The following is a 51609-nucleotide window of genomic DNA, read 5'->3' on the forward strand; positions in this document are numbered from 1 at the left end:
CACCCGACGGCGCTCCGCACCGGCACCACCCTCATTCCGGCCCATACAGGATGCCGTGCCAAGCTTGGCTCCATGCAGCACTCCGCGACCCCGTACGAAGAACGCCTCACCGCTCCCCGCTCGTGGTGGCTGATCAGCTTTCTCGTGGGCGTCTCCTGCGCCCTGATCCTGTTCCCGTTCGGCACCCTGCCGATCCTGGGCGGCCTGGTCGGCGGTACGGCCGCGGCCGCGGTGGTCGCCAGCTCCTACGGCTCCCCACGCATCCGCGTCGTCGGCGACTCGCTGATCGCGGGCGAGGCGAAGATCCCGGTGTCGGCGCTGGGCGAGTCCGAGGTGCTGGAGCCGGAGGAGGCCCGCGCCTGGCGCACCTACAAGGCCGATGTCCGCGCGTTCCTGCTGCTGCGCGCGTACATCCCGAGGGCACTGCGGGTGATCGTCACGGACCCCGAGGACCCGACGCCGTACCTGTACCTGTCGACGCGTGAACCGGAGCGGCTGGCGGCGGCGATCGAGGCGGCGCGCAGGGCGAACGCCGCCACCCCGGCGGAGAGCTAGGAACCGGCCTCCGGGAGGCCTCCCGGAAGGACTCAGGAGGGCCGGAAAGGGCCCGGGAAGAGCCGAGGGGGGTTCGGGACGGGTCAGAGCCCCTTGTGAAGACCGCGCAGTCTCAGGGGCTTGGCAGGCTGCTCCAGCGGCGGCAGCTGCTCCAGCTCCTCCCAGGGCACCTGGATCTCGCGCAGGTCGGCACGGACGCGGGCCGCGAGTCTTCTGGTGTCCCGGCGGTTCAGGACCGCCCCGACCGCGGCGCCCACCATGAACGGCATCAGTGTGGGCATGTCCCGCACCATCCGCTTCATGATCTGCTGGCGCAGTTCGCGCTTCATGCGGCCGCCGAGGGCCGCGTCGTACGTCGACGGCTTCATCACGTCGATGCCGCGCTCCCCCGACCAGGAGGACAGATACGCGGTGCTGCGGACCTTGAGGTTGCCGGGCGGCCGGAGGCCGTACACCTCGTGCAGTTCCGCGATGAGTTTCAGCTCGACCGCAGCGACCCCGGTGATCTCCGTGGCCAGTTCGGTCGGCAGGGCGGGCGGCACGGGCAGCATCGCCGCCGCACCGACCCCGGCCCCGATGGTCGAGGTACCGGCCGCGGCGCCCGCCACCAGCTTGTCGGCCAGTTCCTCGGGTCCGAGACCGGGGAACTGCCTGCGCAGGGTCGCGAGGTCGCGTACGGGCACCCGCGGGGCGATGTCGATGACACGGTCCGCGAGGTAGGCCAGCCCCGCACGAGCGCGGTCACCGCTCCTGCGGGCGCCTTCCCGGGCGATGACCCGTGCCTGTCGCCTGGCGATGGGCACGGGTCGTCGTTTCGGCGCCGGGTGGTCGGCCCGGTCCGCCGTCTGTTCGAGCGAGGCTCCCCTGTCCGGGGAGCCACGCTCGTCGTCACGCGCGCCGAGTGGGCCGTCGAGCGACCCTTGGTCCGCTTTCCGCAGGGAGAAGCGGCGCTTCCGGGGAGGGGTCGAGCCAGTCATGGCCGACCCGTCCTCAGTCGCAGTCGCGGCAGATCGGCTGACCGTTCTTCTCGCGGGCCAGCTGGCTGCGGTGGTGGACCAGGAAGCAGCTCATGCAGGTGAACTCGTCCTGCTGCTTCGGCAGGACCCGGACGGCCAGTTCCTCGTTCGAGAGGTCCGCTCCGGGCAGTTCCAGGCCCTCGGCGGCCTCGAACTCGTCGACGTCCACCGCGGAGGTGGTCTTGTCGTTCCGCCGGGCCTTCAGCTCTTCCAGGCTGTCCGAGTCGACGTCATCGTCGGTCTTGCGTGGAGTGTCGTAGTCGGTTGCCATATCGCTCTCCCCCTCTGGGTGTCTGCGGTGTCTCCAGCGCACGTAACGCGTGAGAGGCCGGACTTGTGCCCGACCTGAGGCGGAGATTTTGCCTCACATCAAGGGCTGTTACTCAATCGACACCCAACCCGATCCCTCAAGAGTGATCGGCTTGGATGGCGGTGAGGACCGTACACGCTTCGAATACCGCACCTCAAAGGCGCCTCATCGTGTACTTCCCGTGATCAAGAGCCCTGAAAACCAGGACTTTTCAGGCTTTCTGCCTTCTGTCATGATCACTGACAGTACATGGCCGGAAATCCGCCCATGTGATCGATCACACAAACAGAAGCCCATTCGGCCTCTGAAAAATTCCGCGTGAAGCGAACATCTCCCGCGTGTGTCGACGGAATGGGCGGTCGATCACAGCGGCAGTGTCACACGCATCACGAGACCACCGCCCTCGCGGGGCCGCGCCGCGATGTGGCCGCCGTGCGCCCGAGCCACGGACCGCACGATGGACAAGCCGAGGCCGACGCCCTTGTCGCTGCCCGTGCGCTCGGTGCGCAGCCTTCGGAAGGGCTCGAAGAGATTGTCGATCTCGTACGCCGGCACCACCGGACCGGTGTTCGAGACGGTGAGCACCGCCTGTCCGTGCTGGACCTCGGTGTCCACCTCGACCCATCCCTCCTCGGCCACGTTGTACCGCACGGCGTTCTGTACGAGGTTCAGCGCGATGCGCTCCAGGAGCACACCGTTTCCCTGCACCACGGCCGGGGCGCGCTCGCCGCGGATCTCCACGCCCTTGGCCTCCGCCTCGGAGCGCACCTGGTCGATGGCCCGGGTGGCGACCTCGGACAGGTCGACCGGTTTGCGCTCCACGATCTGGTTGTCGCTGCGGGCGAGCAGCAGCAGGCCCTCGACCAGTTGCTCGCTGCGCTCGTTGGTGGCCAGCAGCGTCTTGCCGAGTTGCTGCAGCTCCACCGGCGCGCCCGGATCGGAGAGGTGGACCTCCAGGAGGGTGCGGTTGATCGCGAGCGGGGTGCGCAGCTCGTGCGAGGCGTTGCCGACGAAGCGCTGCTGGGCGGTGAAGGCCCGCTGGAGCCGCTCCAGCATCTCGTCGAAGGTGTCCGCCAGCTCCTTGAGCTCGTCGTCCGGGCCGTCCAGCTCGATCCGGCGGGACAGGTCGGAGCCGGCCACCGCGCGGGCGGTGCGGGTGATCCGGCCGAGCGGGGACAGCACCCGGCCGGCCATCGCGTAACCGAACGCAAAGGCGATCACCGCGAGGCCCAGCAGGGCCAGCAGCGAGCGGCTGAGCAGGTTGTCCAGGGCGACCTGGCGGCGGTGGTCCACGCACCGGCTGATCGCGTCGTTGAAGTCCGCCAGGGGCAGGCTGGTGGTGTTGATCGCGGGGCAGTTGTCGCTGGAGACCTTCAGCTCCTGGAAGCTGACGATCTTGAAAAGCGGCTGGTTGCCGGTGCTGATGGCCTGCGCGGCGAGCAGGTAGATGATCGACAGCAGCAGGATGCCGGCGATCAGGAACATGCCGCCGTACAGCAGCGTGAGCCGTATGCGGATCGTGGGCCGCAGCCAGGGGAAGGGAGGCTGGGGGCGCCGTGGGTCCCAGGTGGGCTTCGGGGGGGTCTGCGGGGGTGCGGGGGTCTGGGCCACGGTCGATCAGATCCGGTAGCCGGAGCCGGGCACGGTGACGATCACGGGAGGCTCGCCGAGTTTGCGGCGCAGGGTCATGACCGTCACCCGGACCACGTTGGTGAACGGGTCGGTGTTCTCGTCCCAGGCCTTCTCCAGCAGCTGCTCCGCCGAGACGACCGCGCCCTCGCTGCGCATCAGCACCTCCAGGACCGCGAACTCCTTGGGCGCGAGCTGGACCTCCTTGCCCTCGCGGAAGACCTCGCGGCGGTTGGGGTCCAGCTTGATGCCGGCGCGCTCCAGGACCGGCGGCAGCGGCACGCTGGTGCGGCGGCCCAGGGCGCGCACGCGGGCGATCAGCTCGCTGAACGCGAACGGCTTGGGCAGGTAGTCGTCGGCACCGATCTCCAGGCCCTCGACCCGGTCGCTCACGTCACCGGAGGCGGTGAGCATCAGCACCCGGGTGGCCATGCCCAGCTCGACGATCTTGCGGCAGACGTCGTCGCCGTGCACGAGCGGGAGGTCGCGGTCGAGGACGACCACGTCGTAGTCGTTGACGCCGATGCGTTCCAGGGCGGCCGCACCGTCGTACACGACGTCGACGGCCATGGCCTCCCGGCGCAGTCCGGTGGCCACCGCATCGGCGAGCAGCTGCTCGTCCTCGACGACGAGTACGCGCACGTCCCTTGTCCTTCCTGTGTCCACCCGCGTAGCGCCCCGGGGCGCCGGCACGGGCAGGGTTGTTCGTGGAGTGTGACCTCCATCCTGCCCTTTTCGGCCATAAGTCGGCTGTAAACGGGGTCCGGCCGCGGGAACGGGGGCCCCGGGCGGGAATAACGAGATTTTCTCCACCGCCGAGGTTTCCCGGAACGGGAGCGGGGGGAGGACGGGTTTACACCCCGCGATCACGCTCTGCATGTGCCGCACCACCATGCGGTACCCGGCGATCCGCTTGTGCAGGTCGGACGCGGGTGTCCGGCACCGTAGCCGCCCGGCCGGGCGCGCCGGGCACCCGTTGGAGACGTGATCGTCCTTTCCCACGGCACACCCCCGTGCCACCGACCCACCGACCCAGGACGAGGGGGCGCAGCATGGACGCTTTCACCGCAGGACTTCTCCAGCGCATAAAGACGACCGAGTCCGACCTGTCGCGGGCCCGCGACGAGGGCGACGACTTCCTCGTGGAGGTGGAGCAGGCAGAGCTGGACGACCTGCGCCGCCTCGCCGCCGAACACGGTGTGGAGGTCGGCGCGACCCGCGTCTGATCCACCCGAGCGACACCGGCACGGCACCAGCACGGCACCAGCACGCGAGGGGACCCCGGCGAATCCAGCGCCGGGGTCCCCTCGCGTCGTCGTGGGCGGTCCACCGTCCCGTCCGGGCGGACCGTCAGTCGTGCCAGGCCCCGAAGTCCTCCAGCAGCCCCTGGAGGGGCTCGAAGACGCCCGGGGTGCCCGCCAGCGTCAGATCCCGTGACGGGCCCTGTGCGGGCCGTCCACCGGTCAGCGCGCCCGCTTCCCGGGCGATGAGGTCCCCCGCGGCGTAGTCCCACGGGTTCAGTCCGCGCTCGTAGTAGCCGTCGAGCCGGCCGCAGGCCACGTCGCACAGGTCGATGGCCGCCGAGCCGCCCCGCCGGATGTCCCTGACCAGCGGGATGAGCCGGGCGGCCACCTCGGCCTGGTGGGCGCGCACATCGCTGACGTAGTTGAAGCCGGTGGAGACCAGCGCCTGGTCCAGCGGGGGCGCGGGGCGGCAGGCGAGCGCTCGTTCGCCCTCCCATGCGCCGGTGACCCAGGCGCCGCCGCCGCGCACCGCGTGGTACGTCTCGCCGCGCATCGGGGCCGCGACGACCCCGGCGACGGTCTCGCCGTCCTGCTCGGCGGCGATGGACACGGCCCAGGTGGGCAGGCCGTAGAGGTAGTTCACGGTGCCGTCGAGCGGGTCGATCACCCAGCGCACGCCGCTGGTGCCGGCGGCCGAGGCGCCCTCCTCGCCGAGGAAGCCGTCGTCCGGGCGCTGCCCGGAGATCAGATCGGTGATCAGCTTCTCGGCCGCGATGTCCATCTCGGTGACGACGTCGATCGGGCTGGACTTGGTCCGCGCCACGGCGAGATCGGCCGGGCGGCCGTCCCGCAGCAGTTCGCCGGCGCGGCGGGCGGCCTCCCGGGCCAGCCGCAGCAGGTCCAGGTGCAGGGCGTCGGTCACGGGTCTCCTCACGCGTAGGGGCTGTCGGCCCCGGCCGCGGCCGGGCGGGGCGCCCGGGACGGGCAGCAGCCGACGGGGCAGACGTTATGGCTCGCACCCAGGGTGCCCAGGACGCAGGGGGTGATGCCCTGGCCGCGCTCGGCGGCGGCGCGCTCCAGGACCAGCTCGCGCACGGCGGCCACGAACCGGGGGTCGTCGCCCACGGTGGCCGAGCGGCGCACCGGCAGCCCCAGTTCCCCGGCCTTGGCGACGGCCTCGGTGTCGAGGTCGTACAGGACCTCCATGTGGTCGGAGACGAAGCCGATGGGGGCCATGACGACCGCCGGGACGCCGGCCGCGTGCCGCTCCTCCAGGTGGTCGCAGATGTCGGGCTCCAGCCACGGGATGTGCGGGGCGCCGGAGCGGGACTGGTAGACGAGGCGCCAGGGGTGGTCCACGCCGGTGCGCTCGCGGACGGCGTCGGCGATCAGCCGGGCCACCTCCAGGTGCTCCTCGACGTAGGCGCCGCCCTCGCCGTGCGCTTCCACGGGGCCGGAGGTGTCGGCGGCGGCCGTGGGGATGGAGTGGGTGCTGAAGGCGAGGTGGGCGCCGTCGCGGACCTCCTCGGGGAGGTCGGCGAGGGAGCGCAGCACGCCGTCGATCATCGGCTCGACGAAGCCTGGGTGGTTGAAGTAGTGCCTGAGCTTGTCGACCTTCGGGAGCTCCAGACCCTCGGACTCCAGGGCGGCCAGCGCCTCGGCGATGTTCTCGCGGTACTGGCGGCAGCCCGAGTAGGAGGCGTAGGCGCTGGTGGCGAGGACCAGGATGCGGCGGCGGCCGTCGGCGGCCATCTCGCGCAGGGTGTCCGTCAGGTACGGCGCCCAGTTGCGGTTGCCCCAGTAGACGGGCAGGTCCAGGCCGTGTCCGTCGAAGTCCTCGCGCAGGGCCTTCAGGAGGGCCCGGTTCTGGCCGTTGATGGGGCTGACCCCGCCGAACCGGAAGTAGTGCTTCCCGACCTCCTTCAGGCGTTCCTTCGGGATGCCGCGCCCGCGCGTGACGTTCTCCAGGAACGGGACCACGTCGTCGGGGCCCTCGGGGCCGCCGAAGGAGAGCAGGAGCAGGGCGTCGTACGGGGTGGCATCGAGCGCGTCTGGCATGTCTCGATCCTGCCACCCGGCACCGGCAACCCGGCAACCGCGGGGTGAAGAGTCGGGATCCGGCGGGTTCCCGCCGAAATTTCCGCAGCGCTTCCCGCAGCCGAGACCGAGTGCACTTAGGGTTACCTAACTCGTAAGCTGTATCCGCCGCATTGGCGCCTTACCGGAACCCCCTCGGAGACCACGTGCCCAGCCCCTACAGAGCCCTCTTCGACGTGCCCGGGACCAAGGCCTTCTCGGCCGCGGGACTCGTCGGCCGGATGCCGCTGTCCATGATGGGCATCGGCGTGGTCACGATGATCTCCCAGCTCACCGGGCGCTACGGGCTCGCGGGCGCGCTGTCGGCCACCATCGCGCTGTCCGCCGCGGTGCTCGGACCGCAGGTCTCCCGGCTGGTGGACCGGCACGGGCAGAGCCGGGTGCTGCGCCCCGCGACCCTGGTGGCCCTCGCCGCGGCCGCCGGCCTGCTGCTGGCCGCGCACTTCGGGTGGCCGGACCAGGTGCTGTTCGTCTGCGCCGCCGGGATCGGCGCGGTGCCGAGCCTGGGCGCGATGATCCGGGCCCGCTGGGCCGCCCTGTACCGGGGCACGCCCAAGCTGCACACCGCCTACTCCTTCGAGTCGGTCGTGGACGAGATCTGCTTCGTCTTCGGGCCGATCGTCTCCATCGGTCTGTGCACGGTCTGGTTCCCGGAGGCGGGCCCGCTGCTCGCCGCCGTCTTCCTGGCGGCCGGCGTGTGCTGGCTGACCGCCCTGCGGGCCACCGAGCCCGCTCCGCACCCGCGCGAGCGGCAGGGCGGGGGCGGCGGCACCGCGCTGCGGTCGCCGGGGCTCCAGGTGCTGGTGGCGGCCTTCGTGGCGACCGGTGCGGTCTTCGGCTCGGTGGACGTGGTCACGGTCGCCTTCGCCGACGAACGCGGCCACAAGGGCGCCGCGAGCGTGGTGCTCGCCCTGTACGCGGCCGGCTCCTGCGCGGCGGGCGCGGTCTTCGGGCTGCTGCGGCCGGCCGGGGCGGCGGAACGCCGCTGGCTGGTGGGCCTGGCCGCCATGGCCGTGAGTATGATCCCCCTCCTACTGGTCGGAAACCTGCCGCTTCTGGCCGTGGCGCTGTTCGTTGCGGGGCTGTCCATCGCACCGACGATGATCACGACGATGTCCCTCATCGAAGAGCACGTACCTCGCGCGCGGCTCACCGAGGGCATGACCTGGGTGAGCACCGGCCTCGCGGTCGGCGTGGCGCTCGGTTCCTCGCTGGCCGGTTCGGTGATCGACGCCGCCGGGGCGCGCGCCGGGTACGGGGTCCCGGTGCTCTCCGGGGCCGTCGCGGTCGTGGTCGGTTTCCTCGGGTACCGCCGGCTGCGCAGGCCGGCCGCGGGTCGGGGAGGAACCGTTGAGCAGCACAGCGAGCGGGAAGACGAGCGGCGCTAACAGCACATGGCGTAACTGGGGCGGGAACGTCACGGCCCGGCCCGCCCGGCAGGTGGCGCCGGTCTCGGTGGACGAGCTGGCCGCGGCGGTGCGCCGGGCGCGGGAGGACGGGCTGCCGGTGAAGGCCGTCGGCACCGGGCACTCCTTCACGTCGATCGCGGCCACCGACGGCGTGTTGATACGCCCTCAACTGTTGACGGGCATACGCGACGTCGACCGGGATTCCATGACGGTCACGGTCGAGGCGGGCACCCCGCTCAAGCGACTCAACGCGGTGCTGGCGCGCGAGGGTCTGTCGCTCACCAACATGGGCGACATCATGGAGCAGACGGTCTCCGGGGCCACCAGCACCGGCACCCACGGCACGGGCCGCGACTCAGCCTCCATCGCCGCCCAGATCAAGGGCCTCGAACTCGTCACGGCGGACGGCTCGGTGCTCACCTGCTCCGCGACGGAGAACCCCGAGGTCTTCGCCGCCGCCCGGCTGGGGCTCGGCGCGCTCGGCGTCGTCACCGCGATCACCTTCGCCGTGGAGCCGCTGTTCCTGCTGGCGGCGCGCGAGGAGCCGATGCCCCTCGACCGGGTCCTCGCCGAGTTCGATCAGCTCTGGGCGGAGAACGAGCACTTCGAGTTCTACTGGTTCCCGCACACCGGGAACACCAACACCAAGCGCAACAACCGCAGCGCGGGCCCCGAGCGGCCCGTCGGGCGGCTGGCCGGGTGGTTCGAGGACGAGTTCCTCTCCAACGGCCTCTTCCAGGTGACCCAGTGGGCCGGCCGGGCCGCGCCCGCGAGCATCCCGGGGATCGCGAAGGTCTCCAGCAGGGCGCTGTCCGCGCGGACGTACACCGACATCCCCTACAAGGTCTTCACCTCGCCGCGCCGGGTGCGCTTCGTGGAGATGGAGTACGCCGTTCCGCGCGCGGCCCTGGTGGAGACGCTGCGCGAGCTGAAGGCCATGGTCGAGCGCTCCGGGCTGCGCGTCAGCTTCCCGGTGGAGGTGCGCACCGCTCCCGCCGACGACATCACCCTGTCCACCGCCTCGGGCCGGGACAGCGCCTACATCGCCGTCCATATGTACCGGGGCACGCCGTACCAGTCGTACTTCACCGCCGCGGAGCGGATCTTCACCGCGCACGAGGGGCGGCCGCACTGGGGCAAGGTGCACACCCGGGACGCGGAGTACCTCGCACGGGTGTATCCGCGGTTCGCCGAGTTCACGGCGCTGCGGGATCGTCTCGACCCGGATCGGCTGTTCCGGAACGACTACTTGCGGAGGGTGCTGGGGTCGTAGGCGCCCCGGCGGACCCGCTGGGCGTGGGGGCCGGGCCGGCCTGGTCCCCGTCGGCCGTCCCGTCCGGCGAGGCGCTCGGCGAGGGCGACGCCGGGTCCGCCGTACCGCCGTCGGAGCCGGAACCCGAGCCGGATTCCGCGCCCGCGCCGGATTCCGGTGTCGATCCCGGGGAGTGGCCGTCGTCCGGCGAGGTGCCGTCACCCGGGGAGGTGTGCGAAGGAAGCTGACCGGGGTCATCCGTTCGGTGGACGGCGGGCTTCCGGCCGACGACCGCGTCGCCGACGGTCGTACCGGACCCGCCGCTGAAGCTGCTGCCGGAGACCAGTTCGTAGGTCGTGATGCCGCCCATGGTCACCCCGAACACGAGAGCTGCCGCGATCACCGGCCGCCGCCAGCTCCTGACCCGCGCGCGGTAGACGGTGCCCGGGGAGTACTCGCCCTCGGCGGGCGGACCCGCGAGCGGCGACACGGCGGCCGGCGTCTTGGCCACCCGCAACTGCTCCCCGGTGCGCCGGAAGAAGTGCTGGAAGACGGAGCCGCCGCAGGTGGCGATCACGCTGACGACACCGGCGCCGAGGATGGTGCCGTACACGCCGAAGGAAGAGGCCAGTTTCGCCGCGATGACCGCCGCCAGGGCGCTGCCCGCCACCTGCGGGACGTTCAGGTCGATGCGCTTGCGCTCCGCATCGGGTTTTTCGCGCATACCCGGAGCTTGCCTGCCTTTCCCGTACTTGATCGACATCGAGGTACCGACTGCATGAGATAGGGACGTATGCGCGAAACCATTGGTTCCGCTTCCGGGGATCGCGTGAAGTACGCCACGCCCATGATCCACAAAACCGGTTGCGCGAGGCTCGCGCGCATCCCTTGCCGGAAGTTGGGCGGCGCGCCAATCCACGCACGTGGTCCGAATGGAGTACTGTTGCGAACCCTGGGTCCGGCCTCCCATCAGGGTGTCCGCGACCACCAAGGACCGCCGGGAGGGAGCTAGTTGCACAGGGTGACGGACTTTGTCACTCAGCGTGGCGAACTGGTTACCGTGCCATAACGGCGATCCAGGGCCCGTGCTCGACACGCCGGGCAACTCGGCAAGGTTGTGGCAGGCTGCACCCGGGCAGGCCACACTCGACTAGCGGAAGCAGCGACGCACGTGACGTCGGCAGGCACCACCCGGGAGGTCCCCATGCCCGAACTGCGTGTCGTGGCCGTCTCGAATGACGGCACACGGCTGGTGCTGAAGGCTGCCGACGCAACGGAGTACACGCTTCCGATCGACGAGCGGCTGCGCGCCGCCGTGCGCGGCGACCGGCCACGCCTCGGCCAGATCGAGATCGAGGTCGAGAGCCATCTGCGCCCCCGTGACATCCAGGCGCGGATACGAGCCGGTGCCACGGCGGAGGAAGTCGCACAGCTCGCGGGCATCCCCGTCGACCGGGTGCGTCGCTTCGAGGGGCCGGTGCTGGCCGAACGCGCCTTCATGGCCGAGCGGGCCCGCAAGACCCCGGTCCGCCGCCCCGGCGAGAACTCGGGACCGCTGCTCGGCGAGGCCGTCCAGGAACGGCTGTTGCTGCGCGGCGCCGAGAAGGACACCGTGCAGTGGGACTCCTGGCGCCGCGACGACGGCACCTGGGAGGTGCTGCTGGTCTACCGGGTCGCGGGCGAACCGCACTCGGCGAGCTGGACGTACGACCCGCCCCGGCGACTGGTCCAGGCCGTGGACGAGGAGGCGCGCTCGCTGATCGGCGAGTCCGACGATCTCGCCGTACCGGAGCCGAGCTTCCCGTTCGTCCCGCGCATCGCCCGGCTGCCGCGCGAGCGTTCGATGGACCGCGCCCTCGACCGGCAGACCGAGCGGGAGCGGCCGAGCCTGCCCGCGCAGTCGTCCGAGCCGGCCGAGGAGACCACCGGCGAACGGGACTCGCTGACCAGCCTGCTGGAGGCGGTGCCGTCCTTCCGCGGCGACATGGTGGTGCCGGAGCTCACCCCGGAGAGCCCGGACGAGCCCGACGAGGAGGCCGCCGTGGAGGAGCCGCCGGCGCCCGCGGCCTCGGCCGGCTCGGCCTACGCGGACGTCCTCATGCCCCGCTCGGTCGGCAGCCACCGCGACCGGCTGACCGGCGCCACGGACCGCCAGGCCGAGGCCGACGGGGTCCGTCCCGGCCGCCGCGCGGCCGTCCCGAGCTGGGACGAGATCGTGTTCGGCACCCGGCGCAAGAAGCAGGAGTAGACCGTCGTACGACGCCGAGCGGGGCGGGACACCCAGGTGTTCCCGCCCCGCTCGGCGCTGCCGTGGCCGCTACTGCGGGTCGGCCCCCACCGCCACCGGCCGGGAGGGGTCCGCGGACCACTCCGACCACGAACCGACGTACAGGGCCGCGGGGATGCCCGCCACCGCGAGCGCCAGCACCTCGTGGGCGCCGGACACACCCGAGCCGCAGTAGACGCCCACCGGCGCGTCGGAGGAGACGCCGAGGGCCTTGAAGCGGTCCTTCAGCTCGACCGCGGGCAGGAAACGGCCGTCGGGACCCACGTTCTCCGTCGTCGGCGCCGAGACCGCGCCGGGGATATGACCGCCGACCCGGTCCACGGGCTCGACCTCGCCCCGGTACCGCTCCCCCGCACGGGCGTCCAGCAGCACACCCGTACGGGCCAGTTCGGCGGCCCCGTCCGCGTCCAGCAGGCCCGCCGCGTCCGGCGCGGGCACGAAGTCACCCTCGGCCGGAACGGGCACCTGGGTAACCAACTCCCCCGTCCAGGAGGGCAACCCGCCGTCGAGGACCCGCACGTCCGGGTGACCCGTCCAGCGCAGCATCCACCACGCGCGGGCGGCCGCCCAGCCCTGCCCGCCGTCGTACACGACGACCGGACGGCTCGCCGACACACCCGCGCGGCGCATCGCGGCCCCGAACTGCGCGAGATCCGGCAGCGGGTGGCGGCCGTGCCCGCCCGGGGCACCGGCCAACTCCCGGTCCAGGTCGACGAAGACCGCGCCGGGGATGTGCCCGGCCGCGTGCTCGGCCCGGCCGTCGAACGGCGGGGCGCCCGCCGCCTTCGCCAGGCTCAACTGCCAGCGCACGTCGAGCAGGACCGGCGGCGCCCCGCCGGCGAGCGTCTCGGCGAGTTCGGGTGCGGTGATGATGACTGTCATGGCGCCATGCTTACGCCAAGGGTGGCCGCGGCGTCCAGGTCCGGCTACTCTGCTCGGCCGGGCGGACTCGATCACGACCCGTAGGGGATCGGACACATGCCGTGCACCCGACGGACATCAGTCGGACATCGTCAGGAAGCGGCGAAAGACGTCAGCCCAGGCATTCTTCCGGAAGACACCGTCGAACCGGCGGCGCGGCGACACCGCAGGGGCGCGCGACCGTGGAAGATGCGGACACACCGGTACGGGCGTACGCGCCGGCGGCGTGCACACACCTGCCGGAGGAGCGGAAGCGACACGGCCGCCGCACAAGGCGGCCGGGGAGAGAGTGATCGATGACCGAGGCACGGGAGTCGGCCGGTCCGCAGGCGCTGCGCGCGCCCGGCACACCCTGCTGGGTGAGTCTGATGGCGCACCGGCTCACCGCCACCGAGGAGTTCTACGGGGAGCTGTTCGGCTGGGAGTTCCGGCCGGGCCCGCAGCAGCTCGGCCCGTACGTGCGGGCGTTGCTCGACGGGCGTGAGGTGGCCGGCATGGGCCAGCTGCCGCCGGAGAACCGGCTGCCGATCGCCTGGACGCCCTATCTCGCCTCGGCGGACGTGGACCGCACGGCCGAGGCGGTACGGCTGTGCGGCGGCACGGTGGCGGTCGGCCCGCTGGACGCGGCCGAGGCCGGCCGGCTGGCCATCGCGGCGGACCCCTCGGGCGCGGTGTTCGGCATCTGGCAGGCGCCCGCGCATCTGGCGCCGGCGATCACCGGCGTACCGGGCACACCCGTGTGGAACGAACTGCTCACCTTCGAGACGGAGAGCGTCGCCAAGTTCTACGTGAGCGTGTTCGGTTACGAGACGGAGCCCGTGGTGTCCGCCGGGTTCGACTACATGACCCTGTGCGTCGGCGGGCGCCCGGTGGCCGGGCTGCACGGCGTGGGCCATGGGCTGCCCCGGGACCGGGGGCCGTACTGGGGGACCTATTTCGAGGTGGCCGACACCGCGGAGACGCTGCGCCAGGTGACGGTCCTCGGCGGCCGGATCGTCCGCACGGCCCATGACAGTGCGCACGGGCGGGTGGCCACGGTGGCGGATCCGGAGGGCGCGGTGTTCTCGGTGATCCAGGATCCGCGCTGACCGCTCGGCGACGGATCCTCCATGGAATCCGCGACGGATCCGCGACGGCCGCCCCGCCCGGTGCTACCGGCGGGCGGGGCGCCGACGGGCTCAGGAGGACGAGACGGGCAGTACGTCCGGGGACAGGGCCGCCGCGCGGGCCGTCGCGGCGGTCATCCGGCGCCGGTGGTGGCGGCGGCACAGCACCTCGTAACCGACCTCGCCCGCCGCCTGGTTGACGTCCCCGACGACGACCTGGGCGCCCTCGACCACCATCTGGCCGCCGATCGTGCGGGCGTTGTGCGTGGCGCGGGCGCCGCACCAGCACAGCGCCTCCACCTGGAGCACCTCGACGCGGTCGGCCAGCTCCACCAGCCGCTGGGAGCCGGGGAAGAGCTTGGAGCGGAAGTCGGTGGTGATACCGAAGGCGAAGACGTCCACGCCGAGGTCGTCCACCACGCGCGCCAGCTGGTCGATCTGCACGGGCGCGAGGAACTGCGCCTCGTCGGCGATCACATAGTCGATCCGGCCGCCCTGCGAGAGGTGGTCCACGATGTACACGTAGAGGTCCTGGGCGTCCGCGACCTCCACCGCGTCGGTGACCAGGCCGAGGCGCGAGGACAGCTTGCCCTCCCCCGCGCGGTCGTTGCGGGTGAATATCATCCCGGCCAGGCCACGCGCGGAGCGGTTGTGCTCGATCTGGAGAGCCAGCGTCGACTTCCCGCAGTCCATCGTTCCGGAGAAGAACACCAGCTCGGGCATGAGGGGTTGGACACCTTTCGGCGAGGGGGCGAAACAGCGGACGGGCGGCGGTCAGGAGCGTACTTCGAGCAGCGGTACCAGCTGCTCCACGGGAGTCATCGAACCGTGGTTGCCCACCAGCGCGGACTCCTTGGGCTCCCGCTCGGAAGCGATGATCAGGACGTCGTCGGACGCGGCCGCGACCACGTCGCCGAGCCGGGCGTACACCCGTTCGTCCACGTGCGGGCCGAACCAGCCGGCCTCGATCGCCTCGTCGCGCGAGGCCACCCAGAACTGCTCGCCGAGCACCTCGCGCCAGCAGGTCAGCACGTCGTTCGCGGCGCCCGGCACCGCGTACACGTGGCGGGCCCGGCCCTCGCCGCCCAACAGGGCGACCCCGGCGCTCAGTTCCCAGTCCGTGTCGAAGTCGAAGCGGTGCTCCTCGTCGAACGGCACGTCGATCATGCCGTGGTCGGCGGTGACGTAGAGCGCGCTGCGCGGGGGCAGTTGCTCGGCGAGGCGCTGGGCGAGCCGGTCGACGTACATCAGCTGGCCGCGCCAGGTGTCGGAGGCGACGCCGTAGCGGTGGCCCGCGCCGTCGAGTTCGGCGTAGTACGTGTACACCAGCGCGCGGTCCCCGGCGGCCAGTTGCGCGGCCGCGAGGTCCATCCGCTCCTCGCCGGACAGCCTGCCGTGGAAGCCGCCGCCGCTGAGCGCGACCTTGGTGAGCGGGGTGTGCTGAAACGTGGGCGAGGAGACCTGGGCGGCATGCACCCCGGCGTCATGGGCCAGCTGGAAGACGGTGGGGTACGGCTGCCAGCGGCCCGGGTCGGTGTACGGCTGCCAGCGGAGCTGGTTCATCAGCGCGCCGGTGGCCGGGTCGCGGACCGTGTAGCCGGGCAGGCCGTGGGCGCCGGGAGGCAGGCCGGTGCCGACGGAGGCGAGGGAGGTCGCGGTGGTCGCCGGGTAGCCCGCGGTGAGCGGCCGGCCGGTGCCGCCGCGCGAGCTGCCGAGCAGCGAGTTGAGGAAGGGCGCCTCGTCGGGGTGGGCGCGCAGCTGCTCCCAGCCGAGGCCGTCGACCAGGAAGACGCAGGCGCGGTCGACGGGGGCCAGCTCCGTGATCGCGGCGGTCATGCCGGGCACGCCCATGCCGGCGGCGAGCGTGGGGAGCAGGTCGGCGAGGGAGCCGGTGCCGTACTCGGGCAGCGGGGCGGTGGCCAGGGCGAGGGGCTCCGGGTGGTCCCAGGCGGAAAGCTGGGACATCAGCGGTCGAGATCCGCGGTCGCCTCGGAGAGGGCCTGCGCGAAGACGAGCGCCTCACGCACCGTCTCGGGGCCGTCCCCGGCCTCGCTGACGCGCAGGCTGAGGTCGTCCGCCGTGGAGTTGCCGGTGTAGCCGTGGTCGGCGTCGCAGTTGGGGTCGCCGCAGGCGGCGGGCTCCAGGTCGATACGGCTGACCGCGCCCCAGCCGATGGTCAGCACGACCTCGCGGGGCAGGGTGCCCGGGGTGTACTGCTCGGGGTTGGCGACCACGCGGCTGACCACCACGGACGAGATCCGGCCGAGCTTCACGGACTCGGTCGAGGTGGTGGCGTACGGGGTCGGGGAGGTGCTGTCGGCGGCCTGCTCGTCGGTGTGGCTGACGATGAAGCGGTTGGCGGTGAGGACCAGGACGGTCACATGGCGGCGCACCTCGTTCTGGTCGAACGTGGTCTCCTGGTGGACCAGGTACGACCGGATGGGCTCGCCGCCCACGGCGGCCTCCACCGCCTCGGCCACGAGGGCCGGGTAGTAGCCGCTGCGCTCGATCGCCGCTCGCAGCCCCTGGGTCGTCGTACTGGTCTTGGCCATGGCGTCCATCCTAGTCCGTGGACAGGGGCACTCCGGGCCAACGGGGCGTGCCGCCGGCGGGCGGTCCCGGCGCGTCCGGGGCACCGGAACCGGGCGTCCGCGGGTCCGGTGCCCGCCTGCTCCTCCGGACCAGCCCGTGCCGGATCTCCACCCGCTCGGCGGCGATCAGACAGGACACGGGTTCGTATCCACCGGCGTCCGCCTCGAACGCGACCACGACGGGCGTCGTCTCCCCGAGGGTCCGGGCCAGGCGTGCGCTCTCCTCGGCGGTGGGGGCGCGGAAAACGGGGTCCTGGAAGGCGAGCGGGCAGGACACGAGAGCGGGTGCGACGAAGACCACTTCCAGCGCGTGGTGGTACGTGAGGTCGTGATCGGCGGCCAGGCGCAGTGCCCCGGGGTCCCGGCCGGTCACCTCCCAGTCCCAACAGCTGCCCTCGGGGAGCCGGTGCCCGGCGATCTCCACCGGGCGGCGCTCAGTAGGCCGGCATGGTGCGCGGGCCGTGGTCGTCGCGGGCGGGCGGGGGCGCGAGCCGGACGGTGGCTCCGAGGACGCTCGCGCCGTGCGGGGCCACGACGACGGGTTCCAGGGTGACGGCGACCACCTCGGGATGGTCGTCGACCAGGCGGGAGACCCGCAGCAGCAGTTCCTCCAGCGCGGGAGTGTCCACGGGGGTGGAGCCGCGCCACCCGAACAGCAGGGGCGCGGTGCGGATCGCGCGCACCAGGGAGGTCGCCTCCCGGTCGGTGACCGGGATCAGGCGGTGCGCCGTGTCGTCCAGCAGCTGGGAGGCCGCACCGGCGAGACCGAAGGACAGCACGGCCCCGGCCGCCGGGTCGATCACGGTCCGTACGACGGTGTCGACGCCCCGGGGCGCCATCGCCTGCACCACCGGCCGCAGCTCCTCCGGCTTGCCGAACAGCTCGCTCAACTCGGCGTACGCCCGGCGCAGTTGCTCCTCGTCCGCGAGGTCGAGGCGTACGCCGCCCAGGTCGGCGCGGTGCCGCAGGTGCGGGGCGGTCGCCTTCAGCGCCACCGGGTAACCCAGGGTGCGGGCGGCCTCGACGGCGTCGTCCGGGGTGGGCGCGGGGAGCGCGCGGCGCACCTGGATGCCGTACTTCGCGAGCAGCTCACAGGTCTGCGCGTCCGGGATCGTGAGTCCCTCCCCGCGCTCCAGCAGCTCCCCGATCAGCCGTGCGGCCCCCTTCTCGTCTATGTCCTCGTACTCCGGCACCCTCCCCGGCTCGGCCGCCTCCCGCCGCCACTGCCCGTACCGAACCGCCTCGGCGAGGGCGCGCACGGCACGTTCGGCGGCGGGGTAGGCGGGAATGAGACCGGGGGTTCCGGGGGCGGGCGCCCCGGCCGCCTCCGCGGTGGGCAGGCGTTCCGCGGGGCGTTGGGACTCCCCCCGCTCGGGCGGGGCCGGGGACCGCGCGGGGTTCGCCCCGCCCTGCGTGCCGGGCGCCTTGTCGGCGGCCTGCGGTGCTGTGCTGGCCGCCGCGGAGAGCGCCTCCGCCAGCCCGCCCAGCTCCACGTGCACCACCAGCACCGGCTTGCCCGGCACCGCGGCCGAGGCCGACCGCAGTGCCTTCGCCAGCTCCGCGTCCCCCGGCGAGGCCTCCCCGATCGCGGGTATCGCCGTCACCACGACGGAGTCGTTCGTGTCGTCGGCCAGCGCGGCGCTCAGCGCCCGGTGGAAGTCCTCCGGGGTCGCCCCGGTCGTCAGATCGAGCGGCCGTGCCGGCCGCAGCCCCTCCGCGAGGCACCGGTCGTACGTCAGCACGCCCAGCGACTCGGAGTTCCCGAGGATCGCCACCCGGGGTCCGGCGGGCAGCGGCTGGCGGGCGAGCAGCAGCCCGGCGTCGACCAGCTCCGTGATGGTGTCGACCCGGATCACCCCGGCCTGGCGCAGCAGCGCGGAGACGGTCGCGTACGGCAGCCGCGTCGCGCGCACCGCGTGCCCCTGCGGTGCCGTGCCCGTCCCCTGCACCACCACCAGCGGCTTGGCCGCCGCCGTCCGCCGGGCGAGCCGGGTGAACTTGCGGGGGTTGCCGATGGTCTCCAGGTACATGAGGACGACATCGGTGTCCGGGTCCTCGTACCAGTACTGGAGGACGTCGTTGCCGGACACGTCCGCGCGGTTGCCCGCGGAGACGAACGTGGAGACGCCGGTGACCCCGGTGACCCCGCCGCCGCGCCGGTGCAGCCGGGACAGCAGCGCGATGCCGATGGCGCCGGACTGGGCGAACATGCCGATGCGGCCGGGGCGCGGCATCTCGGGGGCGAGGGAGGCGTTCAGCCGCACGCCCGGGGCGGTGTTGATGACGCCGAACGCGTTGGGCCCGATGATCCGCATGCCGTACGCCCGTGCCTGCCGCACCAGCGCCCGCTGCCGCTCCTTGCCCTCGGGACCGCTCTCGGCGTACCCGGCGCTGAGCACGACGAGCCCCTGCACGCCGTGTTCCCCGCACTCGGCGACCACCGCGGGCACGTACTCGGCCGGTACGGCGACCACGGCGAGGTCCACCGGCCCGTCGACGTCCCGCACGCAGCGGTACGCGGCCGCCCCGTCGACCTCCGCCAGGTCCTCGGGGAACGCCTTGTTCACGGCGTACAGCGGGCCCCCGTAACCGGCGTCGCGGATGTTGGCCAGGACGCTGCGGCCGACACCGCCGGGCGCGCGGCCGACGCCGACGACCGCGACGGAGCCGGGCGCGAGCAGCCGCTGCACGGAGCGGGCCTCGGCGCGCTGCTCACGCGCGTACTGCACGGCGAGGGCGCGGTCCGTGGGTTCGAGGTCCAGTTCCAGGCGTACGACGCCGTCCTCGAAGCTGCGCTTCTGGGTGTACCCGGCGTCCGTGAACACCTTGATCATCTTGTTGTTGGCGGGCAGCACCTCGGCGGCGAAGCGGCGGATGCCCCGCTCCCGGGCGACGGCTGCGATGTGCTCCAGCAGCGCGGAGGCGACCCCCCGGCCCTGGTGGGCGTCCTGCACCAGGAAAGCGACCTCGGCCTCGTCGGCGGGCCCGGACGCGGGCCGGCCGCCGGCCCCGATGCGGTCGTAGCGCACGGTGGCGATGAACTCGCCGCCCACGGTGGCCGCGAGGCCCACCCGGTCCACGAAGTCGTGGTGCGTGAAGCGGTGGACGTCCTTGGCGGACAGCCGGGGGTAAGGAGCGAAGAAACGGTAGTACTTGGACTCGTCCGAGACCTGCTCGTAGAAGTGGACCAGACGGTCGGCGTCGTCGACGGTGATGGGCCGGATGCGGGCGGTCCCCCCGTCCCGCAGCACCACGTCCGCCTCCCAGTGCGCGGGGTACTGGTACCGGCTCTGCGGTTCCGCCGAGGTTCGCATGGGCCCCAGCGTACGGCTCGCGCAGGACAACGGCGCGGGGCACTCTGTGGAGCACGGCCCAGGGGGTGCGCAGGCCCTCTTCTGGCATGCTCCACGATATGGAACACTGGTCTAGACAACCCTGAACAGTGAAGGGCAGCAACACATGGCTGAGCGCCGCGTCAACGTCGGCTGGGCCGAGGGTCTTCACGCCCGCCCCGCCTCCATCTTCGTCCGGGCCGCCACGGCCGCAGGCATTCCGGTGACGATCTGCAAGACCGGCGGCACCCCGGTCAACGCGGCCTCCATGCTGGGTGTCCTGGGCCTGGGCGCCCAGGGTGGCGAGGAGATCGTGCTCGCCTCCGACGCCGAGGGCGCGGACGCCGCCCTGGACCGGCTGGCCAAGCTGGTCGCCGAGGGCCTGGAAGAGTTGCCCGAGACGGTCTGAGCGAGATTCCGAGAGGCCGCGCCATCCCCAGCGGATGGCGCGGCTTCCGTGTTTTCGGGACGTCGCCGAATCAACCGTGACCGATATCGCCGGGGCCCGTCCGCTGGAATTCAGAACACCCGCAAATACATGGCCGCCGAATATCCACCCACTTTGTATACGGCACCCGTGTTAATTCCCCGCACCGGACATGTTTACGGCATGTTGCGAAGTCCGGGTACGCGTCGCGGCCCCGGGGACCCGCAGCCGGTGGGCCGCCGTCGCCCGCTCGGTGTGCAGCGCGGTCACCGTACGGGCGCGCTCGCCGTCACCGCGGGCCACCGCGTCCACGATCGCGCCGTGCTCCGCCCAGGTGCCGACCACGTCCGGCGGCGTGTCCACCGTGTACATCCAGGCGATCTTGTGACGCAGCTGCACGAGTGTCGAGGTCAGCGAGGGGCTGCCGCAGGACTGGGCCAGGGTCTCGTGGAACCAGCCGTCCAGGGCGCGCAGATCCTCGCCGCCGCCCCTCCGGGCGCGCTCCTGACCCAGCCGGACCAGGCCGCGCAGCACCTTCAGGTGGGCCTCGGTACGGCGCCGGGCGGCTCGCGCGGCGCCGAGCGGCTCCAGGAGCAGGCGCATCTCCAGCAGGTCGGCGGCCTCCTGCTCGGTCGGCTCGGCCACACAGGCGCCCGCGTGCCGGCGGGTCACCACGAAGCCCTCCGCCTCCAGGGTGCGCAGGGCCTCGCGCACGGGGACGCGCGAGACGCCGTAGCGGCGGGCGAGCACCTCCTCGGTGAGGCGGCCGCCGCGTTCGAGGGCGCCGGCGACGATGTCGTCCCGGATCGCCGTGCACACCGATTGCGCCGGAATACGCATGACCGACCTCCGCTTTAATACCCGCGACACGACACCGGCGACGGACGCGTGTTTTCCGTGAGCCTATTCCACCGGGCCAGAATTTCCGACGGCGGGCCTCGATCCATGGATATTTTTTGGACAGGGTCCCGGCGGGCATGGCCGGGGAATGGCGAAAGCCCCGGCCGGGTGGGCCGGGGCTTTCGATGCCGCGCGGGTCGGTCAGACGTTCACGCCGTGGCCGCGGAGGTAGGCGAGGGGGTCGACGTCGGAGCCGTAGTCGGGGCTGGTGCGCGCCTCGAAGTGCAGGTGCGGGCCGGTGACGTTGCCGGTCGCGCCGGACAGGCCGATCCGCTCGCCCGCGGTGACCCGCTGGCCCACCGTGACGCCGATGGAGGACAGGTGGCCGTACTGGGTGTACATGCCGTCGGCCATGCGGAGCACGATCTGGTTGCCGTACGCCCCGCCCCAGCCGGTGGAGACCACGGTGCCGGCGCCGACCGCGTGCACGGGGGTCCCGGTCATCGCGTGGAAGTCGATCCCGGTGTGCGAGCCGGAGGACCACAGCGAGCTGCTGGCCTTGTAGCCGGTGGACACATAGGAGTGCGCGATCGGGGCGACGAAGGCGTTCAGCCGCTTGCGCTCGGCCTCGCGGGCGGCGCGGGCCCTGGCCTCGCGGACCTCCTTCGCACGCGCGGCGGCGGCCTTCTCGGCCGCCTCGTGCTCGGCGATCCGCTGCTGGGCGACGGCCTGGGCGTCGATGTGCGCGGCGAGGTCCTCGGTGGCGGTGAGCACCGGGGTGAGCCCGGTCTGCTCGGCGGTGTGCTCGGCGGCGACCGCCGGGGACGCGGCGAGGGTGCCGATGACACCGGTGGTCGTCAGGGCCGCGATGCCGGCCGCCTGGGCGGTGGTGCGCTTGGCCCGGCCGGGCCTCCGGTGCTTCCCGGTGGCGCATATGAACGCCATGTGCGTGGCTGGTCCTTTCCTTCCCTCTCGCCTACCGGGTTAGCTGACGGGTTCGGAGCAGGAAGGTCTCCTACGGGCCCCGCGCTCGCGCACGGACGCCCGATTCACCCCAGGGAACATGTGGGTCCCCGGCTCCCCCGGCTCGCGCCTGCGGGGACTCGGCGATGGCTGTCCGGTGCCGCGGCTGCGGCGCACTGCCCGACGGACAACCCGGACGACGCTAAGCGGACCGCCTCTCAATCCCCAAAAAGAACGCGGCTTTTGTAGCGCATCCCACAGGGCAGACGGGCAACCTCCGCCCAAATTCGGACATCTCCGGAGGAGAGTGGAACAAAGTGAGGCCCTGACGACCCGTAGGCCGTCAGGGCCTCACCCGTAAGGGGACCGCCCGCGCGTGCGGTTACTCGGCCGCCACCACCGTGACCCCGCCGATGCCCAGCGCCTCGACCGGCGCCTTGATCTCCGCCGCGTCACCCACCAGAACCGTCACCAGGCGGTCCACCGGGAAGGCGTTGACGGCCGCCGCGGTGGCCTCCACGGTGCCCGTCGCGGCCAACTGCCGGTAGAGCGTCGCCTGGAAGTCGTCGGGCAGGTGCTGCTCCACCTGGTCGGCGAGCGTGCCCGCGACGGCCGCCGCCGTCTCGTACTTGAGCGGCGCGACCCCGACCAGGTTCTGCACGGCGACGTCCCGTTCGGCGTCGGTCAGGCCCTCCGCCGCGAGGGTGCGCAGCACCTTCCACAGGTCGTCCAGCGCGGGGCCGGTGTTGGGGGTGTCCACGGAGCCGCTGATGGCCAGCATGGAGGCGCCGTCGCCCTCGGGCCCGGAGCGGAGCACCTGCCCGAACGCGCGCACACCGTAGGTGTAGCCCTTCTCCTCGCGCAGGACGCGGTCCAGGCGGGAGGTGAGAGTGCCGCCGAGGCAGTAGGTGCCGAGCACCTGGGCGGGCCACACCCGGTCGTGCCGGTCCGCGCCGACCCGGCCGATGAGCAGCTGCGTCTGGACGGCACCGGGCCGGTCCACGATGACGACACGCCCGGTGTCGTCGGCCGTCACCGCGGGCACGGGGCGGGGCTCGCCCGGGGTGCCGGTCCAGGCGCCCAGGGTCTCGCCGAGCAGCTCGTCCAGGTCGATGCCGGTGAGGTCGCCGACCACGACCGCGGTGGCGGTGGCGGGGCGCACATGACGGTCGTAGAACGCGCGCACGGCGGCCGCGTCGATCTTCTCGACGGTCTCCTCGGTGCCCTGACGCGGCCGGGACATGCGCGCGGTCGCCGGGAACAGCTCCTTGGAGAGCTCCTTGGCGGCCCGCCGGGCGGGGCTGGCCAGCTCGTGCGGGATCTCGTCCAGGCGGTTGCGCACCAGTCGCTCGACCTCGCTCTCGGCGAAGGCGGGCGCGCGCAGCGCGTCGGCGACCAGGCCGAGGCCCTTGGCCAGGCGCGAGGCGGGGACCTCCAGGCTGATCCGGACGCCGGGGTGGTCGGCGTGGGCGTCCAGGGTGGCGCCCGCGCGCTCCAGCTCTGCGGCGAACTCCTCGGCCGAGTGCTTGTCGGTGCCCTCGGAGAAGGCGCGCGCCATGATGGTGGCGACGCCGTCCAGGCCGGCCGGCTCGGCGTCCAGCGGGGCGTCCAGCAGCACCTCGACGGCGACGACCTGCTGGCCGGGGCGGTGGCAGCGCAGCACGGTCAGACCGTTGTCGAGCGCGGCGCGCTCGGGGGCCGGGAAGGCCCACGGCTTCGCCTCGCCGGCCTGCGGCTGCGGGTGGAAGTCCATGGTGGCGAGCTGCTCGGTCACTTGGCCGTCTCCTCGTTCTCGTCTCCGGCCTCTACGGTGGCCTCCGACTCCGGGTCCTGGGGCACATCGGCGTCCTCGACGGCCTGCGGGGACTTCGGCTCGTAGACCAGGACCGCGCGGTTGTCGGGGCGCAGCCGGGCCTTGGCGACCTCCCGGACCTCCTCGGGGGTGATCTCCAGGATGCGCTGGACGGCGTTCAGGGCGAGCTGCGGGTCACCGAACAGGACGGCGTAGCGGCACAGTTCGTCGGCGCGGCCCGCGACGGTGCCGAGCCGGTCCAGCCACTCGCGCTCCAACTGGGCCTGGGCGCGCTCCATCTCCTCGGCGGTGGGGCCCTCCTCGGCGAACCGGGCCAGCTCCTCGTCGATGGCGGTCTCGATGACCGGCACCTCGACGTCGCCGGAGGTCTTCACGTCCAGCCAGCCCATGGAGGGCGCGCCGGCCAGGCGCAGCAGCCCGAAGCCGGCCGCGACGGCCGTACGGTCGCGCCGCACCAGCCGGTTGTACAGCCGGGAGGACTCTCCGCCGCCGAGGACGGTCAGGGCGAGGTCGGCCGCGTCGCAGTCGCGCGTGCCGTCCTGCGGCAGCCGGTAGGCGGCCATCAGGGCGCGCGCCGGGACCTCCTCCACGACGACCTCGCGCAGTTGCCCGCCGATGACCTCGGGCAGGGCCCCGTCCCGGGGTGCGGGCTTGCCGTCGTGGCCCGGGATGGAGCCGAAGTACTTCTCGATCCAGGCGAGGGTCTGCCCGGGGTCGATGTCGCCGACCACGGAGAGCACCGCGTTGTTCGGCGCGTAGTACGTGCGGAAGAACTGGCGGGCGTCCTCCAGGGTGGCCGCGTCCAGGTCCGCCATGGAGCCGATCGGTGTGTGGTGGTAGGGGTGGCCCTCGGGGTACGACAGGGCGGTCAGCTTCTCGAAGGCGGTGCCGTAGGGCACGTTGTCGTAGCGCTGGCGGCGCTCGTTCTTGACGACGTCGCGCTGGTTCTCCATGGACTCGTCGTCCAGGGCGGTCAGCAGCGAGCCCATGCGGTCGGCCTCCAGCCAGAGCGCGAGCTCCAGCTGGTGGGCGGGCATGGTCTCGAAGTAGTTGGTGCGCTCGAAGCTGGTGGTGCCGTTGAGCGAGCCGCCGGCGCCCTGCACCAGCTCGAAGTGGCCGTTGCCCTTGACCTGCCCGGAACCCTGGAACATCAGGTGCTCGAAGAGGTGGGCCAGGCCGGTGCGCCCCTTGACCTCGTGCCGGGAGCCGACGTCGTACCAGAGGCAGACCGCCGCCACCGGGGTCAGGTGGTCCTCGGAGAGCACCACGCGCAGACCGTTGGCCAGGCGGTGCTCGGTCGCTGTCAGGCCCCCGGAGCCTGCCTCGGCTGTGGTCGTGTGACCCATGGGCATGTACGTCCCTTCGCGAGCGGAGGCGGTTGTGAGAACCGCGTTCTTCCTGCCGTTCCTGCCACTGTATGCAAAGCGTGCGAGGCCTCGGCGAAGTTCCCGCGGCACGTACGCCGACAGCGGATCGCGTAGCCTGCCTCGCACCCGGATCCCGGTGATCGTCCGGGGCGCCGGTCCGGGTTGTCGGTGCCCCGGTCCACAATGGTCCGCGACAGATCCGTCAGACGCTTCAGCACGAGCGAGCCGAAGGGTGCGCGCCCCGAAGGCGAGCGATCAGATCAGGAGGAGCCGGCAGCGATGGCCCGCCGCAGCACGAAGACCCCGCCGCCCGACGATTCGTACGAGGAGAGGATCCTCGACATCGACGTCGTGGACGAGATGCGTGGCTCCTACCTCGAGTACGCGTACTCGGTCATCTACTCGCGCGCCCTGCCGGACGCCCGTGACGGCCTCAAGCCGGTGCACCGCCGGATCGTCTACCAGATGAACGAGATGGGCGTGCGCCCCGAACGCGGCTATGTGAAGTGCGCGCGTGTCGTGGGCGAGGTCATGGGCAAGCTGCACCCGCACGGCGACGCGTCGATCTACGACGCCCTGGTGCGCATGGCCCAGCCCTTCTCGATGCGGCTGCCGCTGGTCGACGGCCACGGCAACTTCGGCTCGCTGGGCAACGACGACCCGCCGGCCGCCATGCGGTACACCGAGTGCCGGATGGCCGAGGCCACGAGCCTGATGACCGAGTCGATCGACGAGGACACGGTCGACTTCGCGCCGAACTACGACGGCCAGGAGCGGGAGCCGGTCGCCCTGCCCGCCGCCTTCCCGAACCTGCTGGTCAACGGTTCCTCGGGCATCGCGGTCGGCATGGCGACCAACATGCCGCCGCACAACCTGCGCGAGGTCGTGGCCGCCGCCCGCCATCTGGTCCGGAACCCGAACGCGGACCTGGACGCGCTGATGAAGCACGTCCCGGGCCCTGACCTGCCCACCGGCGGCCGGATCGTCGGCCTGGACGGCATCCGGGACGCGTACGCGACCGGCCGCGGCACCTTCAAGATGCGCGCGACGGTCTCGGTGGAGCCCGTGACCGCCCGCCGCAAGGGGCTGGTGGTCACCGAGCTGCCGTTCACGGTGGGCCCGGAGAAGGTCATCGCGAAGATCAAGGACCTGGTCAACGCGAAGAAGGTCCAGGGCATCGCCGACGTCAAGGACCTCACCGACCGCGAGCACGGGCTGCGCCTGGTCATCGAGATCAAGAACGGCTTCGTACCCGAGGCCATCCTGGAGCAGCTCTACAAGCTGACGCCGATGGAGGAGTCCTTCGGCATCAACAACGTGGCCCTGGTGGACGGCCAGCCCCTCACCCTGGGCCTGAAGGAACTCCTCGAGGTCTACCTCGACCACCGCTTCGACGTGGTGCGCCGGCGCAGCGAGTTCCGCCGCGGCAAGAAGAGCGACCGGCTGCACCTGGTCGAGGGTCTGCTGACCGCCCTGGTCGACATCGACGAGGTCATCCGGCTGATCCGGTCCAGCGACAACTCCGCGCAGGCCAAGGAGCGCCTGATGGGGCGCTTCTCGCTGAGCGAGGTGCAGACGCAGTACATCCTCGACACGCCGCTGCGCCGGCTCACCAAGTACGACCGCATCGAGCTGGAAACGGAGAAGGACAAGCTCACCGCGGAGATCGCGGAGCTGACCCGGATCCTCGACTCCGACCAGGAGCTGCGCAAGCTGGTCTCCGCCGAACTGGCGGCCGTGGCGAAGAAGTTCGGCACCGACCGGCGCACCGTCCTGCTGGAGGCCGGCGGCGCCCCGGCGGCGGCCGTGCCGCTCCAGGTGGCCGACGACCCGTGCCGGGTGCTGCTGTCCTCCACGGGGCTGCTGGCGCGTACGGCGACCGCCGAGCCGTTCCCCGGCCAGGCGGGCGGCAAGCGGGTCAAGCACGACGTGATCGTCTCGGCGGTGCCTGCGACGGCGCGCGGTGAGATCGGCGCGGTGACCTCGACGGGCCGGCTGCTGCGGATCAACGTGGTCGACCTGCCGCAGCTGCCCGAGGCGACGGGCGCGCCGAACCTCTCCGGGGGCGCGCCGCTCGCGGAGTTCGTGTCCCTGGAGGACGACGAGACGGTGGTCTGCCTGACCACGCTGGACGAGTCCTCCCCCGGCCTGGCGCTCGGCACCGAGCAGGGTGTGGTCAAGCGGGTGGTGCCCGACTACCCGTCCAACAAGGACGAGTTGGAGGTCATCACCCTCAAGGAGGGCGACCGGATCGTCGGTGCGGTGGAGCTGCGCACCGGCGAGGAGGACCTGGTCTTCATCACGGACGACGCGCAGTTGCTGCGCTTCCAGTCCTCGATCGTGCGTCCGCAGGGCCGCCCGGCGGGGGGCATGGCGGGCATCAAGCTCACCGAGGGCGCGAAGGTCATCTGCTTCACGGCGGTCGACCCGGCCGTCGACGCGATGGTCTTCACGGTGGCCGGCTCGCGCGGCACCCTGGACGACTCGGTGCAGACGACGGCCAAGCTGACCCCGTTCGACCAGTACCCGCGCAAGGGCCGGGCCACCGGCGGTGTGCGCTGCCAGCGGTTCCTGAAGGGCGAAGACTGTCTGGCGCTGGCCTGGACGGGCCCGGTGCCCGCGCGCGCGGCGCAGAAGAACGGCACCCCGGCCGAGTTGCCGGAGCCGGACCCGCGCCGGGACGGCTCGGGCACCTCGCTGCCGAAGACGGTGTCGGTGGTCGCGGGACCGGTCTTCTAGACCGCGCGGGGCTCCGGGCCGGGTTCGTCCTCGGAGCCCTGCACATAGCGCAGGACGCCCCACATGCCGTGCTCGTCGGCGTGCGGGGCGTCGCTCTCGCAGCCCCCCAGTTCCTCACGGAGCGCGGCGGTGTCGATGCCGGAGCCGATCAGCACCAGTTGGGTCCGGCGTTCGTCGGCGGGTGCCCAGGGCTCGGGGTAGAAGCGCAGGAACCGGCCGACGGCGTGCACGGTGTACCGGTTGCGGGGGTCGTTGGGGCCGAGGTCGACATGCCCCTTGATCCGGTACAGCCCCTCGGGCCGGCTGTCCAGGAACCGCATCAGGCGGCGCGGGTCGAGGGGGACGCCGGAGGCGAAGGACAGGCTGTCGTAGCCGGTGTGCAGGTGCCCGGCGTGGCCGTTCACGCCGAGGCCGTCCGTGTCGTGGGTGTCGCCGCGGTCGTGCAGGTCGTCGAAGGACAGCTGGCCGACGCGCTCCTCGCTCGGCCGGCAGTCGAAGAGGAACTCCGGGTCGACGCGCCCGTACGTGGCGGCCACGACGGCGGCGCGGTCGGTCAGCGATCCCGCCAGAGCGAGCACCCGTTCGGGGTCTTCGGCCCGGTCGACCTTGTTGACGACGACCAGGTCGGCGAGGGCGAGATGCCGGTCGATCTCGGGATGCCGCGCGCGCGTGTCGTCGAACTCGGCGGCGTCCACGACCTCGACCAGACCGCCGTAGACGATGCCGGGGTGCTCGCTGGCGAGCACCATCCGCACCAGTTCCTGGGGCTCGGCGAGTCCGCTGGCCTCGATGACGATCACATCGACACCGGTCTGTGGGGCGGCGAGCTTGCCCAGGTAGACGTCGAGTTCACCGGCGTCCACGGCGCAGCACAGGCAGCCGTTGCCGAGGGAGACGGTGGAGTCGCCGAGGGCGCCCGCGACGGCCAGCGCGTCGATCTCTATGGCACCGAAGTCATTGACGATCGCCCCGATCCTGCTGCCCGCGCTGCGGTGCAGCAGGTGATTGAGGAGCGTGGTCTTCCCCGAACCGAGGAACCCGGCCAGGACCACGACCGGGATCTGCTGCTGGGGGCGACGACCGCCGTCCGTCTCGTGCGCCGAGCTGTTCCCCAAGGGGCGACCTTTCTCCAGTGACCGGGCTGCGGACCAGGATAAAAGGGTTCGGGGGTGAGGGGCCGGGGCCGGGGTCGGGGATGAGGGGCCGGGAGCCTGCGGCAGGGCCGGGCGCGAGGCACTGAAGGCGGGGCGGCAGGCCCCTGAGCCCGGTAAGGGGCGGTCAGGCGGCGGGGACCGTCGCGGCCGGTTCCGGCCCCACGTACCGCGCCGCCGGGCGGATGATCTTCGAGTCGGCGGCCTGTTCCAGGATGTTGGCGCTCCAGCCCACCACCCGGCCCGCCGCGAAGGTGGGGGTGAACATCTCCCTTGGCAGGCCGCACAGTTCCATGACCACACCGGCGTAGAACTCGACGTTGGTGTGGAGTTCGCGGCCGGGCTTCAGCTCGGCCAGGACGGCCTCGACCCGGCGTTCGACCTCCACCGCGAACTCCACCCGGGGACCGCCGAAGCCGAGGGCGATCTCCCGGAGCATCCGCGAACGCGGATCCTCCGTGCGGTACACGGCGTGTCCGAACCCCATGATCCGCTCGCCGGCCAGCACCCGTTCGCGGATCCAGGAATCGACGCGGTCGGGTGTGCCGATCGCGTCCAAGGTGTCCAGGGCCCGGCTGGGCGCCCCTCCGTGCAACGGGCCGGACAGCGCGCCCACGGCACCGGTCAGGCAGGCCGCCGTGTCGGCTCCGGTGGACGCGACGACCCGCGCCGTGAAGGTTGATGCATTGAATCCATGATCAATGGTGGAGATCAAGTATTGCTCGACTGCACGGGCTCGACGTGGATCGGGTACCGAACCGGTCAACATGTAGAGGTAGTTGGCCGCGTACGGCAGATCCTCGCGCGGCTCCACGGGCTCAAGCCCCCGCCCCAGCCGGTACAGCGCGGTGAGCAGCGTGGGTACGGCGGCGCAGGCGGCTAGCGTGTCGGCGCGGCGCCGGTCGGCGTCCAGGTCGTAGAGCGGCCGGAATCCCCGCGCCGCGCCCAGCAGGGACAGGCCGGTGCGCAGTCCGGCCAACGGGCCGGAGGCGCGGCTCGCGGCGGCGATCGCGGGCAGGCTCGCCCGGAGCTCCTCGGGCAGCCGCCGCAGCGCCGCGGTCTCGGCGGCGAAGGCCGCGCCGCGCTCGGCGTCCGGGAGCGTGCCGTGCACGAGCAGGTGCCAGACGTCCTCGAAGCGTCGGGTGCGCGCGAGTTCGACCGCCGAGTACTGCCGGTAGTGGTAGAAGCCCTCCCGCCCCCGGACGTCGCCGATCTCCGTCTCGGTGACGACGACGCCGGCGAGACCGCGCGGGACGTCGACGAGGGGCGTTGCGGTCCTATTGATGGCCATGATTTTCCTCCCTGGACTTGACCCGACTGTCCACTCTTGACGTTTTTCTTGTCAATATTGATCAAATCAATATATAGAAAGTTGGCCATCAAGATGTGCACAGGCCGCTACGGTGGCCCTCATGCGCGATCACGAACCCGCCCCCAACCGCCCGGGGCGAAGGCTGACCACCAAGGAAACCGCCGAGCTGCTCGGTGTGAAGCCCGAGACGGTCTACGCGTATGTCAGCCGCGGCCTGCTGAGCAGCAAGCGCGAGCCCGGCGGCCGCGCCAGCACCTTCGAGGCGCGCGAGGTGGAGGACCTGGCCCGGCGCAACCGCCGTGAGAGCGCCGGGATCCCGGGCTCCGGCGGCGATCTCTCGGTACGCACCCGGATCACCCTGATCGAGTCCGACCGGTACTACTACCGGGGCGTCGACGCCACCGAGCTGGCCGCCCGCCACTCCTACGAGGAGGTCGCGGAGTGGCTGTGGACCGGCCGGCTCGTCCCCGGCACGGCCTTCACCGCGCCCGAGGCGACCGTGCGGGCCGCCCGCCGGGCCGTGCAGGCGCTGCCCGAGCACACCTCCCCCATCGACCGGCTGCGGGTCGCGACGATCGCCGCGGCGGCCGAGGACCCGCTGCGCTTCGACCTGTCCGAAGAGGCCGTCCTGAACACGGCGCGCGTGCTCATCCCCACGCTGGTCACCGCCCTGCCACCGGTCGTGCGCGCCCCAGGGGACGACGCGCCGCTGGCGCACCGCCTGTGGTCGCGGCTGACCGGCCGCCCGGCGGACGAGGACGCCGTGCGCGTGCTGGACGCCGCCCTGGTCCTGCTCGCCGACCACGACCTGGCCGCGTCCACGCTCGCGGTCCGGGTCGCCGCCTCCGCGCGGGCGCACGCCTACGCGACCGTCTCGGCCGGCCTCGGCGTCCTGGAGGGCCCGCTGCACGGCGCCAGCAGCGGGCTGGCCCACCGGATGCTGCTGGACGTCCTCGAACTGGGCAACGCGGCCCCGGTGATCGCCGACGAACTGCGCGCGGGACGCCGCGTCCCCGGGCTCGGCCACCGTCTCTACACCGGCGAGGACCCCCGCGCACAGGTCCTGTTCGGCCTGCTGGAGCGGATCCCCCGCGCGGAACCGGCCCTGCTCGCCGCCCGCGACATCGTCGCCACGACCGCCCGCCACACCCCGCTGCACGCCAATGTCGACCTGGCGCTCGCGGTGTTCACCTCCTCATTCGGCATGCCCGCCACCGCCGGCGAGACGGTCTTCGCCGTCGCCCGTACCGCGGGCTGGATCGCGCACGCCCTGGAGGAGTACGGCGAGCGCCCGCTGCGGATGCGCCCCGTGGGCCACTACGTCGGCCCGCGCCCGCCGCAACCCCTCCCGGAGGCCGGCTGAGTCCCCGCGCGTCGCCCGACGGGCGCCGGGGCTCCTCCGGGACGCCACCGGCCTTCCGTGCGCACGGCTCGGACTCGGCCGGAAGTCGCCCTGGCCTGAGTCAGGTTAGGCTCACCTCTGTGAGTAGGTGCGCGTCCGTCTCCCTCAGCCTCGACGAGCCCGTTTCGGCGACGGCGGCCACGGCGACGACCTGGCTGCTGATGGAACAGCCCGGCCCCTGGGGTGCCAAGGCGCTCACTTCGAGCCATCTGGACCCGGCGGTCGGCCGGGCGCTGGAGGCGGCCGCGGAGGGCACCGGCGTACGCGTGGCCCTCGTCCGGCGCCCCGGCCGTCACGCGGACCCCGGCACCCCGGAGATCCGCCAGGTCTACGCCGCCCACACCGTGCCGGGACGTGTCTGGCTGCGCGCCGCCGACACCCGCGATCCCCGGCACCTCCTCGGCCTGGACCTCGCGGCCCTCGGCGCGGGCGACCACCGCTCCTTCGACGCGGTGCTCGGCGGGCGTCCGCACACCGGCGACCCGCTCGCGCTCGTGTGCACCAACGGCAAGCGCGACCGCTGCTGCGCCCTGCTGGGCCGTCCGCTCGCCGCCGAACTCGCCGCGTCCGGGGAAAAGGGGGTCTGGGAGGTCACCCATCTGGGTGGACATCGTTTCGCGCCGACGGCGCTCGTACTGCCGTACGGCTACGTCTACGGCCGCGCCGACGCGCACACCCTCGGAAAGGCCCTGGACGGCGTCCGGGAGGGCCGGGTGGCGGTCGACGGGTGCCGGGGCTGCTCCGCCTTCGAACGCCCCGGTCAGGCGGCCGAGCTGGCGGTGCGCGAGGTGGCGGGCGAGTACCGGGCGGGCGTACTGGGCGTCGTACGGACCGACGGGGTGGCGCCGCGCTGGGCGGTCACCGTCGCCCACACCGACGGCCGCCGCTGGCGGGTCACCGTGGCACGCGGGGCGTCGCTGCCGCCGCGCCCGGAGAGCTGCGGCGCCGCGGTGCTCGGCACACCGGCGCGGATGAGCGTCGTCGCGGTGCGCGAGCTGCGCCCGACGGCACTGGCGAGCTGAACCACGCGGCGGGCGCACCCCGTACTGTCGTCCCCCATGAGTCCGACTCCCTCCGCACGCCGTCTGCGCCTCGGTATGCCACGGCGGGTGTTCTCGCAGGTGCTGCTGATGCAGGTCACGATCGCCGCGGGTGTCGCGGTGCTGGTGACCGGCCTGTTCCTGGCGCCGCTGAGCAAACAGCTGGATCACGAGGCGATGCGCCGCGCGCTGGCCATCGCCGAGACCACGGCCCAGGACCCGCAGATCGCCCAGGGTCTGCTGACCACGCCGCCGACCAAGGACGGCCCGGTGCAGCAGGAGGCCGAACGGATCCGGCGGGCCACGCACGCCGAGTACATCGTGGTCCTCGACCGGCACTGGGTGCGCTGGTCGCACCCGACCACCTCGCGGATCGGCCGCACGGTGTCCACGAACCCCTCCGACGCCCTCGCGGGCAAGGAGGTCATGCAGATCGACCGGGGCACCCTGGGACGCTCCGCGCGCGGCAAGGTGCCGCTCTACGACGATCACCACCGCCTGATCGGCGCGGTCTCGGTCGGCATCGCCTACGACAGCGTGCGCGCCCGGCTGATCGGTGTCATCCCGGGGCTGCTCGCCTACGCCGGGGGTGCCCTGGCGGTGGGCGCGCTGGCCGCCTGGCTGATCGCCCGCCGGGTGCAGCGGCAGACCCGGGACCTGGCCTTCTCCGACATCTCGGCGCTGCTCGCGGAGCGCGAGGCGATGCTGCACGGCATCCGCGAGGGCGTCGTCGCCCTGGACCGGAGCGGCCGCATCCGGCTGCTGAACGACGAGGCACGGCGGCTGCTCGGCATCGGCGACGAGGCCGTGGGCCGCGTCCCCGACGAGGCCCTCGGCACGGGCCGCACCACCGACGTGCTCGCCGGACGGGTGACCGGCACCGATCTGCTGACGGTGCGGGGCCGACGGGTGCTGGTCGCCAACCGCATGCCCACCGACGACGGCGGTGCGGTGGCCACCCTGCGCGACCGCACCGAACTGGAGCAGCTGGGACGCGAACTCGACTCCACGCGCGGGCTGATCGACGCCCTGCGCGCCCAGGACCACGAGCACGCCAACCGGATGCACACCCTGCTCGGGCTGCTGGAACTGGAGATGTACGACGACGCGGTGGAGTTCGTCGGGGAGGTGGTCGGGGATCACCGGGTCACCTCCGAGCAGGTCACCGAGAAGGTCCAGGACCCGCTGCTGGCCGCTCTGCTGGTCGGCAAGGCGACGGTGGCGACGGAGCGCGGGGTCGCCCTGTGGGTCTCGGAACGCAGCAGGCTCCCGGACCGGCTGGTCGACCCGCGGGGTCTGGTCACGGTCGTCGGCAACCTGGTGGACAACGCCCTGGACGCGGTCGCGGGCACCCCGCACGCGCGCGTGGAGGTCGAGTTGCGCGTCGAGGGCCGTACGGTCGTGATCCGGGTCCGGGACACCGGGCCCGGGGTGCCGGTGGACCAGCGGGAGCTGGTCTTCACCGAGGGGTGGTCCACCAAGCGGGCGCCCGCGCACGGCAAGCGGGGGCTCGGGCTGTCGCTGGTGCGCCGGCTCGCCGAACGCCAGGGCGGCAGCGCGACCGTGGACACCGCCGGCGGGGGCGGTGCGGAGTTCACGGTCGTGCTGCCGGAGGCGCTGAGCGAGCCGGAGCTGGAACCCGGGCCCGGACCGGAACCCGAGCCCACGGCACGCAGAAGTTGACCGCCTTGACCGCCCGCCGGACTACTTGACCGCCTTGACGAACTCGGTCGTGTAGGTCTTGCCCAGGTCGACGTTCGCGTTCTTGATGTTGGGGTTGAACGCCTTGAGCACCTTCTCCACGGTCTCGGGGCCGTTCTCCGGCATCACGCCGTCGTCGGTGAACATCGGCAGGGTGCTCTTCACGGACTTGGTGTAGAGCGCCTTGTCGCCCTGGGAGTAGTCGGCGGGCATCTTCGCGGCTATCTCGTCGGCGCTGTGGGTGGACATCCACTTGAGCGTCCTGACGAACGCGTCGGCCAACTTCTGGACGGTCGCCTTGTGTCCGTTCACCCAGTCCGTCCGCATGTACAGACTCGACGACGGGTACGGCCCGCCCAGCGCCTGCTGCGAACCCTCCGGGGTGCGCATGTCGAGCAGGATCTTGCCGGCCTTCTTGTCGAGGATCGTCGCCACCGTCGGGTCGGTGGTCATACCGCCGTCGATCGCGCCCTTCTGGAGGGCCGCGATGAAGGTCGGCCCCGCGCCCACCGCGACCGGCGTGAATTCGCTGACGTCCACGCCGTTCTTGACCGCCAGGTACTTGGTGAGGAAGTCGGTCGAGGATCCGAGCCCGGTGACGCCCAGCTTGCGGCCCTTGAAGTCCTTGGGCGAGGTGACGTCGCCCGCGGCCTTGTCGGACACGACCTCCACCTCGCCCGGCGCGCGCGAGAACTGGACGACCGACTCGACCGACTTGCCCTTCACCTGGAGGTCGAGGGTGTGGTCGTAGAAACCGACCGCTCCCTGCACCTGGCCGGCGACGAGCGCGGTCTCGGCCTGGACCCCGGCGGGTTCGGACATGAGCTGGACATTCAGTCCCTCGTCCCGGAAGTAGCCGAGGCGCTGGGTGAGCATCGCGGGCATGTAGATGACCTTGTCGAGGCCGCCGACCATGATCTTGACGCTCTCGCCCTTGCCGCCGCCCCCGCCGGAGCCGGCCGCGGAACCGGCCGCGTCGTCGGCGCAGGCGGTGAGCGAGGACAGGGCGAGCAGGCCGGCGGCGGCCAGGGCGGCGTGTCTGGCGGTCTTGCGCATGGCGGTTCACGTCCTTGTGAGAAGGCGGTGCGGGTGAGGGTGTGGGGGGCTGGTCCTGCGGAGGCCGGCCGCCGGCCCGGGGCGGGCCGTGCGGCTGCCGGAGCGGGAGGGTCAGCTGTCCGGACCGGCCGGCTTCCAGCGGAAGATGCGCCGCTCGGCGAAGGTCAGCAGACCCTCGGCGGCGAGGGCGACGACGGCGAGGATGACCATCGCGGCGTACACACCGGCAGCGTTGAAGGTGTTCTGCGACTGCGCGACGAGCAGGCCGATGCCCTTGGTCGCGCCGATGTACTCGCCGACGATGGCGCCGATCAGCGCGAAGCCGAAGCTGACATGGAGGCTGGTGAAGATCCAGGAGGTGGCCGACGGAATGACCACCTGGAGGGTCACCCTGCGGTCGCTCGCGCCCAGGATGCGGGCATTGGCCACCAGGTTGCGGTCCACCTCGCGGGCGCCCTGGAAGGCGTTGAAGAACACCGGGAAGAAGACCAGCACCACGGCGGAGGCGATCTTGGAGGACGGGCCGAGTCCGAACCAGATCAGGAAGATGGGCGCCAGGACGATCCGGGGAATCGAGTTGAGCACCTTGATGTACGGACCAAGCACCTCGGCGAGCAGACCGATCCGGCCGAGCGCGATGCCGAGGAGGACACCCGCGATCACACCCACCAACCAGCCGAGCAGGGCCTCGTAGAGCGTGTACCAGACCTGCTCGCCCAGGGAGCCGAGCGCGGTGCCGTGCATGACCCAGGCGGAGATCTGCTCCCAGATCCGGGAGGGCATCGAGAAGTTGAACGGATCGATGACCTTCGCCCGGGAGAGCGCCTCCCACAGGCCGAGCACGACGACCAGGAGCAGCACCCGCGCCGTGTTGACGAGCAGTTTGCGGCGGCGGGCGGCCTGGGCGCGGCTCTGCGCGCGGTCGGGGGCCTTGGCGGAACCGGCGAGCGGGGCGTCGAGGACCTCAGGCGGCATGGGCGGCACCCCTCTCACGGGTGATGCGGACCTCTTCGCCGAGCGACTCCCAGATCTCCCGGTAGATCTCGATGAACCGCGGCTGGAGGCGCACCGACTCGACCTTGCGGGGCCGGGGCAGATCGATCTCGAAGACCTGCTTGACGGTCGCGGGCCCGGCGGTCATCACGACGACCTTGTCGGCCAGCGCGATGGACTCCTCCAGGTCGTGGGTGACGAACACGACCGAGGCGCCGGTGCCCTCCCACAGCTCCAGCAGCTCGTCCGACATCAGTGCCCTGGTCTGCACGTCGAGCGCCGAGAACGGCTCGTCCATCAGCAGGATCTCGGGGTCGTTGACGAAGGTGGCGGCGAGGGCGACGCGCTTGCGCTGGCCGCCGGAGAGCTGGTGCGGGTAGCGGTCCTCGAAGGCGGCGAGCCCGACCCGGGCCAGCCACTCGCCGGCCTTCTGCCGGGCCTCCGCCTTGGGGACACCCCGGAAGCGGGGGCCCGCCATCACGTTCGACAGGACGGTGCGCCAGGGGAAGGTGGCGTCCTGCTGGAAGACGAAGCCGACCTTGTCACCGACACCGCCGACCGGCTCCCCGGCGACCATCACCTCGCCCTCGGTGGGCTCCTCCAGCCCGCTGACCAGCGTCAGCGTGGTGGACTTGCCGCAGCCGGTCGGCCCTACGACGGCCACGAACTCACCGCGTTGCACAATGAGGTCCAGACCGCGCACGGCCGTGTGCAGTCCCCCTGACGGGGTTCTGAAGGTCTTGCTCGCGCCCCGCAACTCGATGGCGGGGCCGGTGTGTGCGCTCATGACCCGGGACGGTAGGCGCGCCCCTGCACGAGCAGCAGTCTTGTGTGCACAAGGCGTTCTTTTGCTCGCAAGCACCTGTTGTGCTCATTTTGCTCGCGCTACAACTGCGGAGCCGCACGGGCGGGCCGGACGCCCGCCGGCCTTGAAGGAGAGGCCTGATGATTGACGTCCTGGTGGTCGACGACGACTTCCGCGTCGCTGAGATAAACGCCAAATACGTGGGAAAGGTTCCGGGGTTCCGGGTGGCCGCCCGCGCGCACAGTGCCGCCCAGGCGCTCGCCGCCGTGGAACGCGGCGCCATCGATCTGGTGCTGCTCGACCACTATCTCCCGGACCACACCGGTCTGGAACTCGTCCATCGCATGCGGGAACAGGGCCATGGCGCGGACGTCATCATGATCACGGCGGCCGGCGATGTCGCCACCGTCCGGCAGGCGATGCGCCTGGGCGCCCTGCACTACCTGGTGAAGCCGTTCACCTTCGCCGCGCTGCGCACCCGCCTCGACTCCTACGCCGCGCTGCGCCGCACGGTCGACCGGGTGGGCGGCCGGGGTGTGGCGGGCCAGGAGCAGGTGGACCGGATCTTCGGGGCGCTGCGTACGGCTCCCGCCCCGTCCGCGCCCGGCCTGCCGAGCGGCCACACGGCGCCGACGACGGACCTGATATGCGATGTCCTGTACGGCGCCGACCATCCGCTCTCCGCCCATGAGGTCGCCGCCCGCACCGGCCTGAGCCGCTCCACGGCCCAGCGCTACCTCCGCCACCTGGAACAGGCCGGACGCCTGCGGCTCTCCCTGAAGTACGGCGACACCGGGCGCCCGGAGCACCGGTACGCCTGGGTGGCGCCGTGACGCTGCCGGCCCGGCGCGCTAGACGGCCCCGGCGCCGGTGAGGGAACGCACCTCCGTCTCGGCGTACTTGGCGTCGTCCGGCATCTCGTCCGAAGTAACCGTGCCCAGCCAGCCGGCGAGGAAGCCGAGCGGGATGGAGACGATGCCGGGGTTCTGCAACGGGAAGTACTGGAAGTCGACACGGGGGAACAGGGACCCGGGGGAGCCGGACACCACAGGGGACAACAGCACGAGCCCGAGCGCCGGGAGCAGTCCGCCGTACACGGCCCACACCGCGCCGCGGGTGGTGAAGCCGCGCCAGAAGAGCGAGTACATCAGCACCGGTAGATTCGCCGACGCGGCGACCGCGAAGGCGAGTCCGACCAGGTAGGCGACGTTGAGGTCACGGGCCAGCAGTCCGAGCGCGATCGCCACGACACCGATCCCGACGGCGGCGGACCGCGCCACGGCCACCTCGCGGCGCGCCTCGCCCTTCTGCCCGCCGGACGAGCGGCGGAGGGTGGCGTACAGGTCGTGGGCCACGGAGGCGGAGGAGGCGAGCGTGACACCGGCGACCACCGCGAGGATCGTGGCGAAGGCCACGGCGGCGACCACCGCGAACAGAACCGTTCCGCCCGTGGATCCCGCGCCGCCGCCCAGGTCGAGGGCGAGCAGCGGCATGGCCGTGTTCCCGGCCGCGTTCGAGGCGCGCAGGGCCGCCGGCCCCACGACCGCCGCCGCGCCGAACCCGAGGACGATCGTCAGCAGATAGAACCCGCCGATCAGGCCGATCGACCACACCGCGGAACGGCGTGCGGCGCGTGCGGTCGGCACCGTGTAGAAGCGCGACAGGATGTGCGGCAGCCCGGCGGTGCCCAGCACCAGCGCGAGCCCCAGGCTGATGAAGTCGAGGCGGGCGGTCCAGCTCCCGCCGTACTTCAGTCCGGGCGCCAGGAAGGCATCCCCGTGGCCGCTGCGCTGCGCGGCCGTGACCAGCAACCGGTCGACGTCGCCGTGGAACCGCAGCAGCAGGAGCACGGTCAGCGCGACCGTCCCGCCGAGCAGCAGCACCGCCTTCACGATCTGGATCCAGGTGGTCGCCCGCATCCCGCCCAGCGACACATAGACCACCATGAGCGCGCCGACCCCGATGACGGTCCACGCCTGGGCCGCCCCGCTCGTGCGGCCCAGCAGCAGCGCCACCAGGCTGCCCGCGCCGACCATCTGCGCCACCAGGTACAGCACGGACACCACGACCGACGACGTGCCGGCCGCGATCCGCACCGGGCGCTCGCTCATCCGCGCGGCCACCACGTCGGCCAGGGTGAACCGGCCGCAGTTGCGCACCAGTTCGGCGACCAGGAACAGCACCACCAGCCATGCCACGAGAAAGCCCACCACATACAACAGCCCGTCGTAGCCGTACAGCGCGATGAGCCCGGTGACGCCCAGGAAGGAGGCCGCCGAGATGTAGTCGCCCGTGATGGCAAAACCATTCTCCATCGGGGAGAACAGCCGCCCGCCCGTGTAGAACTCCTCGGCCGAACCGCGCCGCCGCCGGCTCACCCACGTCGTGATCCCGAGGGTGACCGCCACGAATCCGCCGAACAGCAGCAGCGCCAGCGTCTGATGATCGCCGGTCACCAGGCACCTCCCCGCGTCTCCCGGGTCAGTTCCTGGGTGTCCCAGCGCAGTTCCAGCGCCGCCCGGTCCCGACGCAGCCGCGCGTGCCGGGTGTAGGCCCAGGTGAGCAGGAACGTGGTGACGAACTGCGCGAGCACCGCGACCATCGCCACGTTCACCGCGCCCACCACGGGCCGCGCCATCAGCCCCGGAGCGGTGGTCGCCGCGACCACGTACGCCACGTACCAGCTCAGGAAGAGGACGACCCCTGGCACCACGAACCGCCGGTACCTGCCCCGCACTTCCTGGAAGGCGGCGCTGCGCTGCACCTCGACGTACACCTCGCGGGCGCGCGCCGCCGCGTCCCGCTCCCGGCGCGCGGAGGGCAGCGTCGGCGCGGGTGACCCTGCGCCGTACCACTCGTCCCGGCCCAGGGCCGACGGGGCGTCCCAAGGGTCCTCGTGCCGTACGTCGCGGGCGGGCGCGCCGTGGTCCCCCCGGTTCTCGGCCGAACGCTCGGGACCGCCCCCTGACTCGCGGGCACGATCATCGCTTGACTGCATGCCCAAGGATGGGCAGACCCGGAAGTTCCGCGGCTCTCCTTCTCCAGGCTCTTCACCCCATCAGGTGACCTCACCCCGCGGGCGGCCGCACCAACCCCTTGGCGTAGGCGTAACGCACCGCCTGCGCCCGGTCCTTGAGGCCGGTCTTCGCGAACAAGTTGTTGATGTGCGTCTTCACGGTAGCGGTCGAGACATGCAGTCTGCGGGCGATCTCCTGGTTGCTGAGGCCCTCGGCGATCAACACCAGGACCTCGGTCTCGCGCACGGTCAGCCCGTCCGGTGGGACAGACGCCGTGGGCGCGACCGCGGCCGGCTGGGGCTCGGCCTGCGACAGCCGCTCCAGCAGACGGCGCTGCACGCTCGGCGACAGGCCCGCCTCACCCGACAGCACGCTCTCCACGGCCCGTACGATCTCCTCGCCGCCCGCGTCCTTGGTCAGATAACCGCGGGCACCGGCCCGCAGCGCGGGGAACAGCGACTCGTCGTCGGCGTACGTGGTGAGCACCACCACCTGGGTCGCGGGGTACTGCTCCCGGATCCGCCGGGTGGCCTCCACACCGTCGCAACGGGGCATCCTGAGGTCCATCAGGACGACGTCCGGGGCGAGTTCCCCGACCAGCCGCACCGCCTCCTCGCCGTCTCCCGCGGCACCGATGACCTCGACGCCCGGCAGCAGTCCGAGCAGCATCACGATGCCTTCCCGGACGACGGTCTGATCGTCGGCGACCACCACCCGCGCCGGCTTCCTCTCCCCCTCCGGCTCGGTCATACGGGCACCTTCAGCGTCACCGCGAACCCCTCCTCGTCCGGCCCCGCGTCCAGCGAGCCGCCCAGCAGTTCGGCGCGCTCGCGCATACCGAGCAGACCGTACCCGCCGCCGGAGGACGTGAGGTCGCCGGGCCGTCCGCCCGAGTCCCGCACGTTCAGCGTCACTTGGTGGTCGCTGTAGTCGAGGCGCAGGTCGACCTTGGCGCCCTGGGCGTGCTTGCGGACGTTCGTCAGCGCCTCCTGGGCGACCCGGCGCACGGCCTGGGATGCCTCGGCCGGCAGGGGCCTGGGCTCACCCGTGACGGTGACCTCCGCGCCCTCGGCCCCGCTGACGAGTTCGCCGAGGAAGTCCTCCAGCGGTGTCAGTTCGCCTCGCAGCGCGGACAGCGCCTGTCTGGTCTCGGCGAGGCCGTCACGGGCCATGCCGCGGGCGGCCACCACCCGCTCCAGGATCCGCTCGCGGTCGGCGCCCCGCTCGATCAGCAGCCGGGCCGCCTCCAGGTGGACGAGCTGCGCGGAGAGGCTGTGGGCCAGCACATCGTGGATCTCGCGGGCGATTCTGGCCCGCTCGGCGAGGGCCGCGGACTCGGCCTCGGCGGCTCTCGCGGCCCGCTCCTGGTCGAGCAGCCGCTGTGCGTTGCCGCGGGCCTCCGCGTCCAGCCGCAGGACGTAACCGGCGAGGGCCATGCCCGCGACGGAGGCGGCGGTGGTCAGCCAGACGTCGTTGTTGAAGGCGGAGTACGCGGCGAGGCCCGCCGAGGTCACCGGCGTCGCGGCCGCGAGCGGGAGCCGCTCCAGGGCGGTGATCCCGCAGCCGCACCACAGGACCAGGGCCAGTGCCGTGAATCCCGTGGCCTCGGCGGCGACCGCGATGCCCATGAGCGTCGCCAGCAGGAGCAGGGAGGGGATGAGCCGGTGCTGGTAGGTGGTGCGGAAGAAGGCCCAGGCGAGGAACCCGGCGGCGACGACGCCCGCGAGGGCTGCGGTCCCGGTCCAGACGCCGACGTGCCTCTGGTTGTACGCGCCCCACAGCAGCAGGGCGATCACCAGAGCCCTGACGGCCCAGGCGAGCAGGCGACGGGGGCGGGTGGTTCCGGCGCGGCCCAACGCCTCTTTCGAGGGCCACCGCGTCCAGGCGTTCTCGGTCACAGGCGCTCCTCTCCGGCGAGCCTGCCGTCACCGTACGCCGCGGCGGAGCGGCTCGTGGCGCCGAGAGGCCGGGTGGTCAGGGGTGTACGAGCGCCGAGGGTGCTCGCCCGCCAGGTCAGGATCCCGGCGCGGACCAGCAGGGATGCGGCGAAGCCGAGGAGCATGGCGGAGCTGTGCTGGTGCAGGCCGAGAGCGGCGCCGATGGCGAAGATGCCGATGCGCAGGGCGATTCCGGCGACCCAGACGGCGGCGCTCGCCTTGGTGCCCTTGCTCCACACCGCGCCGTCCGGCTCGGTCCAGACGCGCGTGGTCCAAGCCCAGCCCGCGCCCATGGCCAGGCCGATGAGGAGTTCCACGGCGAGCAGCGCGGCGGACTCCACGCGGTGGTGGGCGTCGAGGATGCCGGGCTCGCGCAGCGCTATGACCCCGAGGATCAGGGGCAGCAGCCACCAGCGGCGGTCCGTGTCGATCGGGCGTGCGCGGAACTGCCGTACCAGCACGAGCGCGACGACGGCCACGATCACCAGCGCGTTGGCGAGCCCCACCATCAGATCCTCCGTGTGCGAGAAGTCGTCTGCCGGGAGCGAGGCGCTGCCCGACGCTTCGAAGTTACGGAAGTCCGCAGGTCGGGAGATCGGAGCCGGGGTGGATCACAGGTGGAGATCTTGGACGGGCTGCCTCCACCCAGGGGTGGAGAGGGGGCGTGATGGGTTCTCGGCGGGTGCGGGGCGGCAGGCGCCACGTCCGAGCGGCCGCGCAGGGGCCGGGGCAGGGGCCGAGACCGGGGCCGGGGAACTGTCGGCCGGGGCCTGGCGCAGTGGAGGGCTGGTGCGGGTGTGGGTGCGAGTGCGGGGCAGGTACGGGTGCGGAGCTGGTGCGGGTTCCTGGGCGGCCTGCTGTTCCTGGTTGAGGCTAAGGGGCGGGGGGAAGGGTCCGAGCGGGTCCGTGCGGCCGTGCGTGGTGAACGACCGGCCGAGCGGGGTGGCGACCGCGGCCCCGCCAGTTCGGACCGCCATGCTGATCCGACGGACGGCCGGACGACCGGCTCGCCCGAGCCCGCACCGGCAACGACAGCGACACCCGCACCGGTCCGCGGCGCCGGGCCGCGGACCGCCGTACCGCCCTGCGCCCCGGGGCCGCTGAGCGCGCCCGGCGAGCCCACGCCTCCCGACCGTCCCGGCCCGTCGGCGCGGTAAACCGATGCGGCCGGGTACGGCTGACCTGGCCGGGGTGAGCTGCCCGTGGGCCGGGGTGGGTTGCCACGGACGATCAGGGCGGAGCAGGCCGGCGGACGTGCCGCGTGAGCCACGGCGCAGGCTCCGCCCCGTCGCCGTACCCGCGAGGTGAGCCGATGAGGCCCGCAGGGTCCCCGCCGGTGTGAGCCGACGGGACACGGCGCGGGAGCCGATCGAGCCGGCCCGGGGCAGGTCCGCGCGGGCCAAGCCCTCGGGCCGCCCCCGGGCCGGCCTCACCCGGTCCGGGCGGGCCGGACCCGGTACGTGGGCATGCCCGACAGGGCGAACCCCGCCCGACCCCGCACGTGCGGGGTCAGCCGGACCTACCCCGGCCGGAACACCCGCCCCGGCTCATCACGGACGTCACGCGTCGATACGCGAGCGGTCCAGTGTCGCCGCCGAGCTGGAGATGAACTCCTTGCGCGGGGCCACGTCGTTCCCCATCAGGAGGTCGAAGACCTGTTCGGCGGCTTCGAGGTCGGAGAGGTTGATACGGCGCAGGGTGCGATGGCGGGGGTCCATCGTGGTCTCGGCCAGCTGGTCGGCGTCCATCTCGCCGAGGCCCTTGTAGCGCTGAATGGAGTCCTTGTACCGGATGCCCTTGGTCTGGAACTCCATGAGCTTGTCGCGCAGCTCGCGGTCCGAGTACGTGTAGACGTACTTGTCCTGGCCCTTCTTCGGCTGGATGACCTCGATGCGGTGCAGCGGCGGCACCGCGGCGAAGACACGGCCTGCCTCGACCATGGGCCGCATGTAGCGCTGGAACAGCGTGAGCAGCAGACAGCGGATGTGGGAGCCGTCCACATCGGCGTCGGTCATCATGATGATCTTGCCGTAGCGGGCCTGGTCGATGTCGAAGGTGCGGCCCGAGCCCGCTCCTATGACCTGGATGATCGCGCCGCACTCGGCGTTCTTGAGCATGTCCGTCACGGACGAGCGCTGCACGTTGAGGATCTTGCCGCGGATCGGCAGCAGCGCCTGGAACTCGGAGTTCCGCGCCAGCTTCGCGGTGCCGAGCGCCGAGTCGCCCTCGACGATGAACAGCTCGCTGCGGTCGACGTCGTCGCTCCGGCAGTCGGCGAGCTTGGCCGGCAGCGACGAGGACTCCAGGGCGGTCTTGCGCCGCTGGGCGTCCTTGTGCTGGCGGGCCGCGACACGCGTCCTGGCGGCGGCGACCACCTTCTCCATGACGACCCGGGCCTGGGCGGCCGCGTCCCGCTTGGTGGCGGTCAGGAACGCCTTCAGCTCCTTGGTGACCACCTGGTTCACGATGCGGCGGGCCGCCGAGGTGCCGAGCACCTCCTTGGTCTGGCCCTCGAACTGCGGCTCGGCCAGACGCACGGTGACGACGGCGGTGAGGCCCTCCAGGGCGTCGTCCTTGACGATGTTGTCCTCGGCCACGCGCAGCATCTTCTTGGCGCGCAGCACGTCGTTCATCGTCTGGGTGAGGGCCTGGTCGAAGCCGGAGACATGGGTGCCGCCCTTGGGGGTGGCGATGATGTTGACGAAGGACCGCAGGTTCGTGTCGTAGCCCGTGCCCCAGCGCAGCGCGATGTCGACACCCAGCTCGCGGGTGACCTCGGTCGGGGTCATCTGGCCGTGTTCGTCCAGGACGGGGACGGTCTCCTTGAACGTGCCCTTGCCGGAGAAGCGGAGCACGTCGCACACCGGCTTGTCGCTCGCCAGGTACTCGCAGAACTCGCTGATGCCGCCGTCGAAGCGGAAGGACTCCTCGCCCTTGCTGCCGCCCTCGCCCAGGCCGTACTCGTCGCGGACGACGATGGTCAGGCCGGGCACCAGGAAGGCGGTCTGCCGGGCGCGCTGGTGCAGCGTGTCCAGGGAGAGCTTGGCGTCCTTGAGGAAGATCTGCCGGTCCGCCCAGTAGCGCACGCGCGTGCCGACGCGGGACTTGGGGATCTTCTTGGCCTTGCGCAGACCGCTCCTGGCCTCGAACTTCGCCTCCGCGCCGGCACCCGCGAAGGCGCCCGGCACGCCGCGCCGGAAGCTGATGGCGTGGGTGACCCCGTCTCGGTCCACCTCGACGTCGAGGCGGGCGGAGAGGGCGTTGACCACGGAGGCGCCGACGCCGTGCAGACCGCCGGAGGCCGCGTACGAGCCGCCGCCGAACTTGCCGCCGGCGTGGAGCTTGGTCATGACGACCTCCACGCCGGACAGTCCGGTCTTGGGCTCCACGTCCACGGGGATGCCGCGGCCGTTGTCGCGCACCTCCACGGACGCGTCGTCGTGGAGGATCACCTCGATGTGGTCGCAGTAGCCGCCGAGGGCCTCGTCCACCGAGTTGTCGATGATCTCCCACAGGCAGTGCATCAGGCCGCGGCTGTCGGTCGAGCCGATGTACATGCCGGGGCGCTTGCGCACGGCCTCCAGTCCCTCGAGGACGAGCAGGTGCCGCGCGGTGTAGTTGGAACCGTCGCGGTCTGCTCCTGCCAGCAGCGCTGTGGACGGCACGGACGTATCGGCGGTCACGCGGTTCGCTCCTCGCTGAATTTCAGGTTGCCCCCTTCTGGGTAAGGGGGAGGCTTCGGTTGCCCGTCAGAGGGTACCGAGGCCTGGTAGAGCCGGTGTAACGCCACCCTCGTCGGCTACCCAGACTAGTCCAGTCTCGCATACACGTTCGATCCCTCGATGGGGTGAAGTACATATCACGTTCCCTTGGAGGCATGAACCATTTAGGCTCCGGGCACGTCCTCATGAACAACCGGCAAGCCAGCCGGGAGGACCGAGATACTAGACAGCGCGAACCCGTAAGCATCTCCAACACGCACTACGGCACATTCGCCGCCAACCGGCAGCAGACAGCCGCCCCGGAAGATTTTTTCCAGGAAAAGCCACGAGCGGGAACGTTTTCGGGCTGGTTGGATGTTGACCCTGGTACGACAGCTCGTCGAGCTAGAGAAGAGGCGACGTGACTACTGTTCTGACCCCCGCGAGCCCGTTGACGGCCGCTGATCGCTGCGACCGCTGCGGCGCCCAGGCATACCTGCGCGTCGTCCTGCTCAGCGGCGGAGAGCTGCTCTTCTGCGCCCACCACGGTCGCAAGTTCGAGCCGGAACTCAAGAAGATCGCCGCTGAGATACAGGACGAGACGGAGCGGCTGACGACCGCCCCGAGCACCGCTTCCGAAGAAGAGCGCTGAATCTCGCACGGACGACGAGCCGACCCCGGCACAGGCCGGTGAACGGGCGGCCGCTCCTCCCCGGAGCGGCCGCCCGCGCTCATACCCTCATCAACCCGCGCAAGGCCCTCAGGAGTCCCTGTGGGGCCTCTCACGGCCTTTCGCGAGCGCTTCCCCGTCCGCTCCGTCGCCACCCGTCCCAAGGACGCGTACGACCTCGGAGACCCGGGTGTAGACGCCGGGGCTCCCGGCCCGCCCGCAGCCGCTGCCCCAGGACACGAGCCCGATCAGCCGCCCGCCGGCCACCAGCGGGCCACCACTGTCCCCCTGGCACGCGTCGGGGCCCCCTTCGGCCTCTCCCGCGCAGAGCATGCTGGCGGCCCGGTAGACGCCCTCTGGGCCGCCCGGATAGGCGCGGCCGCAGCGGTCGTCGGCGAGCACGTGCACATCCGCCGCGTGGAGCCGGTGCGCGTAGGCACCGCCGCCGGTCAGATCGCCCCAGCCGGAGACCAGGGCCTCGGTGCCCGGCCTGTAGGCCGGGTCGCCGGGTCCCGCCATGGCGATGACCGCGCTCTGCGGCAGCGGTTCGGCGAGCGTGACGACGGCGAAGTCGCCGGAGTTCGTCGCGCTGTCGAAACCCGGATTGACCTGGACGTCCTTCACCGCGATCTCCTGGCCCTCGGTGGAGAGCAGGTCGGTGCGGCCCGCGATGACCTTGAGGTCGCGCACACGGTCGGGCGGCGTTCCGAGGACGTCGTCGTTCATGCAGTGGGCGGCCGTGAGCACCGTGGTGCGGGCGATCGCCACGCCGCCGCAGAACTGGCCCGCGCGGGTGCCTCCGAACCGGTCACGACTGGACAGCGCCACCGTCCACGGGGCCTGCGAGACGTCGATGGGAAATCCCCCCACGACCACGCTCCGGACCGCCGCGGTTGCCGCCGGGGAGGCGCTCACCAGGGGTATGGCGGTGATGGTGGCCGCGAGCACGAGCGGCCGGATCAGGGCACGGCCAAGGGAACGGCGCATGTCGACTCCTCACTCAGGGTGGGAACTGGAAAACCCAGAGTGATCCACATGGTCTCCGCCCGCAGCACGAAGGCCCGGCTCCCGCGAGGGGGCCGGGCCTTCGGTGTCGTACGACCGGCCCTGCCGGCCGGATCGCGGACTACCGGATCGCGGACTAGTCGAGGTAGTCGCGCAGCACCTGGGAGCGCGACGGGTGGCGCAGCTTCGACATGGTCTTGGACTCGATCTGGCGGATGCGCTCACGAGTCACGCCGTAGACCTTGCCGATCTCGTCCAGGGTCTTCGGCTGGCCGTCGGTGAGGCCGAAGCGCATGGAGACGACGCCGGCCTCGCGCTCGGAGAGGGTGTCCAGGACCGAGTGCAGCTGCTCCTGGAGAAGGGTGAAGCTGACGGCGTCCGCGGGGACGACGGCCTCGGAGTCCTCGATGAGGTCACCGAACTCGCTGTCGCCGTCCTCGCCCAGGGGGGTGTGCAGGGAGATGGGCTCGCGGCCGTACTTCTGGACCTCGATGACCTTCTCCGGGGTCATGTCGAGTTCCTTGGCCAGTTCCTCCGGGGTGGGCTCGCGGCCCAGGTCCTGGAGCATCTGGCGCTGCACGCGGGCGAGCTTGTTGATGACCTCGACCATGTGCACCGGGATACGGATGGTGCGGGCCTGGTCGGCCATGGCGCGGGTGATCGCCTGACGGATCCACCAGGTGGCGTACGTGGAGAACTTGTAGCCCTTGGTGTAGTCGAACTTCTCGACGGCACGGATCAGACCGAGGTTGCCCTCCTGGATGAGGTCCAGGAAGAGCATGCCGCGGCCGGTGTAGCGCTTGGCCAGGGAGACCACCAGACGGAGGTTGGCCTCCAGCAGGTGGTTCTTGGCGCGGCGGCCGTCCTCGGCGATGATCTCCAGCTCGCGCTTGAGCTTCGGGGCGAGCTTGTCGGCGTTCGCGAGCTTGTCCTCGGCGAACAGGCCGGCCTCGATGCGCTTGGCGAGCTCGACCTCCTGCTCGGCGTTGAGCAGGGGGACCTTGCCGATCTGCTTCAGGTAGTCCTTGACCGGGTCGGCGGTGGCACCGGCCGCGGCGACCTGCTGGGCGGGCGCGTCGTCCTCGTCCTCGTCGGACAGGACGAAGCCCGCGTTCTCGGCACCCTCGGGCTCGTCGCCGACCTTGGTCTCCTCGATGACCTCGTCCTCGAGGATCTCGGCGTCGTCCTTCTTGCCCGAGGTCTTCTTGGCCGCCGTCTTCTTGGCGGTGGCCTTCTTGGCGACCGTCTTCTTGGCGGTCGTCTTCTTGGCCGCGGCCTTCTTGGCGGGCGAGGCCTCTTCGGCGGGATCGGCCGGGGTGGCGGACGCCGCGGGGGCGGCCGTGGTGGCGGTGGCCTTCCTGGTGGTCACCGTCTTCGCCGCGACCGTCTTGGTGGCGGTGCGCTTGGCCGGGCTCTTCGCTGCGACGCTCTTTCGGGTGCGCTTGGGCTCTGCTGCACTGACCATCAGCGTCACACCCTCTTCCTCAAGGATCTGGTTGAGGCTGCGCAGTACGTTCTTCCACTGAGTGGCCGGAATCTGGTCAGCTTCGAAGGCCCGACGCACATCGTCGCCGGCGATCTGCCCCTCAGCCTTTCCCCGCTCAATGAGCGCCATGACAGAGACGGACTCGGCGATCTCCGGCGGGAGCGTACGGGATGTGCTGGCCGACACGAACAACCTCTCGGAACGTTGGAAAACGGCTTCCGGCACCGTCCACTGTGGACGGGAGCCGACCACCGGCCTGGGGATGGGCCGACGGCGCGGGCGCGGGCCGGGAAGATGCACAGCGCCATGCCTGGCGTCCGTATTCCCTTCGCGGCTGTCACCTCTTAGGTCATCGCGCTGTCCCCACGAGTGTTACGCCCATTCTGCGTGGCCCGAGTCACACCCCGTAAGCGAACAAAGACGGTCAGACATGTGCAAAAGATATCGCTCGCCGCATCGCCGGACCCCGCCGGGCTCCTGAGGGGGTCCGGCGGGGTCCGGCGATGGCGGGCACGACGACCGGCACCCGGGCCGACGCGCCATGGGAACCGCGGGAACGCCGCACACCGGCGACCGCTCCGCCCGTGGGGCGGGTCAGTGCTCGCGCGGGGCGGGAACCACCCGCTCCACCTCGGGGTGCGCCGTGAGCAGTTGGCGCATGGCGGCTTCCGCCGCGCCGCCGTCGCCGGTGCCGAGGGCGTCGACGATCCGCGCGTGCTGGGCGAGGGACGTGTCGTTCGGCCGGTCACACGCCGTGACCGGGCCGCCGGAGACCTGGAGGGCGGCGCCGACGATGCCGGAGAGGTGCTCCAGCATGCGGTTGCCCGCGACCTGGATGAGCAGCGCGTGGAACTCGGTGTCGGCGCGCGAGTAGGTGAGCGCGTCACCCTGCGCCATGGCGTGGCCCATGATCTCGACCATGTCGGACAGGCGCTGCTGAACCTCCTCGCGGCCGTGTCCGGCGGCGAGACGGGCGGCGAGCGGCTCGATGGTCCAGCGCAGCTCGCTGAGCTCGCGACGCTGGTCGTCGCGCTGGGGGCCGAAGGCCCGCCACTCGATGATGTCCGGGTCGAGGAGGTTCCAGTCGCTGACCGGACGCACGCGTGTGCCCACGTTCGGCCGGGCGCTGACCAGGCCCTTGGCCTCCAGGACGCGGAGGGACTCGCGGACGACGGTGCGGGAGACCTCGAAGCGCTGGCCGATCTCCTCGGGCACCAGCGGGCGGTCCGCGCCCAGGTCGCCCGAGACGATCATCTGACCCAGCTGCTGGACGAGTTGGCCGTGCAGCCCGCGGCCGCGGCTGCCCGCGGGCCGCCGGCCGACCCGGCCCAGCTCGGATTCGCCTCCGTCCCAGGCGGGCGTTCCGACACGGTCGCCCACCGGGGCGTCGCCGTAGGAGTAGCGGTCGAGTTCGCCCGGACCGACCAGACCGGAGTCGGTGGAACGGGCGGCGGTCATCATGGTGTGCGCAAGGGTACTCACGGATCCTTTGTCGGCGTCGTCTCCAACTCCCTTGAGGTCTTTGGTGAAAAGCACACGAAAGGGTGATCGCTCACCGCGTCGCAATTGACGCCTTATCGGAAAGAAACGAGCCACTCACGGGGAGTTGTGGGCACAAGCGGCAACAGAACCGTAAGAACCTTGGCCATCAGGCTCTGGCGCGCAGGGTCGTGAACAGATACGCGCACAGCAGTGCCGCCAGGGACAACACCATTGCGCCACCGACGGGTTGGACGAGGAGCCGTACCACCGCGAGCACGTACCGGTCCCCTCCGAACGGCCACTGGAGCAGGAACACCTCCCGCATCCGCAGCGGCAGACCGGCCACCGCGCGCTCGGCCGGGCCCCGGAACGCCGTGTGCATGAGAGGTACGACGGCCACGGGCACGGCGAGCACCGCGGCGAGCCCGCCCGAGGTGGACCGGAAGACACCGGCCGCGAGCACGCCGGCCCAGGAGCACCCGACGACGAGGGCGATCCAACTCGCGCTGAGCGAGAGCCAGTCCCCGGGAACCTCGGTCAGCTCCCTGCCGTAGACGAGGTAGAGCGCCTCCGCGTCGCAGCCCGCGACGAGGAAGGCGAGCAGCGTCGCGGTGACGCCGGAGACCAGGAGCTTCGCGGCCAGCAGTCCGAGCCGGCGGGGCACGGTGCCGCGGTCGGCCGCGAGGGCGGGGTGGCGGAACTCGTCCCCGAAGGCCAGCGCTCCGAGCAGCCCGGCGGCGAGCGCGACGGGCGGCAGCGGCAGCTCCCGGGGCCATGCCGCGAACAGCCGCTCCCGCGGGGTGTGGCCGATCCCGGCCAGCGCCACGGCGGTCAGCACGGACAGCACGAGCACCGCGCCGCAGACCAGGAACCCGGTGCCGACGCCCGTGGCCCGCCGGATCTCGTAGCGCAGGGGGCGCAGGGGGGTGGGAGCGGGGCGGACGGAGACGGGG

General features: G+C 72.0%; 44 protein-coding genes, 1 pseudogene and 1 riboswitch. Of the genes and pseudogenes, 13 read left to right on the forward strand and 32 right to left on the reverse strand.

Features of this window, described 5'->3' with window-relative positions:
* Positions 1-72 precede the first annotated feature (72 nt).
* Entirely contained in the window at positions 73-555 is a 483-nt protein-coding gene (locus tag VT52_RS32955) for a DUF3093 domain-containing protein (protein ID WP_046421475.1), read from the forward strand.
* Positions 556-638: 83 nt separating this feature from the next.
* On the opposite strand, the gene VT52_RS32960 is transcribed toward VT52_RS32955, so the two are convergent.
* From VT52_RS32960 to VT52_RS32975, 4 genes are all read right to left on the reverse strand, one after another.
* Positions 639-1532 (reverse strand): hypothetical protein, encoded by an 894-nt coding sequence (locus tag VT52_RS32960; protein WP_063888347.1) that lies wholly within the window; start codon positions 1530-1532, stop codon positions 639-641.
* A 13-nt stretch (positions 1533-1545) separates the two neighbouring features.
* Positions 1546-1842 carry a DUF4193 domain-containing protein gene (locus VT52_RS32965; protein WP_037654155.1) on the reverse strand — a complete coding sequence of 99 codons (297 nt, stop codon included), beginning with the start codon at positions 1840-1842 and terminating at the stop codon, positions 1546-1548.
* Positions 1843-2244: 402 nt separating this feature from the next.
* Positions 2245-3492, reverse strand: a complete 1248-nt coding sequence (locus tag VT52_RS32970) for a sensor histidine kinase (protein ID WP_046421473.1) — start codon at positions 3490-3492, stop codon at positions 2245-2247.
* Between the two features lie 6 nt (positions 3493-3498).
* Complete coding sequence (locus VT52_RS32975; protein WP_046421472.1) at positions 3499-4152, reverse strand: response regulator transcription factor; 654 nt, start codon at positions 4150-4152, stop codon at positions 3499-3501.
* Positions 4153-4562: 410 nt separating this feature from the next.
* Between VT52_RS32975 and VT52_RS38300 the strand changes: the two genes are divergently transcribed.
* On the forward strand, positions 4563-4736 hold the full coding sequence (locus VT52_RS38300; RefSeq protein WP_164932606.1) for a hypothetical protein: 174 nt from the start codon (positions 4563-4565) through the stop codon (positions 4734-4736).
* Between the two features lie 124 nt (positions 4737-4860).
* Here VT52_RS38300 and VT52_RS32980 read toward each other — a convergent pair whose 3' ends face one another.
* Both VT52_RS32980 and VT52_RS32985 read right to left on the reverse strand, forming a co-directional pair.
* Positions 4861-5676 carry an inositol monophosphatase family protein gene (locus VT52_RS32980; RefSeq protein ID WP_046421471.1) on the reverse strand — a complete coding sequence of 272 codons (816 nt, stop codon included), beginning with the start codon at positions 5674-5676 and terminating at the stop codon, positions 4861-4863.
* An 8-nt stretch (positions 5677-5684) separates the two neighbouring features.
* Complete coding sequence (locus VT52_RS32985) at positions 5685-6812, reverse strand: ferrochelatase (protein ID WP_046421470.1); 1128 nt, start codon at positions 6810-6812, stop codon at positions 5685-5687.
* Positions 6813-6997: 185 nt separating this feature from the next.
* Between VT52_RS32985 and VT52_RS32990 the strand changes: the two genes are divergently transcribed.
* Positions 6998-8239 (forward strand): MFS transporter, encoded by a 1242-nt coding sequence (locus VT52_RS32990; protein ID WP_046421468.1) that lies wholly within the window; start codon positions 6998-7000, stop codon positions 8237-8239.
* On the forward strand, positions 8202-9533 hold the full coding sequence (locus tag VT52_RS32995; RefSeq protein ID WP_046421467.1) for a D-arabinono-1,4-lactone oxidase: 1332 nt from the start codon (positions 8202-8204) through the stop codon (positions 9531-9533). The genes VT52_RS32990 and VT52_RS32995 overlap by 38 nt, the downstream gene beginning before the upstream one ends.
* On the opposite strand, the gene VT52_RS33000 is transcribed toward VT52_RS32995, so the two are convergent.
* Entirely contained in the window at positions 9457-10236 is a 780-nt protein-coding gene (locus VT52_RS33000; RefSeq protein WP_046421466.1) for a hypothetical protein, read from the reverse strand. The two genes, VT52_RS32995 and VT52_RS33000, sit on opposite strands and share 77 nt — an antisense overlap.
* A 480-nt stretch (positions 10237-10716) precedes the next feature.
* On the opposite strand from VT52_RS33000, the gene sepH reads away from it, so the two are divergent.
* A complete protein-coding gene (gene sepH / locus VT52_RS33005) occupies positions 10717-11760 on the forward strand; it encodes a septation protein SepH (RefSeq protein ID WP_046421464.1) in 1044 nt (347 codons plus the stop codon).
* Between the two features lie 69 nt (positions 11761-11829).
* On the opposite strand, the gene VT52_RS33010 is transcribed toward sepH, so the two are convergent.
* Positions 11830-12681, reverse strand: a complete 852-nt coding sequence (locus VT52_RS33010) for a sulfurtransferase (RefSeq protein ID WP_046421463.1) — start codon at positions 12679-12681, stop codon at positions 11830-11832.
* 335 nt (positions 12682-13016) lie between these two features.
* On the opposite strand from VT52_RS33010, the gene VT52_RS33015 reads away from it, so the two are divergent.
* On the forward strand, positions 13017-13808 hold the full coding sequence (locus tag VT52_RS33015; RefSeq protein WP_046421461.1) for a VOC family protein: 792 nt from the start codon (positions 13017-13019) through the stop codon (positions 13806-13808).
* Between the two features lie 90 nt (positions 13809-13898).
* Here the strand turns inward: VT52_RS33015 and VT52_RS33020 are convergent, their stop codons facing one another.
* Genes VT52_RS33020 through VT52_RS33040 form a run of 5 tightly spaced genes read right to left on the reverse strand, consistent with a single transcriptional unit; the run spans position 13899 to position 19731 of the window.
* Positions 13899-14549 (reverse strand): thymidine kinase, encoded by a 651-nt coding sequence (locus tag VT52_RS33020; RefSeq protein ID WP_046421460.1) that lies wholly within the window; start codon positions 14547-14549, stop codon positions 13899-13901.
* 51 nt (positions 14550-14600) lie between these two features.
* On the reverse strand, positions 14601-15791 hold the full coding sequence (locus VT52_RS33025) for an alkaline phosphatase family protein (protein ID WP_046421458.1): 1191 nt from the start codon (positions 15789-15791) through the stop codon (positions 14601-14603).
* Positions 15791-16387: a DUF5998 family protein gene (locus tag VT52_RS33030; protein ID WP_046421457.1), complete on the reverse strand. Its 597-nt coding sequence runs from the start codon at positions 16385-16387 to the stop codon at positions 15791-15793. The genes VT52_RS33025 and VT52_RS33030 overlap by 1 nt, the downstream gene beginning before the upstream one ends.
* Before the next feature lies 1 nt (position 16388).
* Positions 16389-16841 (reverse strand): hypothetical protein, encoded by a 453-nt coding sequence (locus tag VT52_RS33035; protein WP_053055506.1) that lies wholly within the window; start codon positions 16839-16841, stop codon positions 16389-16391.
* Between the two features lie 10 nt (positions 16842-16851).
* Positions 16852-19731: a bifunctional acetate--CoA ligase family protein/GNAT family N-acetyltransferase gene (locus VT52_RS33040; protein WP_206306674.1), complete on the reverse strand. Its 2880-nt coding sequence runs from the start codon at positions 19729-19731 to the stop codon at positions 16852-16854.
* A gap of 145 nt (positions 19732-19876) precedes the next feature.
* Here VT52_RS33040 and VT52_RS33045 point away from each other — a divergent pair, with 145 nt between their 5' ends.
* Positions 19877-20158, forward strand: coding sequence for an HPr family phosphocarrier protein (locus VT52_RS33045; RefSeq protein WP_046421456.1), 282 nt, complete (start codon positions 19877-19879; stop codon positions 20156-20158).
* Positions 20159-20329: 171 nt separating this feature from the next.
* Here the strand turns inward: VT52_RS33045 and VT52_RS33050 are convergent, their stop codons facing one another.
* The 4 genes from VT52_RS33050 to VT52_RS33065 form a co-directional block, all read right to left on the reverse strand.
* Positions 20330-21016: a GntR family transcriptional regulator gene (locus VT52_RS33050; protein WP_046421454.1), complete on the reverse strand. Its 687-nt coding sequence runs from the start codon at positions 21014-21016 to the stop codon at positions 20330-20332.
* A gap of 201 nt (positions 21017-21217) precedes the next feature.
* Positions 21218-21961 carry a M23 family metallopeptidase gene (locus VT52_RS33055; protein ID WP_046421453.1) on the reverse strand — a complete coding sequence of 248 codons (744 nt, stop codon included), beginning with the start codon at positions 21959-21961 and terminating at the stop codon, positions 21218-21220.
* Between the two features lie 13 nt (positions 21962-21974).
* A riboswitch (cyclic di-AMP (ydaO/yuaA leader) is annotated at positions 21975-22135 on the reverse strand.
* Positions 22136-22361: 226 nt separating this feature from the next.
* Positions 22362-23732 (reverse strand): M16 family metallopeptidase, encoded by a 1371-nt coding sequence (locus tag VT52_RS33060; RefSeq protein ID WP_046421483.1) that lies wholly within the window; start codon positions 23730-23732, stop codon positions 22362-22364.
* A gap of 17 nt (positions 23733-23749) precedes the next feature.
* A complete protein-coding gene (locus VT52_RS33065) occupies positions 23750-25144 on the reverse strand; it encodes a M16 family metallopeptidase (protein WP_046421452.1) in 1395 nt (464 codons plus the stop codon).
* A gap of 294 nt (positions 25145-25438) precedes the next feature.
* On the opposite strand from VT52_RS33065, the gene VT52_RS33070 reads away from it, so the two are divergent.
* On the forward strand, positions 25439-27898 hold the full coding sequence (locus tag VT52_RS33070) for a DNA gyrase/topoisomerase IV subunit A (RefSeq protein WP_046421450.1): 2460 nt from the start codon (positions 25439-25441) through the stop codon (positions 27896-27898).
* On the opposite strand, the gene VT52_RS33075 is transcribed toward VT52_RS33070, so the two are convergent.
* Both VT52_RS33075 and VT52_RS33080 read right to left on the reverse strand, forming a co-directional pair.
* The gene (locus VT52_RS33075) at positions 27895-29013 is read right to left on the reverse strand and encodes a CobW family GTP-binding protein (protein WP_046421449.1); all 1119 of its coding nucleotides are present in this window, start codon (positions 29011-29013) and stop codon (positions 27895-27897) included. The genes VT52_RS33070 and VT52_RS33075 overlap by 4 nt on opposite strands.
* 163 nt (positions 29014-29176) lie before the next feature.
* On the reverse strand, positions 29177-30340 hold the full coding sequence (locus VT52_RS33080; protein ID WP_046421447.1) for a citrate synthase/methylcitrate synthase: 1164 nt from the start codon (positions 30338-30340) through the stop codon (positions 29177-29179).
* A 121-nt stretch (positions 30341-30461) separates the two neighbouring features.
* Between VT52_RS33080 and VT52_RS33085 the strand changes: the two genes are divergently transcribed.
* From VT52_RS33085 to VT52_RS33095, 3 genes are all read left to right on the forward strand, one after another.
* A complete protein-coding gene (locus tag VT52_RS33085) occupies positions 30462-31724 on the forward strand; it encodes a citrate synthase (protein ID WP_046421445.1) in 1263 nt (420 codons plus the stop codon).
* A gap of 119 nt (positions 31725-31843) precedes the next feature.
* Positions 31844-32785 carry a sucrase ferredoxin gene (locus VT52_RS33090; protein ID WP_046421444.1) on the forward strand — a complete coding sequence of 314 codons (942 nt, stop codon included), beginning with the start codon at positions 31844-31846 and terminating at the stop codon, positions 32783-32785.
* Between the two features lie 36 nt (positions 32786-32821).
* Entirely contained in the window at positions 32822-34486 is a 1665-nt protein-coding gene (locus VT52_RS33095; protein WP_206306675.1) for an ATP-binding protein, read from the forward strand.
* Positions 34487-34507: 21 nt separating this feature from the next.
* Here the strand turns inward: VT52_RS33095 and VT52_RS33100 are convergent, their stop codons facing one another.
* The 3 genes from VT52_RS33100 to VT52_RS33110 all read right to left on the reverse strand — a co-directional run bounded on the left by VT52_RS33100 (position 34508) and on the right by VT52_RS33110 (position 37340).
* A complete protein-coding gene (locus VT52_RS33100; protein WP_046421442.1) occupies positions 34508-35560 on the reverse strand; it encodes an ABC transporter substrate-binding protein in 1053 nt (350 codons plus the stop codon).
* Between the two features lie 111 nt (positions 35561-35671).
* Positions 35672-36535, reverse strand: coding sequence for an ABC transporter permease (locus tag VT52_RS33105; protein ID WP_046421480.1), 864 nt, complete (start codon positions 36533-36535; stop codon positions 35672-35674).
* The gene (locus VT52_RS33110) at positions 36525-37340 is read right to left on the reverse strand and encodes an ABC transporter ATP-binding protein (protein WP_046421441.1); all 816 of its coding nucleotides are present in this window, start codon (positions 37338-37340) and stop codon (positions 36525-36527) included. The genes VT52_RS33105 and VT52_RS33110 overlap by 11 nt, the downstream gene beginning before the upstream one ends.
* 158 nt (positions 37341-37498) lie before the next feature.
* On the opposite strand from VT52_RS33110, the gene VT52_RS33115 reads away from it, so the two are divergent.
* A complete protein-coding gene (locus VT52_RS33115) occupies positions 37499-38191 on the forward strand; it encodes a response regulator (protein ID WP_046421440.1) in 693 nt (230 codons plus the stop codon).
* Positions 38192-38209: 18 nt separating this feature from the next.
* On the opposite strand, the gene VT52_RS33120 is transcribed toward VT52_RS33115, so the two are convergent.
* The 6 genes from VT52_RS33120 to VT52_RS33145 all read right to left on the reverse strand — a co-directional run bounded on the left by VT52_RS33120 (position 38210) and on the right by VT52_RS33145 (position 45995).
* Positions 38210-39814 (reverse strand): solute symporter family protein, encoded by a 1605-nt coding sequence (locus tag VT52_RS33120; protein WP_046421438.1) that lies wholly within the window; start codon positions 39812-39814, stop codon positions 38210-38212.
* Positions 39811-40356, reverse strand: coding sequence for a DUF485 domain-containing protein (locus tag VT52_RS33125; protein WP_079175442.1), 546 nt, complete (start codon positions 40354-40356; stop codon positions 39811-39813). The genes VT52_RS33120 and VT52_RS33125 overlap by 4 nt, the downstream gene beginning before the upstream one ends.
* A gap of 70 nt (positions 40357-40426) precedes the next feature.
* Positions 40427-41125: a response regulator transcription factor gene (locus tag VT52_RS33130; RefSeq protein ID WP_046421437.1), complete on the reverse strand. Its 699-nt coding sequence runs from the start codon at positions 41123-41125 to the stop codon at positions 40427-40429.
* On the reverse strand, positions 41122-42273 hold the full coding sequence (locus VT52_RS33135) for a sensor histidine kinase (RefSeq protein WP_046421435.1): 1152 nt from the start codon (positions 42271-42273) through the stop codon (positions 41122-41124). Before VT52_RS33135 ends, VT52_RS33130 begins: the two co-directional genes overlap by 4 nt.
* On the reverse strand, positions 42270-42821 hold the full coding sequence (locus VT52_RS33140; protein ID WP_046421434.1) for a DUF1453 family protein: 552 nt from the start codon (positions 42819-42821) through the stop codon (positions 42270-42272). Before VT52_RS33140 ends, VT52_RS33135 begins: the two co-directional genes overlap by 4 nt.
* A gap of 1050 nt (positions 42822-43871) precedes the next feature.
* Positions 43872-45995, reverse strand: coding sequence for a DNA gyrase/topoisomerase IV subunit B (locus tag VT52_RS33145; protein WP_046421433.1), 2124 nt, complete (start codon positions 45993-45995; stop codon positions 43872-43874).
* 439 nt (positions 45996-46434) lie between these two features.
* On the opposite strand from VT52_RS33145, the gene VT52_RS33150 reads away from it, so the two are divergent.
* Positions 46435-46665 carry a DUF7455 domain-containing protein gene (locus VT52_RS33150; protein ID WP_046421432.1) on the forward strand — a complete coding sequence of 77 codons (231 nt, stop codon included), beginning with the start codon at positions 46435-46437 and terminating at the stop codon, positions 46663-46665.
* A 108-nt stretch (positions 46666-46773) separates the two neighbouring features.
* Here VT52_RS33150 and VT52_RS33155 read toward each other — a convergent pair whose 3' ends face one another.
* From VT52_RS33155 to VT52_RS33170, 4 genes and pseudogenes are all read right to left on the reverse strand, one after another.
* Positions 46774-47670, reverse strand: coding sequence for a serine protease (locus VT52_RS33155; RefSeq protein ID WP_079175440.1), 897 nt, complete (start codon positions 47668-47670; stop codon positions 46774-46776).
* A 154-nt stretch (positions 47671-47824) separates the two neighbouring features.
* Complete coding sequence (locus VT52_RS33160) at positions 47825-49360, reverse strand: RNA polymerase sigma factor (protein ID WP_046421477.1); 1536 nt, start codon at positions 49358-49360, stop codon at positions 47825-47827.
* 408 nt (positions 49361-49768) lie between these two features.
* Positions 49769-50656, reverse strand: a complete 888-nt coding sequence (locus VT52_RS33165; protein ID WP_079175441.1) for a FadR/GntR family transcriptional regulator — start codon at positions 50654-50656, stop codon at positions 49769-49771.
* Positions 50657-50822: 166 nt separating this feature from the next.
* Positions 50823-51609, reverse strand: a pseudogene (locus tag VT52_RS33170) (ABC transporter); the annotation flags it as partial.

The sequence above is a fragment of the Streptomyces malaysiense genome, assembly GCF_000980885.2.
In the GTDB taxonomy this organism is placed as follows: domain Bacteria; phylum Actinomycetota; class Actinomycetes; order Streptomycetales; family Streptomycetaceae; genus Streptomyces; species Streptomyces malaysiense.

Bases quoted from the DNA above. Each gene is read 5' to 3' on its own strand.
- VT52_RS32955 (WP_046421475.1), top strand. From the start codon at position 73: ATGCAGCACTCCGCGACCCCGTACGAAGAACGCCTCACCGCTCCCCGC.
- VT52_RS32960 (WP_063888347.1), bottom strand. From the start codon at position 1,532: ATGACTGGCTCGACCCCTCCCCGGAAGCGCCGCTTCTCCCTGCGGAAA.
- VT52_RS32965 (WP_037654155.1), bottom strand. From the start codon at position 1,842: ATGGCAACCGACTACGACACTCCACGCAAGACCGACGATGACGTCGAC.
- VT52_RS38300 (WP_164932606.1), top strand. From the start codon at position 4,563: ATGGACGCTTTCACCGCAGGACTTCTCCAGCGCATAAAGACGACCGAG.
- VT52_RS32985 (WP_046421470.1), bottom strand. From the start codon at position 6,812: ATGCCAGACGCGCTCGATGCCACCCCGTACGACGCCCTGCTCCTGCTC.
- VT52_RS33000 (WP_046421466.1), bottom strand. From the start codon at position 10,236: ATGCGCGAAAAACCCGATGCGGAGCGCAAGCGCATCGACCTGAACGTC.
- sepH (WP_046421464.1), top strand. From the start codon at position 10,717: ATGCCCGAACTGCGTGTCGTGGCCGTCTCGAATGACGGCACACGGCTG.
- VT52_RS33010 (WP_046421463.1), bottom strand. From the start codon at position 12,681: ATGACAGTCATCATCACCGCACCCGAACTCGCCGAGACGCTCGCCGGC.
- VT52_RS33015 (WP_046421461.1), top strand. From the start codon at position 13,017: ATGACCGAGGCACGGGAGTCGGCCGGTCCGCAGGCGCTGCGCGCGCCC.
- VT52_RS33020 (WP_046421460.1), bottom strand. From the start codon at position 14,549: ATGCCCGAGCTGGTGTTCTTCTCCGGAACGATGGACTGCGGGAAGTCG.
- VT52_RS33025 (WP_046421458.1), bottom strand. From the start codon at position 15,791: ATGTCCCAGCTTTCCGCCTGGGACCACCCGGAGCCCCTCGCCCTGGCC.
- VT52_RS33030 (WP_046421457.1), bottom strand. From the start codon at position 16,387: ATGGACGCCATGGCCAAGACCAGTACGACGACCCAGGGGCTGCGAGCG.
- VT52_RS33040 (WP_206306674.1), bottom strand. From the start codon at position 19,731: ATGCGAACCTCGGCGGAACCGCAGAGCCGGTACCAGTACCCCGCGCAC.
- VT52_RS33045 (WP_046421456.1), top strand. From the start codon at position 19,877: ATGGCTGAGCGCCGCGTCAACGTCGGCTGGGCCGAGGGTCTTCACGCC.
- VT52_RS33050 (WP_046421454.1), bottom strand. From the start codon at position 21,016: ATGCGTATTCCGGCGCAATCGGTGTGCACGGCGATCCGGGACGACATC.
- VT52_RS33055 (WP_046421453.1), bottom strand. From the start codon at position 21,961: ATGGCGTTCATATGCGCCACCGGGAAGCACCGGAGGCCCGGCCGGGCC.
- VT52_RS33060 (WP_046421483.1), bottom strand. From the start codon at position 23,732: ATGGACTTCCACCCGCAGCCGCAGGCCGGCGAGGCGAAGCCGTGGGCC.
- VT52_RS33065 (WP_046421452.1), bottom strand. From the start codon at position 25,144: ATGCCCATGGGTCACACGACCACAGCCGAGGCAGGCTCCGGGGGCCTG.
- VT52_RS33070 (WP_046421450.1), top strand. From the start codon at position 25,439: ATGGCCCGCCGCAGCACGAAGACCCCGCCGCCCGACGATTCGTACGAG.
- VT52_RS33080 (WP_046421447.1), bottom strand. From the start codon at position 30,340: ATGGCCATCAATAGGACCGCAACGCCCCTCGTCGACGTCCCGCGCGGT.
- VT52_RS33085 (WP_046421445.1), top strand. From the start codon at position 30,462: ATGCGCGATCACGAACCCGCCCCCAACCGCCCGGGGCGAAGGCTGACC.
- VT52_RS33095 (WP_206306675.1), top strand. From the start codon at position 32,822: ATGAGTCCGACTCCCTCCGCACGCCGTCTGCGCCTCGGTATGCCACGG.
- VT52_RS33100 (WP_046421442.1), bottom strand. From the start codon at position 35,560: ATGCGCAAGACCGCCAGACACGCCGCCCTGGCCGCCGCCGGCCTGCTC.
- VT52_RS33105 (WP_046421480.1), bottom strand. From the start codon at position 36,535: ATGCCGCCTGAGGTCCTCGACGCCCCGCTCGCCGGTTCCGCCAAGGCC.
- VT52_RS33110 (WP_046421441.1), bottom strand. From the start codon at position 37,340: ATGAGCGCACACACCGGCCCCGCCATCGAGTTGCGGGGCGCGAGCAAG.
- VT52_RS33115 (WP_046421440.1), top strand. From the start codon at position 37,499: ATGATTGACGTCCTGGTGGTCGACGACGACTTCCGCGTCGCTGAGATA.
- VT52_RS33125 (WP_079175442.1), bottom strand. From the start codon at position 40,356: ATGCAGTCAAGCGATGATCGTGCCCGCGAGTCAGGGGGCGGTCCCGAG.
- VT52_RS33130 (WP_046421437.1), bottom strand. From the start codon at position 41,125: ATGACCGAGCCGGAGGGGGAGAGGAAGCCGGCGCGGGTGGTGGTCGCC.
- VT52_RS33140 (WP_046421434.1), bottom strand. From the start codon at position 42,821: ATGGTGGGGCTCGCCAACGCGCTGGTGATCGTGGCCGTCGTCGCGCTC.
- VT52_RS33155 (WP_079175440.1), bottom strand. From the start codon at position 47,670: ATGCGCCGTTCCCTTGGCCGTGCCCTGATCCGGCCGCTCGTGCTCGCG.